This is a genomic window from Pseudomonas sp. PSE14 (assembly GCF_029203285.1).
In the GTDB taxonomy this organism is placed as follows: domain Bacteria; phylum Pseudomonadota; class Gammaproteobacteria; order Pseudomonadales; family Pseudomonadaceae; genus Pseudomonas.
In genome coordinates this window covers 1,298,982-1,356,652 of sequence record NZ_CP115669.1, presented here as the reverse complement: position 1 = coordinate 1,356,652, position 57,671 = coordinate 1,298,982, and the positions used below count along the sequence as shown (strand labels likewise).

Here is a 57,671-nt window from a genome sequence, read left to right as displayed (position 1 = left end):
CGGTCCGGAAGCTTCTGCGTGGTACTGATGTTGACCACTGCCGGCGACGCCTTCTCGACCAGCGGCGTGAAATCCGGTAGTTCGGCACGCGCAGTGACCGACAGGCTCAGGGCCAGCAGGGCAATCAGCGCAGCCATGCTGCGTTTCAGGGTTTGCATTGACTACAGCTCCCGTGATGTTGATTGGGAAAGACACTAAACCGGGCCGAGCGGCCCACCGACCAGCGCACGCAGCACAACCGGTTGCATCGCCGGATCATCCGAATGACGTCGCCCCAGGCGACGCACGAGCAGCCAGGCCAGCAGGAATCCCGCGAGCCCGGCCGCAATGACCAGAGGTTCCCCGAAACCGAGCCGCGCCGCCAGTAGTGCAAGCGCGAAAAGTCCAAGCAGAGGGGAAAGATAGAAGAGCAGGGCACTCTTCAGGAGAAGGTCTTCGCCCACGCCCAACACGACTTCGTCGCCAGGCGCAAGCTTCAGCGAAGACAAGGCGCGCACGAGACCGCGCCGGTTACCGACACCCAACCGCCCCAGGATACCCTGGCCGCAGCCGGCGTTCACTGAACATCCCGAGCAGGTGGAGCGGCGCAGCGTTTCGACCCAGACAGCTCCGGACTCGACCGCTACCACCCTCCCCTGCTCCTCGATCACTCTGGCCGGGCTCCCGCTGGCCGCATGGACAGCGCCACCCGCTCAGCCGTACCGCTGGGTATCTCGCCGACCACGGTCACCATGGTGCCGCCATCTTCACTGGCGTAACGCCGGGATACCACCGTCGTCGGGCCCAACTGGGTGCGCGCATCGTCGACCTTGGCGCCATGCAGCGGCTCAAGGAACACCGAGAAGCGCGCCAGTCCATCCCCGTAGGCCAGGCACAACACCTGGTCGTTCGAGACCGGGCTGCGCTGCTGGAGGGTGCTGTTGAGGGTGAACCCCGGAGGAACCCACTCCGAATGCCAGCCGGTTTTCACGCTGGCGCTCTTGAGCTCCTTGACCGGCTGACAGCTCGAGGTCGGCTGCAACTCGGCATCGTCAGGCGCAGTCAGATCGATACGGGTGAACTGCAAGCGCTCGATGATCTGCCCCTTGTCATTGAGCAGCAGGGACTTGAGCGGCAGGCCGGTTTCCTTGTCCAGATGGAGCTCGAAACCATAGCGGTGCTGATCGCGCGGCAGCACCGCGAGCACCACGGCCGGGCGATCGGCGACACGCGACTCACCCGCCACGCGAATGTCGTACCAGGAGGACAGATCCTGCGGGTTCAGCTTGTGCGAAGGCCAGAGCTCGCCCACCGACACCTGTCCGGCCATGCCGCCACCCACGCACTGGGTGGCGCCGTCGACCCGCACGACCTCCTGGCGCGGCCCGTCGGCCTGCACCAGGCGCTCGCGCACCGAACCATCGGCATCGACCCGATGCCAGACATCGTGCGTCGAGAAAGTGCCGCTGCGTTCGTAGACGAAAGTGCCCTGGAAATTCTGTTGCTGATCCGCCTCGGAGAGGCGCTTGATCCAGTCCAACGCATCGGCGGCCTGGACTGGCAGAGCCAGCAGACCGCCCAGGATGAACAGCAGTGCTGTCGTCGCGCGCATGTCGCTCCTTAAGGTCGCAAAATCAGCGGCTTTCCAGGCTCGCGGCGCGTGCGTAAGGCAGAGCGCTGTCAGTGCCGCTTACGGCGGACTGTTGCGCATGTTGGCGCAGGTAACCCGGAAGACGCTGCTCATGCCAGGTGGTCTGCCCACCCCGGGCATTGGTGATCACCTGCGGCGCCTCGTCCTGAGTGTAGCCTGCCAGAACCGCCGGACCCTGCACCTGCGGCAGAGCGATCTGCTGGGTGGCGGGGGCCTGCTGGGCCAGGCCGTTGGCGACACCGCTGTCCTGGTGGTACAGGCGAACACCGGCCAGCACGGCCAGGGTCACCGACGCGGCGACCGCCAGGCGGCCAACGTTGCGCCACGGATTGCTCTTTACCGGCGCCGGCGCGGCTTCATCGACCAGGGCGGCGGACACGGCGGCAGCGATATCCAGCTTTGGCAGCGCCGGCTCCCGATGCATCACGGCACGGGCCAGTTGATAACGGGACCAGGTGGCCCGCAATTCGGCGTCCTCGCCGCAGGCTGCAAGCACTCGCCGCAGCTCAAGCTCATCCGCTTCGTTATCCATGACAGCGGACAGCGACTCCTGCAGGGCTTCACGACTCATAGCGGTACCTCTCTTGGCTGTTGCCGCTGTATTCAGACTTCTTCATGCAACAAAGGCTGCAAAGCTTTGTCGATCGCTTCCCGCGCACGGAAGATCCGTGAGCGGACCGTTCCCACCGGACACTGCATCACGGTGGCGATATCTTCGTAACTCAAGCCTTCGAACTCACGCAGGGTCAATGCCGTGCGCAGATCCTCGGGCAACTGCTGAATGGTGCGATGGACTGTTTCCTCGATCTCATCCCGCAGCATGGCTCTTTCCGGCGATTCGATGTCCTTCAGGGCATGGTCGCCCTCGAAGAACTCCGCGTCTTCCGCGGTGACATCGCTGTCCGGCGGACGCCGACCGCGCGCCACCAGGTGGTTCTTCGCGGTGTTGATGGCAATACGGTACAGCCAGGTATAAAAGGCACTGTCGCCTCGGAAGTTACCCAAGGCGCGATACGCCTTGATGAATGCTTCCTGTGCGACATCCTGGGCTTCCTGGGCGTCATGCACGAAACGCACGATCAGCCCGAGAATCTTGTGCTGGTACTTCAGCACCAGCAGATCGAATGCCCGCTTGTCTCCGCGCTGTACCCGTTCAACCAGTTGTTGATCCTGTTCCTGGGTTAGCATGAATGCTCCTCTACGAACCTGGAGGAGCTTCGAGCACCCTGGTGAATCGTCCTGCCAAGATAGACTCGGGACGTCTGCAAAAGTTCTCCCCTCCAAGCATGCGCCGCACAGTTTTTTCACATTGGCGGCAATCGGACCCAGACATGCGTCCGAAGCCCGTTGAATTCAACTGTATCGGGCGAAACACCCGCACCCTCTCCGCGCAGTCCGAGCCTGCGCGAAAGCGACTTAAGGTATTCCGCGTTGGAACCGGAACGACTAAAAAAGTTCCGGCGATTTGCCACGATCCGTCACTCTCGATGCAACGCCGGCGAGCCTGGCTTCACGGCATGAGCGGGAGTCCTTGGAGTCCGCCCTGCGACTGCCGTACGCTGCAGGCGCCTTCGGTGTCATCGGTTCGCCAGTATTGTGCCGTGACACCCTTCTATATACTAGGGCGCCTTTTTGGTGGAGCCGGACATGGGTCAGCACTTCCAGCATGATGTATTGGTGATCGGCAGCGGGGCCGCTGGCCTGACGCTCGCCCTGACGCTGCCGGCGCACCTGCGCATCGCCGTCCTGAGCAAGGGTGAACTGTCCCAGGGCTCGACCTTCTGGGCCCAGGGCGGGGTTGCCGCCGTGCTGGACGATACCGACACCGTCGAGTCCCACGTCGAGGATACCCTGGTCGCGGGCGCCGGCCTGTGCCGCGAAGACGCCGTAAAATTCACCGTCGAGCATAGCCGCGAAGCCATCCAGTGGCTGATCGAACAGGGCGTCCCCTTCACCCGCGACCACGAACCGGGGCGCGAGGACGGCGGCTTCGAATTCCACCTGACCCGCGAAGGCGGCCACAGCCATCGGCGCATCATCCATGCCGCCGACGCCACCGGCGCCGCCATCTTCAACACCCTGCTGGAACAGGCGCGGCAACGGCCGAACATCGAACTGCTGTCGCAGCGGGTCGCGGTCGACCTGATCACCCAGCGCAAGCTCGGCATGAAGGGTCAGCGCTGCCTGGGCGCCTACGTGCTGGACCGCAACACCGGCGAGGTCGATACCTTCGGTGCGCGCTTCACCGTGCTCGCCTCCGGCGGCGCCAGCAAAGTCTACCTTTATACCAGCAACCCGGACGGCAACTCCGGCGACGGCATCGCCATGGCCTGGCGCGCCGGCTGCCGCGTCGGCAACCTGGAATTCAACCAGTTCCACCCGACCTGCCTGTACCACCCGCAGGCCAAGAGCTTCCTGATCACCGAAGCCCTGCGCGGCGAAGGCGGTCTGCTGCGCCTGCCCAACGGCGAACGCTTCATGCAGCGCTTCCATGCCCTCGCCGAACTGGCGCCGCGCGATGTCGTGGCCCGCGCCATCGACCACGAGATGAAGCGCCTGGGTATCGACTACGTCTACCTGGACATCAGCCACAAGCCGGCCGAGTTCATCCGCGAGCACTTCCCCACGGTCTACGAGCGTTGCCTGGACTTCGGCATCGACATCACCCGCGAGCCGATCCCGGTGGTGCCCGCGGCGCACTACACCTGCGGTGGCGTACTGGTCGACCAGCACGGCCACACCGACGTGCCGAACCTCTACGCCATCGGCGAGACCACCTTCACCGGACTGCACGGCGCCAACCGGATGGCGAGCAATTCCCTGCTGGAGTGCTTCGTCTACGCACGCTCCGCTGCCGCCGACATCGTCGACAAGCTCGCCCGTGCGCCCGCCCCCACCGCCCTCCCCAGCTGGGATGCCAGCCAGGTGACCGACTCGGACGAAGACGTGATCATCGCGCACAACTGGGACGAGCTGCGGCGCTTCATGTGGGACTACGTCGGTATCGTGCGCACCAACAAGCGCCTGGCCCGCGCGCAGCATCGCGTGCGCCTGCTGCTGGACGAGATCGACGAGTTCTACTCGAACTACAAGGTCAGCCGCGACCTGATCGAGCTGCGCAACCTGGCCCAGGTGGCCGAGCTGATCATCAACTCCGCCATGCAGCGCCATGAAAGCCGCGGCCTGCACTACACCCTCGACTACCCGGACCTGCTGCCCGAAGCCCGCGACACTATCCTGGCACCGCCCACCTATTCCGACTGAAGCGCAGCCTCACCCGCAGGCGCCGGTGAATATCCGGCGCCAGGGCATCGGCCGGCACGCAGACGCTGCGCGCCAGCCACTGGCCGGGACGGCGGAAACGCAGCACGACCAGCGCTGGCAGCGCCAGGCTGTCCGGCGCCAACTGCACCGGCTGCCAGCCATCCCGCTCGCTCCATAGCTGCCAACCCTCCGCACCGTGGCGCAACGCGCGCACGGACGCCGCGGAGCGCAGCAACACCTGGCGCGGCAGGACGTACCACGCGTGCAGCGCACAGGCCAGCAGGCCGAGCAGACTCAGGGAAATGGGAATGGCGGCGAGCAGCAGCGCCAGGACGGCGAGCGACTGCGCGCCGAGATAGGCCGCCAGCAAGCCGATGGACGGTCGCCAGCGGCATTCGAAGGGGTCACTTCGGCTGGACACGGTCCAGGATCATGCGAACGATGTGGCGCAGGTCGGCATCTTCCGGCTCGCCGCGCTGCATGAACCAGCCGAACATGTCCTGGTCCTCGCACTCCAGCAGCTTGCGGAAGCGTGCCTGGTCTTCCGCCGGCAGGCCGGGATAGACCTCCTGCACGAAAGGCACCAGCAGCACGTCCAGCTCCAGCATGCCACGGCGGCTGTGCCAGAACAGGCGTTTGAGTTCGATTTCGTCGGTCATCTGCAGGTACCTCGAATAACAGCGGGCGATTACATCGGATCGCTCGCACCGCCACGGGCCGGCGCGAGCCGAGCGGCATTATACGCATGCGGCCCGGCTCCCGGCACCCGCTGACAAGCCTCGGTCCGAGCTCTATCATGAGGCCCCTAACTTTCTTCCAGCGAATCGTGATGACTGCCTCCGCTTCCTTCACCGAACTCGATCACGAAGGGATTCTCGCCGTGCGCGGCGTGGACGCCGCCAAATTCCTCCAGGGCCAGCTGACCTGCAACCTCAGCTACCTGGACGCCGAAACCGCAAGCCTCGGCGCGCGCTGCACCCCCAAGGGACGCATGACCTCCAGCTTCCGCATCCTCGCCGAGGCTGACGGCTACCTGCTGGCGATGGCCCGTGAGCTGCTGGAAAGCCAGCTCGCCGACCTCAAGAAGTACGCCGTATTTTCCAAGGCCAGCCTGTCGGACGACAGCGCCCTGTGGACGCGCTTCGGACTCTGCGGCGCCGATGCCCTGCTCGCCGAGCTGGGCCTGACGCTGAACGGCCAGGCCGATCAGGTGGCGCGCCATGACGGTCTGATCGCCATCGGTCTCGGCCATGGCCGCGTCGAACTCTGGGTACCGGCGTCGCGCGCCACCGAGCTGCGCGAGCGACTGGGCGCCCAACTGGCACACGGCAGCCTCAACGACTGGCTGCTCGGCCAGGTCCGCGCCGGCGTTGGCCAGGTGTTCGGCAGTACCCGCGAGCTGTTCATTCCGCAGATGATCAACCTGCAGGCCGTCGGCGGCGTGAGCTTCAAGAAAGGCTGCTACACCGGCCAGGAAATCGTCGCGCGCATGCAGTACCTCGGCCGCCTCAAGCGCCGCCTGCACCGCCTGCTGCTGGACGGCGACGAATTGCCGGAACCGGGCCGCGAACTGTTCTCGCCGGTGCACAGCACCAGCGTCGGCGAAGTGGTGCTGGCCGCCCGGGCCGCACAAGGCGTGGAGCTGCTGGCCGTGCTGCAGGACGACGCCGTAACCGATGGCCGCGTGCGCCTGGGCGAGGCCGAAGGCCAGCCCCTGCAACTGCTGGACCTGCCCTACACCCTGGACAGCGACCGCGAGATTCAGCGCTGAACGCTGCCGGGTGGGGAGCCCGGCACAAGGCAAGGTGTGAGAAATACCATTTGGTGATCCACCTAACCGACGCGTCATGCGCCGACGTGCAAAATGCAGCCCGTCCCTACGGGTTGCCCGGCAACACGACTCACTAAGAAGCGTCATCAGACCCAATCAGGAAGTGCCATGAGCAAGCTTGCCGACAAAGTACAACAGGATCTGCTGCGGGCCATCGAGAACGATGAACTGGTGCTGCCAACGCTGCCGGAAGTCGCGCTGCGCGTGCGCGAGGCGGCGGAAGACCCGGACAGCAGCATCCAGGATCTCTCCAAGGTGATTGGCAACGATGCCGCGTTGACCGCGCGCATCATCAAGGTGGTGAACAGCCCGCTGCTGCGCACCACCAAGGAAATCACCGACCTGCAGATGGCCATCGGCCGCCTGGGCATGAACTATACCTGCAACCTGGCCACCGGCCTTGCCATGGAACAGATGTTCCAGGCCACCTCCGACGTGGTCGACCGCAAGATGCGCGAAGTCTGGAACAAGAGCACCGAGATCGCCGGCATCTGCCACGCCCTGTGCCGTCACTACACCCGACTGGCGCCAGACCAGGCCACCCTCGCCGGCCTGGTGCACCAGATCGGCGCGCTGCCGATCCTCACCTACGCCGAGGAGCACAGCGAACTGCTGGCCGATTCCATCAGCCTCAACCATGTGATCGAGCGCATCCATCCGATCATCGGCGACCGCATCCTCAAGGCCTGGGACTTCCCCGCGCCAATCGCCTCGGTGCCGGGCCAGCACCTGGACTTCAACCGCGACTCGGTCAAGGTCGACTATGTGGACATCGTCCAGGTCGCCACCCTGCAGAGCTACCTGGGCAGCAATCACCCCTTCACCGAGCTGGACTGGAGCAGCATCCCGGCCTTCGCCAAGCTCGGCCTGGACCCCAACGCCAGCCTCAAGGAAGACGAAGACCTCTCGGCGGCGATGGAAGCCGCGATGAGCATGCTGCAGTAACGGGAAACGCCCGCGAGGTTCCTGCTCTTCGTAGAAGTGAGCTTGCTCGCGAACCAGGGTTTCCTGCGACTCCGCTGTCAGGCGGGTTCGCGAGCAAGCTCGCTCCTACAGGGGCCGGACCTGCCTGAGACTTCGCAGCGTCAGCTCTCGTAGGAGTGGACCTTGTCCACGAAATCCCCCCCAAAAACCCGCCCTTACCGGTGGGTTTCGCGTTTCTGGCTCAAAGGTTTTCCGTCGGGAAGCTCACCCGCACCAGCAAACCACCCAGCTCGCCCTGCGCCAGTTCGATACGCGCGCGGTGCGCGCTGCAGATCTCGCCGACGATGGCCAGGCCCAGGCCTGTGCCCTGCTGGCGACGACGGTAGAAGCGGCGGAACACCTTGTCTCGCTCCTCCGGCGGAATCCCCGGGCCGTCGTCCTCCACCTCCAGGCCGGCCGGCGACAGCACGCGGATGATCACGTTGCCGTCCGCCGGAGCATGGGCGATGGCGTTATCCACCAGATTGCTGAGCAGTTCGTTGAGCAGCGTCGGATCGCCCTTCACCCACACCGGATCGTCCGCCTCCAGCGCCAGCGCGACGCCCCGCGCGTAGGCCAGCGGCGCCAGCGCCAGGCCCAGCTCCCGCGCCAGCTGGCTGAGATCGATGTCCTCCCCTGCCCCTTCGGCAATGGCGCGCGCGCCACTTTCGACCCGCGCCAGGGAAAGCAACTGGTTCGCCAGCCCGGTCACCCGGTCAGTGTTCTGCACGGCATCCACCAGGGTGGCGCGCCATTGCTGCGGATCCTGCTCGCGCAGGCCCAGTTCCAGCCGCGCCTTGAGCGCCGCCAGCGGCGTGCGCAGTTCGTGCGAGGCCTCGGCGATGAATTGCGACTGCCGGTCGAACAGCCCACGCAGGCGCACGGTGAAGTGGTTGAGCGCCGCCACCAGCGGACGCAGCTCACGCTGCACCCGCACCACCGGCAACGGCCGCAGGTCATCCGGCTGCCGCTCCTCCACCGCCGCGCGCAGGCGATCCAGCGGGCGCAGGCCGGCGCTCACCGCGTACCAGACCATCAGCAGCGCGGCGATGGCCGACAGCGCCAGGTTCAACAGGGTGTCGCCGAGCAGGTTGCGCGCCAGCCGCTCGCGGGCGCCCAGGGTTTCCGCCACGCGGATTTCCGCCATGCCGTTGACCGTCGGCTGGCTGACCGGCTGCAGCAGGCTGACCACCCGCACGCCCTGCCCCTGGTACTGGGCGTCGTAGAACTTGGCCAGCGCCGGGTAGTCATCGGTACGTGGCGTCTCCGGCGGTGGCGCAGGCAGGCTCTCGTAGCCGGAAATCATCCGTCCCTGGGGATCGATCACCTGGTAGAAGATGCGACCAGCGCTGTCGTACTCGAAACTGTCCAGCGCCACATAGGGCACGTTGGCGCGCAGGGTGCCGTCGCTGGCGTAGAGCCCGTCGGCGATGTCACGCGCCGAGGCCAGCAGGGTGCGGTCGTAGGCGATGTCGGCGGCATGGCGGGCCCGCCAGTAGGTCACTGCGCTGCCGATCAGCAGCAGCACCAGCAACATCCCACCCAGCCGCCAGAGCAGCCGGCCACGCAGGCTGCCGGCGCCGGGGTAACGCCAGCGGCGCGGCTCAACCATCCTGCGCCTCGAGCAGGTAGCCCAGGCCCCGGAAGGTGACGATGCGCACTGAACTGCCTTCGAGCTTCTTGCGCAGGCGGTGCACGTAGATTTCGATGGCATCAGCGCTGGCGTCCTGGTCCAGGCCGAACACCTGCGCGGCCAGTTGCTCCTTGCTCATCACCCGCCCCGGCCGGGCGATCAACGCCTCCAGCACGGCCTGCTCGCGGGAGGTCAGGTTCATCGCCTGGTCGGCCAGGGTGAAGCGCCGCGCGCCGAGGTCGTAGACCAGCTCGCCACAGCGCTGCTGCTGTTCACCGCCGAGCACACTGCGCCGCAGCAGGGCTTTTACCCGTGCTTCCAGCTCGGTCAGCTCGAAAGGTTTGGCGAGGTAATCGTCGGCGCCCAGGTTCAACCCGTGGACGCGATCGCGCACTTCGCCACGGGCGGTGAGCATCAGTACCGGAAGGGTCTTGCCGCGCTCGCGCAGGCGTGCCAGCACCTGGAAGCCGTCCAGCCGCGGCAAGCCGACATCGAGAATCGCCAGGGCGTAATCCTCACTGGCCAGGGCCAGGTCCGCGGCTACGCCATCCTGCAGCAGGTCCACGGTCCAGCCGGCGCCCTTGAGCGCCTGGGCGACGCTTTCGCCCAGTTGGGGATGGTCTTCGACCAGGAGGATTCGCACGCGCTTCTACCCCTCGGGGCTACAGGATTTGGCCGGCAGTTTACCCATCCGCAAGCCCCTGTGAATGGGGGAAATTCGCTGAAAACACTGCGAAAGGGAACTGAAAGCCTGGTGAAAGCTTAGCCCGTTAGCATCGCCCCCAAGCGGCGAAGACTGCTCAGAGCGAAAGGCGGCGTGGTGCCCTTTCGTGACAACAACAAGAACCGGAGACCACAGATGACCACTGCCCAGCCCCAGGCTGCACTGGCTGTCCGCAAGCCGTTTTTCCCCTGCCTGTCCCCTGCCCACGCGAGCGCCGTGCTGGCCTTCGCCGGTGTCGCCCCCTTGTGCGATGCCGCAGGTTTCATCGAAGACAGCAGCGCCAAGCTCAGCACCCAGAACATCTACTTCAACCGTGATTTTCGCGACGGCAGCGGCCAGTCCAAGCGCGAAGAATGGGCGCAGGGCTTCATCCTCGATTTCCAGTCCGGCTATACCCCCGGCACCATCGGCGTCGGCCTCGACGCCATGGGCATGCTGGGCCTGAAGCTCGACTCCTCGCCCGACCGCACCGGCACCGGCCTGCTGCCGACCCACGACGACGGGCGCGCCGCCGATGAGTACAGCAAGCTCGGCCTGACCGCCAAGTTCAAGGTCTCCGAGACGGAGCTGAAGATCGGCAGCCTGATCCCCGACCTGCCGACGCTGCAACCCAACGACAGCCGCCTGTTCCCGCAGACCTTCGAAGGCGGCCTGCTCAACTCCACCGACCTGCCCGGCCTCGACTTCACCGGCGGCCGCCTGGAGAAGGCCAGGGACCGCGACTCCACCGACTGGCAGGACCTGGCGCTGAACAACAAGAACAAGCGCTTTTCCGGCGGCAGCGCCGAAGGCAACCACTACGACCTGGCCGGCGGCGACTACAAACTCACCGACCACCTCACTGGCCGCTACCACTACGCCTCCCTGGACGACGTCTATCGTCAGCACTTCGTCGGCCTGCTCGCCAGCTACCCGCTCGGCCCCGGAAAATTCAGCGCCGACCTGCGCCTGGCGGTCAGCGATGACCAGGGCGCAGCCCGTGGCGGGGAGATCGACAACCGCGCCTTCAACGGCATGCTCGGCTACGCCCTGGGCGCCAACAAGCTCAGCCTCGGCTGGCAGCAGATGAACGGCGACACCGCCTTCCCCTACATCGACGGCAGCAACCCGTACCTGGTGAACTTCGTGCAGGTCGGCGACTTCGCCGACGCCGAGGAACGCTCCTGGCAGTTGCGCCACGACTTCGACTTTGCCGGCCTCGGGATTCCCGGCCTGACCCTGATGAATCGCTACGTCAGCGGCGACGATGCCAGAATCAATGGCATGGACGGCCACGGCAAGGAATGGGAACGCAACACCGACATCAAGTACGTGATCCAGAGCGGCCCGCTCAAGAACGTAGCCGTGCGCGTGCGCAACGCCACCTACCGTTCGAGCTTCGCGCGGGACGCCGACGAGACACGTATCTACCTCAGCTACTCCCTGGCGATCTGGTAAACCAACAACAACAAGAGAGGAATTGCCCCATGTCCACCGTCCTGCGCAACCTGACCCTCGCCGGCGCCACCCTGCTGTTCGCCGGTAGCCTGATCGCCGAGCCCAAGCGCCCGGAATGTATCGCCCCGGCCTCCCCCGGCGGCGGCTTCGACCTCACCTGCAAGCTGGCGCAGAGCGCCCTGATGGATTCGAAGCTGCTGTCCAAGCCGATGCGCGTCACCTACATGCCCGGCGGCGTTGGCGCCGTGGCCTACAACGCGGTGGTCGCCCAGCGACCGGCCGACGGCAACACCATCACCGCCTTCTCCAGCGGCTCGCTGCTGAACCTGGCCCAGGGCAAGTTCGGCCGCTTCGACGAGAACGCGGTGAAGTGGCTGGCGGCGGTAGGCACCAGCTACGGCGCCATCGCGGTGCCGGCGGACTCGCCGTTCAAGAACCTCGGTGATCTGGTCGCGGCGCTGAAGGCCGACCCGAGCAAGGTGGTGATCGGCTCCGGCGGCACCGTCGGCAGCCAGGACTGGATGCAGACCGCGCTGATCGCCAAGGCCGCCGGCATCGACCCCAAGCAACTGCGCTACGTCGCCCTGGAAGGCGGCGGTGAGATCGCCACGGCGCTGCTGGGCGGGCACATCCAGGTCGGCAGCACCGACATCTCCGACTCCATGCCACACATCCGCGCCGGCAAGATGCGCCTCTTGGCGGTATTCGCCGAGGAGCGCCTGAAGGATGAGGGCATGACCGACATCCCCACCGCCAAGGAACAGGGCTACGACATCGTCTGGCCGGTGGTGCGCGGCTTCTACGTCGGCCCGAAGGTGAGCGACGAGGACTACGCATTCTGGAAAGGCGCCTTCGACAAGCTGCTGGCCTCGGAAGACTTCGCCAAGCTGCGCGACCAGCGCGAGCTGTTCCCCTTCGCCATGACCGGGCCGGAGCTGGATACCTACGTGAAGCAGCAGGTCACCCAGTACAAGCAGCTCGCCCGCGAGTTCGGCCTCATCCAGTAACGCCCCGCGCGGCGTCGGCGGCCGCCCAAGGTCGCCGACGCAAGGAGTCATCCCATGTCGCAAACCAGCCTCTTCCAGCGGCTGTTCGCCGGCGCCTGGCTGCTCGCCTGCGTCGCCTTCGCCCTGATCGCCTGGAACTACCAGGCGCCCTTCTCCTACGAACCGGTCGGCCCGCGCGCCTACCCCCTGCTCTGCCTGGGCCTGATGGCCGCCGGCCTGGCCTGGCTGATCGCGCGTCCGACGCCGATCAAGCGCGAGGAAGACGAGCCCGCGCTGGAAGGCGCGCTGCTGGCCAAGGTGGTGCTCTGCGTTGCCCTGCTGGTGGTCTATGCCGGCCTCTTCGAACCGCTGGGCTTCATCCCGGCCAGCGCCCTGGTCGGCACCTTCATCGCTCTGATCTACGGCGGCCGCCCGGTGGCCAGCGTGGTCACCGCGACGCTGCTCGCCATCGGCCTGTACCTGCTGTTCGACCGCACCCTGGATGTCCCGCTGCCGCTGGGCATCCTCGAACCCCTGCTCTGAGGACTGAGTCATGGATACCTTGAGTTATCTCGGCCAGGGCTTCGGTGTCGCCCTGACGCCCTACAACCTCATCACCGCGCTGATCGGCACCCTGATCGGCACCGTCGTCGGCCTGCTGCCGGGCCTGGGTCCGATCAACGGCGTGGCCCTGCTGATCCCGGTAGCCTTCGCCCTCGGCCTGCCGCCGGAGTCAGCGCTGATCCTGCTGGCCGCCGTGTACCTGGGCTGCGAGTACGGCGGGCGGATTTCCTCGATCCTGTTGAACATCCCCGGCGAAGCCTCCACCGTGATGACCACCCTCGACGGCTACCCCATGGCCCGCAAGGGTCTGGCCGGCGTGGCCCTGTCGCTGTCGGCCTGGAGCTCGTTCATCGGCGCCTTCATCGCCACCTGCGGCATGGTGCTGTTCGCCCCGCTGCTGGCGAAATGGGCGATCGCCTTCGGCCCGGCGGAATACTTCGTGCTGATGGTGTTCGCCATCGTCGCCCTCGGCGGCCTGGCCGGTGACCGTCCGCTGAAGACCCTGCTGGCCGCCCTGCTCGGACTGTTCCTGTCCAGCGTGGGCATCGACGCCAACAGCGGCGTGTACCGCTTCACCTTCGACAGCATCCACGTTTCCGACGGCATCCAGTTCGTGGTGCTGGTGCTGGGCCTGTTCTCGGTGAGCGAGATCCTCCTGCTGCTGGAGAAGACCCACCACGGCCACAAGATGGTCGAGGCCAGCGGACGCATGCTGTTCAACGTCAAGGAAGCGGCCTCGGTCTTCGTGGTCAACCTGCGCTGTGGCGTGCTGGGCTTCATCATGGGCGTACTGCCCGGCGCAGGCGCGACGCTGGCCAGCGCCGTGGCCTATATGACCGAGAAGAAGCTGGCCGGCGACAAGGGCCAGTTCGGCAAGGGCGACATGCGCGGCCTGGCGGCACCGGAAACCGCCATCGGCGGCGCGGCGTGCGGCGCCCTGGTGCCCATGCTGACCCTCGGCGTGCCCGGCTCGGGCACCACGGCGGTGATGATCGGCGCGCTCAGCCTGTACAACATCACCCCCGGCCCGCTGCTGTTCCAGGAACAGCCGAACATCGTCTGGGGCCTGATCGCCTCGCTGTTCATCGCCAACGTCATGCTGATCATCCTCAACGTGCCGATGGTCCGGGTGTTCACCCGTATCCTCTCGGTGCCGAACTGGGCGCTGGTGCCAGGCATCGCGATCATCACCGCGATCGGCGTGTACGCCGTGCATGCCACCACCTTCGACCTGTTCCTGATGGTCGCCATCGGCATCCTCGGCTACATCCTGCGAAAGTTGGACTTCCCGCTCTCGCCGCTGCTGCTGGGCTTCATCCTCGGCGGGCTGATGGAGCAGAACCTGCGCCGCGCGCTGTCGATCTCCAACGGCGAACTGGGCATCCTCTGGTCCAGCCCGATCACCCTCGGCACCTGGGCGCTGGTGGTGCTCATGCTCGGCCTGCCGCTGTACCGCGCCTGGCGCAAGCGCAGCCGTCACGCAACGGTCGAGCTGGCGGATGCATAAGCTGGCGAACTGGCGCCTGTTCTGGGCAACGCCCCTGATCGGCGCCCTTGGCGGCTGGCTGGCCTCTCTGGTCGGCTGGCCGCTGCCCTGGATGATCGGCTCACTGCTGGCGGTGATGCTCAGCCGCTGCCTGCTCGACTGGCCGCTCGCGGAAGTGCCCGGCGCACGCAAGGCCGGGCAATGGGTGGTGGGCACCGGGATCGGCCTGCACTTCACCCCGGCGGTGGTCGAGCAGGTGCTCGAACATGGCGCCATCGTGGTGCTCGGCGCGCTGGCCACCACCTTGTCGAGCCTTGCCGCCATCGCCGTGCTGCGGCGCGCCGGCGAGGATCGCGCCACGGCGTTCTTCTCCAGCATGCCCGGCGGCGCCAGCGAGATGGTCAACCTCGGCCTGCGCCACGGCGCGCAGTCCAGCCGCGTGGCGGCGGCGCAGAGCCTGCGCCTGCTACTGGTGGTTCTGCTGGTGCCGGCGGCCTTCACCTGGCTGCTGGATACCCCGCCGCCAAGCGCGCACTCCGTTACTGTCAGCTGGGGCTGGCTGGCCCTGCTGCTGCCGGCTGGCGCCGTGGTCGCACTGGTCCTGCAGAAGCTGCGCCAACCCAATCCCTGGCTGCTCGGGCCGCTGCTGGTCAGCGCCGTCGCCGCCATCGCCGCCGATCTGCAGATCGGCCTGCCAGCGGGCAGCAGCTCCCTGGGCCAATGGCTGATCGGCAGCGCGCTGGGCTGTCATTTCAATCGCAGTTTCTTCCGCAATGCCCCGGCCTTCATCGGCCGCAGCCTGGCCTGCACCCTGTGGATGATGCTGGCGGCGGCGCTGGTGGCGGAGCTGATCGGCTGGCTCGGGCCGCTGGATCACCAGTCGCTGATGCTCGGCATGATGCCCGGCGGCATCGCCGAGCTGAGCCTGACCGCCGAGGCGCTGCAACTCTCGGTACCACTGGTGACGGCACTGCAGGTACTGCGCCTGCTGCTGGTGCTGTTCCTCGCCGAACCCTGTTTCCGCCTCTGGCAACGTCGCGCCGAGGCAACGGAGTAAGTGCCACGCTCGCCGGATTGAGTTCTCCGGCGATTTCTCCAGGCCCGCCTCGTGCGGGCCTCTTTTTTTGCGGGCGCGCCGTCAGACCGGCGGCAGCGACCAGTCGATGGGCGCCAGGCCGTGCTGTTCGAGGAACTTGTTGGTGCGGCTGAAATGTCCGTTGCCGAGGAAGCCCCGGTAGGCCGACAGCGGCGAGGGGTGCGCCGACTTGAGGACCAGGTGCTTCTGCGCGTCGATCAGCTTCTGCTTGCTCTGCGCATGGGAGCCCCAGAGCAGGAACACCAGGTTCTCGCAGCGCTGGCTGACCACCTCGATCACCTTGTCGGTGAACAGCTGCCAGCCGGCCTGGGCATGGGAGCCGGCGCGGGCCTGCTCGACGGTGAGTGAGGTGTTGAGCAGCAGCACGCCCTGCTCGGCCCAGTGCTGCAGGTAGCCATGGTTGGGGATCGGCAGGTTGAGGTCGCGCTGCAGCTCCTTGTAGATGTTCTGCAGCGACGGCGGCGTCGGCACGCCCGGCTGTACCGAGAAGCACAGACCGTGGGCCTGGCCGGGACCGTGGTAGGGGTCCTGGCCGATGATCACCACCTTCACATGGTCCAGCGGCGTGGTGTTCAGCGCATTGAAGATCAGCGGACCGGGCGGGAAGATCACCTTGCCGGCGGCCTTTTCCGCGCGGAGGAACTCGCCCAGCTGCTTCATGTAGGGCTTCTCGAACTCCTCGTGGAGGGCTTCCTTCCAGCTGGCTTCCAGCTTGATCCGATCTTCATTCGTCATGGTGCGTCTGCCTGGTAAAACGAACCGGCACGCTAAGCAAGCGCCCCGGTCAAGTCAAGGCGCCGCGCGCCGGGACTAGCCCGTATGCAGCGCCCGGTAATGACTGGGCGCCATGCCCACCACGCGCTTGAACAGCCGCGAGAAGTAATAGGCATCGGCGTAACCCAGTTGCTCGGCGACCTGGCGCACTTCCAGGTTGCCCTGGTCGAGCAGACGGCAGGCGTGGGTCATCTTCAGGCGGATGAAGTCCTGGATCGGCGCCTGTCCGGTCAGCGCGCGGTAGGTCTTGGCGAAGTGAAAACGCGACAGGCGGAACTGCGCGGCCAGTTCATCGAGGTTCAGCGCGTCATGCAGGTGCTCGCGCATCAGGGCCTGCACTGCTTCCACATCCAGCACGCGCCCGGACTTCAGCCGGGCCCGCACCGGGCGCAGGGCCAGGGAGGTCAGCAGGCTCTGCAACAAGTGCGCGGCGTGGATGAAGTGCGGCAGGCTCAGGCCCTGCCGGCGCAACGCCAGCAATGCATCGAACTCGCCGAGCAGACGAGGCTGCACGCCGACCCGCAGGCGCGGCGACTTGCCCAGCGGACGCAGGAACTCCTCTGCCAGCCGGCCATCCAGGTGCACCCAGAAGATCGACCAGGGCCGCTGCGCATCGGCGCCATAGGCATGGGCGCGGCCCTTGGGCAGCACCAGCAGATCACCACCGGCAACCTCGAATCGTCCATCCGCTGTTTCCAGCCAGCCGTGGCCGGCGCTGCAATAGATCAACAGGTGATCGTCCGGATTCTCCCGCTCCATGCGGTGCCCCACCGCCGCCGGGTAATAGCCCAGCGCCAGTGGATAGCAGGCCTGGCCCAGTGGATGACGGTCCAACGCCCGGCGCAGACGCGGCGGCGTGATGAAGCGAACGCCCTGCTGGGGCAGCGGCCAGGATGAGGTGAGGGGACGGGACATGGCGAGGATTCCGTGCTCGTGAATGCCAAGATCGTCCATCCCCCGAGCAAGATCGTCAATCCACAGCCGTCCACGCAACGGCTATAACCGATGAAAATTCGCGCACCGCGCGACGATGTGGCCGACAAGAACAATCCGAGGTAGCTGCATGCATTTCGATCTGTCCGAAGAACAACGCCTGCTGGTAGACAGCGCCCGCGCCTTCGCCAGCCGCGAACTGGCCCCCCACGCCGCCGACTGGGACCGCCAGCACCACTTCCCGGTGGAGGTGATCCGCCGCGCCGCCGAGCAGGGCTACCTGGGCCTCTACATCGCCGAGGAGGATGGCGGCCTGGGGCTGTCGCGGCTGTCCGCCTCGCTGATCTTCGAGCAGCTGGCCGCCGGCTGCGTCGCCACCACCGCCTACATCACCATCCACAACATGGCTACCTGGATGCTCGCCAGCTTCGGCGACGCCGCGCTCAAGGATCAGTGGCTAGCGGGGATGATCGGCGGCGAGCACCTGGCCTCCTATTGCCTCACCGAGCCGGACGCCGGCTCCGACGCCGCGCACCTGCGCACCCGCGCCCGCCGCGACGGCGATGAGTACGTGCTGGACGGGGCCAAGACCTTCATTTCCGGCGCCGGCAGTACCGACGTGCTGATCGTCATGGCACGCACCGGAGTGGACGGCGCCAAGGGCATCTCCTGCTTCCTGGTGCCGGCCAACGCCGAGGGCATCCGCTACGGGCGCAACGAGGACAAGATGGGCTGGAAGGCCCAGCCGACCCGCACCATCACCTTCGAGGGCGTGCGCATCCCGGCGAGCAACCGCATCGGCCCGGAAGGCCAGGGCTTCGTCTATGCCATGAAAGGCCTGGACGGCGGCCGCCTGAACATCGCCAGCTGCTCCCTGGGCGCGGCCCAGGCGGCGCTGGAGCAGTCGCTGCGCTACGTCGAGGAGCGCAAGCAGTTCGGCAAGGCGCTGGCCGAGTTCCAGGCACTGCAGTTCAAGCTCGCCGACATGCTCACCGACCTCACCGCCAGCCGGCAGATGGTGCGCCTGGCCGCCCACAAGCTGGACCACAAGGACGGCGAGGCGACCCTGTACTGCGCCATGGCCAAACGCTTCGCCACCGACCGCTGCTTCGCCCTGTGCAACGAGGCGCTGCAACTGCACGGCGGCTACGGCTACCTCAATGACTACCCGCTGGAGCGCTGGGTGCGCGACAGCCGCGTGCACCAGATCCTGGAGGGCACCAACGAGATCATGCGGGTGATCGTCGCCCGCCGCCTGCTGGAACAGGGTGGAATGCTGGATCGCCTGCTCTGACGCCTTTCCTGTAGGAGCGAGGGGGACGCCTTCGTTATTGCTCGCGAACAATCTCCGCAGCGGGATTGGTTCGCGAGCAAGCTCGCTCCTACGAAAAGCACACAACTGCCGCACTGGAAAAACCGCCCGCCCACGCGGGCGCAATCGAACAGATAGGACATGGACGCGCCCCATCGCGCGCGCCTAGAGTCCAGGCACATACGTCCGCCCGCCGGCGGCACCGACAAGGAGATGCCCATGAGCAACGCCCTCGAGCCCTACAAGCCCGGAGTCTTCGACCTCACCCACAAGCTGACCGTGGAAAAGCACGGCCACACCGCGCTGATCACCATCAATCATCCGCCGGCCAACACCTGGGACCGCGACTCGCTGATCGGCCTGCGCCAGGTGATCGAACACCTCAACCGCGACGACGACATCTACGCCCTGGTGGTGACCGGCCAGGGCCCGAAATTCTTCTCCGCCGGCGCCGACCTGAACATGTTCGCCGACGGCGACAAGGCCCGCGCCCGCGAAATGGCCCGCCGCTTCGGCGAAGCCTTCGAGGCGCTGCGCGACTTCCGTGGCGTGTCCATCGCCGCGATCAACGGCTACGCCATGGGCGGCGGCCTGGAATGCGCCCTGGCCTGCGACATCCGCATCGCCGAGCGCCAGGCGCAGATGGCCCTGCCGGAAGCCGCCGTGGGCCTGTTGCCCTGCGCCGGCGGCACCCAGGCGCTGCCCTGGCTGGTGGGCGAAGGCTGGGCCAAGCGCATGATCCTCTGCGGCGAGCGCGTCGACGCCGACACCGCGCTGCGCATCGGCCTGGTCGAGCAGGTGGTGGATACCGGCGAAGCGCGCGGCACCGCCCTGCTGCTGGCGGCCAAGGTCGCCCGCCAGAGCCCGGTCGCGGTACGCACCATCAAACCGCTGATCCAGGGCGCCCGCGAACGCGGCCCGACCACCTGGCTGCCGGAAGAGCGCGAGCGCTTCGTCGATCTGTTCGATGCCGACGACACCCGCGAAGGCGTCAACGCCTTCCTGGAAAAACGCGAGCCGCATTGGCGTAACCAGTAAGGGACTGACCATGAACGTGATGTTCGAAGAGCGCCCCGGCCTGCACGGCTTTCGCATTGGTATCGCCACCCTCGACGCCGAGAAGAGCCTGAACGCCCTGAGCCTGCCGATGATCGAAGCGCTGAGCCATCAGCTGGGCGTCTGGCAGAACGACCCGCAGATCGCCTGCGTAGTACTGCGCGGCAATGGCGGCAAGGCCTTCTGCGCCGGCGGCGACGTGCGCAAGCTGGTCGACGCCTGCCGCGAGCAGCCCGGCGAGGTGCCTACCCTCGCCCGCCGCTTCTTCGCCGACGAATACCGCCTGGACTACCTCATCCACAGCTACGGCAAACCGCTGATCTGCTGGGCCCACGGCTACGTGATGGGCGGCGGCATGGGGCTGATGCAGGGCGCCGGGGTACGCATCGTCACCCCGTCCACCCGCCTGGCCATGCCGGAAATCAGCATCGGCCTGTACCCGGATGTCGGCGCCAGCTGGTTCCTCGCCCGCCTGCCCGGCCGCCTCGGCCTGTTCCTCGGGCTGACCGCCACGCAGATGAACGCCCGCGACGCATTGGACCTGGACCTGGCCGACCGCTTCCTGCTCGACACCCAGCAGGACGACCTGATCGAAGGCCTGGTGCAGCTGAACTGGCGCGAACAGCCCGCCGTGCAGTTGCACAGCCTGCTCCAGGCGCTGGAGCACGAAGTCCGCGGGGAACTGCCGCAAGCCCAGTTGCTGCCTCGCCGCGAACGCATCGATGCGCTGCTGGACTGCGCCAATGTGGTGGAGGCCTGGCACGCGCTGGCCCCGCTCACCGAGGACAGCGATGCGTTGATCGCCAAGGGCGCGAAGACCCTGGTGTCCGGCTGCCCGCTGACGGCCCGCCTGGTCTGGGAACAGATTCGCCGCGCGCGCCATCTGTCGACAGCCGAGGTGTTCCGCATGGAGTACGCGATGAGCCTGAACTGCTGCCGCCACCCGGAATTCCCAGAAGGCGTGCGCGCCCGGCTGATCGACAAGGACAACGCCCCGCACTGGCACTGGCCGGATATCGCTGCCATACCTGATGCAGTGGTGAATGCGCACTTCGACGCGACCTGGGAGGGCGAGCATCCGCTGGCGGATCTCTAGGTCCCTTCCCCTGTAGGAGCGAGCTTGTGACCCACAGGGATGTGGGAAATGCCGAAATCCGTCGGGAACGGATTCGGCCTCGCAAGCCCACCCCCGCTGCGGGGCTGTTCGCGAGCACGCTCGCTCCTACGAAGAGCAAAAGCGCTGGAGTGCCTGTGGTCCAACAGGAGGAAACCAGCATGCAAACCATCGCCTTCATCGGCCTCGGCCACATGGGCGCCCCCATGGCCGCCAACCTGATCAAGGCCGGCTACCTGCTGCGCGTGTTCGACCTGGTGCAGAGTGCCATCGACGGCCTGGTCGCCCAGGGCGCCAGCGCGGCGCGCAGCGCCCATGACGCGGTCGACGGCGCCGACCTGGTGATCACCATGCTGCCGGCCAGCCAGCACGTCGAGGGGCTCTACCTGGGCGCCGAAGGCCTGCTGACGCATATCACTCCCGGCACCCTGGTGCTGGAATGCTCCACCATCGCCCCCGCCTCCGCGCGCAAGGTCCACCAGGCCGCCGCCGAGCGCGGCATCCCGATGCTCGATGCGCCGGTCTCCGGCGGCACCGGCGGGGCCGTGGCCGGCACCCTGACCTTCATGGTCGGCGGCGACGCCGAGGTGCTCGAACGCGCCCGCCCGGTGTTCTCCGCCATGGGCCGCAACATCTTCCACGCCGGCGGCGACGGCGCGGGACAGGTGGCCAAGGTGTGCAACAACCAGCTGCTCGCCGTGCTGATGATCGGCACCGCCGAGTCCCTGGCCCTGGGCGCCGCCAACGGGCTCGACCCGGTGGTGCTGTCGGAAATCATGCGCCGCAGCTCCGGCGGCAACTGGGCGCTGGAGGTGTACAACCCGTGGCCCGGGGTGATGGAGAACGCACCCGCCGCGCGCGGCTACACTGGTGGCTTCATGGCCTCGCTGATGACCAAGGACCTCGGACTCGCCCAGGAAACCGCCCAGGTCAGCGGCAACAGCACACCGATGGGCAGCCTGGCACTTGCGCTGTATCGCCTGCTGGTCAAGCAGGGCCATGGTGAGCAGGACTTCTCGGTGGTACAGAAACTCTTCGATTCCTAAGGACCGGCATGGCGGACAGACAGCGTTTTCAACCAGACTGGCGCACCCTCGACTCCCGGGCCTCGTCACCTTGAAACGCTTCCTGCTGCACTACCGCTTCCGCCTGCTGCTGGGCAGCATCGTGCTGGTCATGGCGGTGCTGGCCTTCCCTTCGCCGCCCCTGCCCCTGGAGCTCGGCAGCCTGGTCCTGATGGTGCTGGCTTCGCTCAACTCCCTGCGCAACCGCAGCCCGCTGTTCGTGGTCGTCAGCCTGGCCGGCATCGTCAGCCTGGGAATGCTGTTCATCCCCGGCGACTGGTCTCTGCGCCCCTGGCTACACCAGGGCATTCCACAGATGTGCTTCTACTTGCTGATGGTGGCGGCGCTGTTCCGCCGCGTCACCCGGGAGCGCCCGGTCACCGCGGAACTGCTTTATGGCCTGTGTTCGCTGTACCTGAACTTCGTGCTGGTGTTCGCCTTCGCCTACAACATGATCGAGCAGATCTGGCCGCACAGCTTCACCGGCAACGGCCCCTTGCACCTGGACAGCTTCATCTACCTGAGCATGATCACGCTGACCACCATCGGCTACGGCGACATCGCCCCGACCCTGCCCCTGGCGCGCCTGCTGGCGGGTAGCGAAGCGATCATGGGCGCACTGTTCATCGCCCTGGCCGTGGCCCGGGGACTGAGCCTGATGAACGACGACATCAAGGACTGATTATTAAGCCAGGCTTACGAGTGCATGCCGCCTGCCCGGCTTTATCGCCGCCCGCCGCGCGCCGAAGATGAATCACCCGCCGCCGAGATGCGGCACTCCATCCCACAGAAGGTGATTCCATGAACATTGCCCTGATCGGCGCCACCGGCCACGTTGGCCATTACTTCCTCGAAGAGGCCCTGCGGCGCGGTCATCAGGTGAGCGCCCTGGTACGCGACCCCGCGAAACTGCCGGCACGGGAGAACCTGAAGGTGGTTCAGGCCGATGTCTACGATCCGTCCCAGGTCGCCCGTGCCGTCGCCGGCCAGGACCTGGTGATCAGCGCCTTCAACGCCGGCTGGGGCAATCCGGACATCCGCGATGCCCACGCCAGGGGCAGCCACGCCATTCTCGACGGGGTGAAGGCCGCTGGCCTGAAGCGCCTGCTGGTGCTCGGTGGCGCCGGCAGCCTGGAGATCGCCCCCGGCCAGCGCCTGGTGGACAGCCCGGAGTTTCCCGAGCAATGGAAGCAAGGCGCGCTGGGCGCGGCCGATGCGCTGGACCAGTTGCGTGGTGAGAAGGAACTGGATTGGGCCTTCCTCAGCCCGGCGATGTTGCTCGACGGTGAAACCCGCACCGGCAGCTTCCGTATCGGGGGCGATCAGGTGTTGTTCGATGACAAGGGCGAAAGCCGCATCTCCCTGCCGGACCTGGCGGTGGCGATGATCGACGAGGCCGAGCAGGCCAATCATCATCAGCAGCGGTTTACCGTTGCATATTGATGGCTCGTCGCCTTTTACTGGGCTGGGGCGGCGTTAGTTGTTCGTCTTGTTCGGTGTTCTTGCGCCGCTTCGGCGTGTGCTGGGAGATTTCGTTTCGCCCCCTCGGGCGAGTTCCTTTTGTGAAGGCGGCTATCCGACGTTTGACAAAGGGACTCGCCGAGAGGCGAAACCAGATACGCCCCGAGCACACCGAAGCGGCGCAAAAACACCCGAGCGAAAAGCATCGTAGACAGATTCCGCTCCTACAAGATCAAAGGCCCCTCACCCTAACCCTCTCCCGCAAGCGGGAGAGGGGACTGTTCGGTGCAGGATGAAACCTTGGCGTCAGCCGGCTCGGACGGCTCCCTCTCCCGGAGGGAGAGGGCTGGGGTGAGAGGGAGACGCAGGCAGGGATCAACCCGGTAGAAGACAGTTGCTCCTACGAAACCGGAGAACCCAGCCCGCAGGAGCGGATGCAAAGTCGATCACCGCTCCCGCAACGCCTCCGCCTTGGCCCGCAGGATGGGCTTGAGCAGGTAGCTCAGGATGCTCTTCTTGCCGGTGATGATGTCCACCGTGGCCACCATGCCGGGGATGATCAGCAGCGGCTTGTCATCGGTGCCCAGGTGGCTTTTGCGGGTGCGCAGCTTGATCAGGTAGAAGCTGTTGCCATCGTCATCGGTGACGGTGTCCGCGCCGATCTGTTCAAGGTCCGCCTCCAGCCCGCCGTAGATGGTGTAGTCGTAGGCAGTGAACTTGACCATCGCATGCTGCCCCGGCCGCAGGAAGGCGATGTCCTGCGGGCGGATGCGCGCCTCCACCAGCAGGGTGTCGTCCAGCGGGACGATTTCCACCAGGTCGCTGCCCGGCTGGATCACGCCGCCGATGGTGTTGACCAGCAGCTGCTTGACGATACCCCGCACCGGCGAGGTAACCAGGGTACGGTTTACCCGGTCCTCCAGCGCCTTGCCGGTAGCCTCGGCCTTGCTCAGGTCGGTGCGCGCCTCGTTGAGCTCCTTCAGCGCCTCGCTGCGGAAGCGCGAGCGGGTCTCGGCGACCTTGCGCTCGACTTCCTTCACCGCCGCCTCGGCGCGGGGAATCGCCAGGGTGGTGGCGTCGAGCTGGCCACGGTTTTCCACTTCCGAGCGCTTCAGGCGCAGCAGTTCCACCTGGGACATGGCGCCCTGCGCCACCAGCGGCGCGGACATGGAGATTTCCTGGCGCAGCAGTTCCAGGCTGTTGCGGTATTGCGCCTGCTTGGAGACGAATTCGCGCAGCTCCTGTTGCTTCTGCACCAGTTGCTGCTCAAGGCCGGCGACCTCGTCCTTGAGTTGCTGCTGGCGGCTGTGGAACAGCGCCTCTTCGCTGCTGGCCTGGCCGGGCACCTTGGCGCGCACGTCGTCGGGGACGTTCAGCGCGCGGTCTTCGACCTCCGCGGAGAGTCGCTCCACCCGCAGGAACATGGCCAGGCGGTCGGCCTCGGTCTCGCCGACGTTGGACTGGAAGCGGGTCGGGTCCAGGCGCATCAGCGATTCGCCGGCCTGCACCACCTCGCCTTCGTGGACGAAGATCTGCGAGACGATGCCGCCTTCCAGGTTCTGGATCTTCTGCACCTTGGACGAGGGAATGGCCTTGCCTTCGCCACGGGTGACTTCATCGATCTTGGCGAAGTGCGCCCACAGGCCGAGGAACAGGACGAAGCCGATCAGCACCCAGATGGTCAGGCGCACCACGCGCGGCGCGTCTTCCACCAGCGCCTTGCTGACTTCGGGAAGCGGTTGGCCGGAGAGGTTGTCGCCGCCCTTGAAATAACCGCCGATGCTGTGGCGAATGCTGCCTTTGGGATCAAGCGACACTGATCTGCCCCTTCTTCAATGCGTCCATCACCACGTCCTTCGGGCCGTCGGCGATGATGCGTCCCTTGTCGATGATCACCAGGCGGTCCACCAGGCTGAGCATGGAGGCGCGGTGGGTGACCAGCAGCAGCGTCTTGTCGCCGATGATCGAATGCAGGCGCTGCTTCAGGCGCTCTTCGCCGGCGTTGTCCATGGCGCTGGTGGGCTCGTCGAGCAGCAGGATCGGCGGATCGAGCAGCAGCGCACGGGCCAGGGCGACGTTCTGCCGCTGGCCACCGGACAGGTTCAGGCCGCGTTCGCCGACCTGCAGCTCGTAGCCCTGCGGATGCAGGCGGACGAACTCGTTCACGCCGGTCAGCTCGGCCACCTCCAGCACGCGCTCGTCATCCACGTAGCGCGCCCCGCAGACCAGGTTGTCGCGCAGGGTGCCGCTGAACAGGCTGATGTCCTGCGGCACGTAGCCGATGTTGTGGCGCAGCTCGCTGATGTCCAGCTGGCGCACGTCGGCGCCATCCACCAGCAGGTTGCCCTTGTCCGGTTGGTAGAGGCCGACGATCAGCTTGGCCAGGGAGCTCTTGCCCGAGCCGCTGCGGCCGACGATGCCGACCTTCTCGCCAGGACGGAACTGCAGGTTGATGCCGTGCAGCGCCGCCACCTGCTGGTTCGGGTAGACGAAATCCAGCTCGCGCATCTCGATGCCGCCGCGCAGTTGCGAGCGGGTCAGCGGACGCTCGTCGGCGCTTCGCTCCTGCGGCAGTTCCATCATCTGGTTGGTGGTCTCCATGGACAGGCGCGCCTGCTGGTAGCGCTGGATCAGCCCGGAGAGCTGGGTCAGCGGGCCGAGGGCGCGGCCGTTGAGCATGTAGCAGGCGATCAGGCCACCCATGGACAGGTCGCCGGCGATGATCAGGTAGACGCCGCCGATGATCATCACCACCCCGGCCAGCGCCTGGATCAGCACGGTGCTGTTCATCGCCAGGGACGACAGCAGTTTCACCCGCAGTTCCAGGCGGCTCAGGGTACCGATGGTCTGTTCCCAGAGGTACTGGCGCTCGCTCTCGGCGTTGTTCACCTTCACCGCGTCGAGGCTGGCCAGTGTCTCGATCAGGCTCGACTGGCGCTCGGCGGACAGCGCCATGGTGCGGTTCATGGTCTCCACCAGCGGCTTCTGCAGCATCCAGCCCAGACCCGCGGCCAGCGGGAAGGCCACCAGCGGGACGAACACCAGCGGCCCGCCGATGATGCCGATCACCAGCAGGATCAGCAGGGTGAACGGCAGGTCGATCAGGGTAGTGAGGGTCAGCGAGTTGAGGAAGTCGCGCAGCGTCTGGAATTCGTGGATGTTCTGCGCAAAGCTGCCGACCCGCGCGGGCCGGTATTTCATGCTCATGCCGACGATACGCTCGAACAGCGTCGCCGAGATGATCAGGTCGGTCTTCTTGCCCGCCAGGTCCAGGCACAGGCCGCGCATGGTCTTGAGCAGCAGGTCGAACAGGTAGGCGCCGCTGATGCCGATGGCCAGCACCCAGAGGGTAGCGGCGGCCTGGTTGGGCACCACGCGGTCGTAGACGTTCATCACGAACAGCGGTGCGGCCAGGGCGATCAGGTTGATCAGCAGGCTCGCGGCCACCGCGTCGACATACAGCCAGCGCGAGCGCTTCAGGGTATCGCGGAACCAGCTCTTGGCGCGGGGAATGAGCTCCCCGTGCTGCAGGTCGAACTTGTGCTGCGGCTGGGCGAAGAATGCCTGGCCGCTGTAATCCTCCAGCAGCAGCTCGCGGGACACGCGCACTTCGCCGCCGTCGCTCTCGCTGAGCAGCAGGCGCGCCTGGCCCTCACCTTCCCAACCCAGCAGCACCGCGCAACGTCCCTCGCGCAGCAGCAGCATGGCCGGTAGCGCAAGCGCCGGAATCTGCTCCAGGCGCCGTTGCAACAGGCGTCCCTGCAAACCCGCGCGGGCCGCTGCGCGCGGCAGCAACTCGGCGGTCAGGCGTTGCTCGGGCAGCGGCAGGCCGCTGGTGAGCATGGCGCGACTGGCCGGCTTCTGGTGCAGCTGGCAGAGCGTCAGCAGGCTGTCCAGCAGCGGGTCATCGAGCAGACCGCGCGGATCGTGACGTGAGGAAACTCGACTGACTTCTTGATCCACGCGGGAGCACTCTAGGTTGGGGCTGGCTGGGTTGAGGCCGGGGACCTGATCAGTTCAGGCCCGGCAGTTGGACTTGCGGCTTGACGTCGGTGCTCACCACGGTCGCCATCGGCGCCACCACGCCCTGGCTCTTGAGCAGCTCGCCCAGGGTGGCCTTGATGCGGTACTGGGTGAACAGTTCGGTGTACTTCAGGTCAACCGCGCGACGCGACGCGTTGAACAGTTCGTTCTCACTGTCCAGCAGGTCGAGCAGGGTGCGCTCACCGATGGTGAACTGCTGTTGGTAGGCCTCGCGCACACGGGTGCTGTAGTCCACGTACTGGCGGGCGATCGGCAGCTGCTCGCGGGCGTTTTCCAGGGCGTTCCAGGACAAGCCGAGTTCCTCGTTCAACTGGCGCAGGGCGTTGTTGCGAATATCCAGTGCCTGGGTGGCCTGGTACGACTTGGCTTCCAGCTCGGCCTTGTTGCTGCCGCCGGCGAACAGGTTGTAGCGCATGCGCAGCATGGCCTGCCATTCGTTGTTGTGGCCCGGATCACCGTCGATGTTGTTATCGGCACCGCGGGAAAGTTCTGCATCGAATCTTGGATAGAAGGTCGACTTCGCGGCTTCGTACTGCTTCTCCGCCGCCGCCACGTCCGACTCCGCCGAACGCAGGATCGGGCTGTTTTCCAGCAGCTGGCGGCGCGCCGCCTGCAGGTCCGCCGGCAGTTGGCCGTTCAGGCCGGAGGGGTCGGCCAGGTCCACCGGCTCGCTGCCCACCACGCTGAAGTAGTTGGTGCGGGCGTCGGCCAGGTTGGTCTTCTCGGTGAACAGGTTGTTCTGCGCCTGGGCCAGGCGTGCCTCGGCCTGGTCCTGGTCGGCCAGGCGACCGACGCCGCGCGCGCTGCGCAGGCTGATCTGGTCGTAGACCTGCTGGTGACGCTTCAGGTTGGCTTCGGCCAGACGAACCATCTCCTGGCGGCGCAGCACGTCGGTATAGACCTGGGCCACTTCCAGCGCGGTGCGCTCGGAGGTGCCCAGCAGCGCGTAGGCGCGGGAGTTCACGGTGGCTTGCTGGCGGCCCACTTCGCTGGAGGTGGCGAAGCCGTCGAACACCATCTGCTGCAGGCGCAGGCTGGACTCGCCTCGGCTCATGGTCTTCCAGTGGTCATTGCCCTCGGCGCGGGTGGTGGGCGAATCGGTGCCTTCGCGACCGTAGCCACCGAGCAGGTCGACCGATGGCAGATAGCCACCCTGGGCGGCGCGCAGCTGCTTGTCGGCGGCCAGTCGACTGTTCACGCCAGCCTGGATTTCCGGGTGGTAGTCGATGGCCTTCTGCATCGCCTGGTTGAGCGTGTCGGCATGGGCGGGAAGCACGAATGACAGGGCAAAGGGCACTACTTGAGCGAATCGCAGACGCATGAGGAAAACATCCTTATCAGTGAGATTGCGGCAGCGATTCGATTGCCGCAAAGCGCGTCAAAAGACCGGCGAATACGCTGCAAGGACCCATCGGGAAACGTGACCCATTTCACGAAAAATATTTGGGGCGGCGCTTCGATATCAAAGTGACATCGATTTGCCAATTGTTTAGGATGGCACGCGAATGGTCAATAGATTGGCATATAAGCAATTTCGTTTTGACATAAAGCCAATTTACTGACGCCAAATATTTCGCTCTGAATGACAAGGAATGCCCCTGGCGCCGATACGGAAAACGGCCGCCCGGCCGGCACACCAGGTAAGCCTCATCAGGAGAAGTGCATGAGCAGCGTCGTCGCCGTCGTCAAAAGCATCATCGGGCAAGTAGTCGCGGTATCTCCCGAAGGCGCCCAGCGCGTCTTGGTCGAGGGTGACCGCATCTACCAGGGTGAGCAGCTGGTCACGGGCGCCGCCGGCGCCGTGACCCTGGATACCGGCAACGGCCGCGTGGTCGACCTGGGCCGCGACAGCCAGTGGAGCGGCGCCGACCTGCCGCACGTGGCGCCCGCGCACGCGCAAGCACAACTCTCCGTTCCGAGCACCGAGGACCTGCAGAAAGCCATCGCCGCCGGCCTAGACCCGACCCAGGCCCTGGCGCCCACCGCGGCAGGTCCGTCGGCGTCCACCGGTGGCTCCGGCGCTGCGGGCGGCGGCCACAGCTTCGTGATGCTCGGCGAGACGGGTGGCCGGGTCGACCCGAACATCGGCTTCGGCACTGCAAGCAACGGCCAGGCCGTCGGCCGGCAACAGCAGGAGCAGGGCGCGCAAAACCAGCGCGGGCCGAACCACGACCCGCGCGGCCAGGACGCCACCCTTCGCACCGATGAAGACACCCCGGTCAGCGGCCGCCTGCGCGCCAACGACCCGGACGGCAATCCGCTGCGCTTCGATCTGGGCGAGGCCCCGCGCAATGGCGCCGTGGTGGTCAACGCCGACGGTACCTACACCTACACTCCCGGGCAGAACTTCAACGGCAACGACAGCTTCACCGTGGTGGTCAGTGACGGCCAGGGCGGCCGCGACACCATCACCGTCAATGTCGGCGTGAACCCGGTGAACGATGCCCCGGAGGCCGCCAACGACGGCCCGGCTGCCGTGACCGAAGACACCCCGGCCACCGGCAACGTGCTGACCAATGACCACGACGTCGACGGCGATGCGCTGACCGTCACCGGTTTCAGCTTCGGCGGCAACAACTACGCCGCAGGCCAGACCGCCAGCGTCAGTGGCGTGGGTTCGCTGGTAATCAACACCGACGGCAGCTTCACCTTCACCCCGGCGCAGAACTACAACGGCCCGGTGCCGAGCGCGACCTACACCGTCAGCGACGGCCGGCTGAGCGATACCGCGCAGCTGAACTTCGGCGATGTCAGCCCGGTGAACGACGCGCCGGTTACTGCCGGTCAGTCGCAGACCACCGCCGAGGACACCCCGATCAGTGGTCAGATCGTCGCCACTGATGTCGATCAGGACACGCTCAACTACACCCTGAAACCGGGCACTGAGCCGGCGCACGGTACCCTGGTGCTGAACCCGGTGACCGGCGAATACACCTACACCCCGAGCAAGGACTACAACGGCAGCGACAGCTTCACCGTGGTGGTGAGTGATGGCAAAGGTGGTTCGGTCGAATCGGTGGTCAACCTAACCGTGACTCCGGTGAACGATGCACCGGTCACTGCCAACCAGTCGCAGACCACCGCGGAAGACACCCCGGTCACCGGCCAGATCGTCGCCACCGATGTGGATCAGGACACGCTCAGCTATACCCTGAAGCCGGGCACTGAACCGGCTCACGGCACCCTGGTGCTGAACCCGGCGACCGGCGAGTACACCTACACCCCAGCCAAGGACTACAACGGCAGCGACAGCTTCACCGTGGTGGTGAGCGATGGCAAAGGCGGCTCGGTCGAGTCGGTCGTCAACCTCAACGTCACCCCGGTAAACGACGCGCCGGTCGCCCGGAACGATGGTCCGATCTCGGTGACTGAGGACGCCCCGGCCGCCGGCAACGTGCTGGCCAATGACAGCGATGCCGACGGCGACAAGCTGACCGTCACCGGCTTCAACTTCGGTGGCAAGGACTACGCCGCCGGCCAGACCGCAACTATCCAGGGCGTCGGCAGCCTCGTCATCAATGGCGACGGCAGCTTCACCTTCACGCCGGCCCAGGACTACAACGGTCCGGTGCCGAGCGCGACCTACACTGTCAGCGACGGCAGCGCCATCGACACCGCGCAGCTCGACTTCGCCGACGTCACCCCGGTGGACGACGCATCGGTACTGGTTGCCGACACCGACACCGTCGCCGAGGACACCCCGGCCACCGGTAGCGTGCTGAGCAACGACCACGATGTGGACAACACGCTCAGCGTCACTGGTTTCAGCATCGATGGCGTACAGGGCAGCTTCACCGCCGGACAAACCGCGAACATCGGCGGCGTCGGCTCGCTGGTGATCAATGCCGACGGCAGCTACATCTTCACCCCAGTGCAGGACTACAACGGCGCGGTGCCCGAAGTTACCTACACCACCGACACCGGCAGCAGCTCCACGCTGAACATCAGCGTCACGCCGGTGAACGATGCGCCGGTAGCCCTGAACGACGGCCCGGTAGCGGTCACCGAAGACACCCCGGCTACCGGCAACGTACTGACCAACGACAGTGACGTCGACGGCGATGCCCTGACCGTCACCAGCTTCAGCTTCGGCGGCAACAGCTATGCCGCTGGCCAGACCGCGACCATCAACGGCGTTGGCAGCCTCGTCATCAAGGGCGACGGCAGCTTCGCCTTCACCCCGGAAGCGAACTACATCGGCCCGGTGCCGAGTGCTACTTACACCGTCACCGATGGCTCGCTGACCGCCGCGGCCGACCTGAAATTCGCCGATGTCACTCCGGTGAACGATGCACCGATCGCCCAGAACGACGGCCCGGTAGCGGTCACCGAAGACACCCCGGCTACCGGCAATGTGCTGACCAATGACAGCGATGTCGATGGCGACAAGCTGACCGTTACCGGCTTCAGCTTCGGCGGCAACAACTACGCAGCAGGCCAGACCGCCACCCTCCAGGGCGTCGGCAGCCTCGTCATCAATGGCGACGGCAGCTTCGTCTTCACCCCGGAAGCGAACTACAACGGCCCGGTGCCGAGCGCCACTTACACCCTCACGGACGGCTCGCTGACCGCCACGGCTGACCTGAGCTTCACCGACGTCACCCCGGTTAACGACGCCCCGGAAACCGCCGACCAGTCCAATACCACTGCCGAAGACACGCCGGTCAACGGTCAGATCGTCGCCACTGACGTCGACCACGACACTCTCAGCTACACCCTGAAACCGGGTGCCGAACCGGCCCACGGCAGCCTGGTGCTGAACCCGGCCACCGGTGAATACACCTACACCCCGGCCAAGGACTACAACGGCACCGACACCTTCACTGTGGTCGTCAGCGACGGTAACGGTGACGTGGTGGAGTCGGTGGTCAACCTCACCGTGACGCCAGTGAACGACGCCCCGGAAACCGCCGACCAGTCCAAGACCACAGCCGAAGACACGCCGGTCAACGGTCAGATCGTCGCCACCGACGTCGACCACGACACTCTCAGCTACACCCTGAAACCGGGTGCCGAACCGACCCACGGCAGCCTGGCGCTGAACCCGGCCACCGGTGAGTACACCTACACCCCGGCCAAGGACTACAACGGCACCGATACCTTCACCGTGGTCGTCAGCGACGGCAACGGTGGCACCGTCGAATCGGTGGTCAACCTCACCGTCACTCCGGTGAATGACGCGCCGGTCGCCCTGAACGATGGTCCGGGCGCCGTCACCGAAGACACCCAGGCCAGCGGCAACGTGCTGACCAACGATAATGATGTCGATGGCGACAAGCTGACCGTTACCGGCTTCAGCTTCGGCGGCAACAACTACGCAGCAGGCCAGACCGCCACCCTCCAGGGCGTCGGCAGCCTCGTCATCAATGGCGACGGCAGCTTCACCTTCACCCCGGCGCCGAACTACAACGGCCCGGTGCCGACCGCCACCTACACCGTCAGCGACGGCCAGTTGAGCTCCAGCGCCGAACTCAGCTTCGCCGATGTCAGCCCGGTGGACGATCCGTCGGTTCTGACCCCGGATAGCAAAACCGTCGCCGAAGACAACCCGGCCACCGGCAACGTGCTGACCAACGACCACGACGTGGACAACGTCCTCAGCGTCGCCAGCTTCAGCATCAACGGCGTCACCGGCAGCTTCAACGCCGGCCAGAGCGCAACCATCAGCGGCGTCGGCAGCTTCACCCTGGGCAGCGACGGTGATTACAGCTTCACTCCGGCCACGAACTGGAACGGTTCGGTCCCGCAGATCACCTACACCACCAACACCGGCAGCAGCTCGACGCTGAATATCACCGTCACCCCGGTGAACGATGCGCCGATCGCCCTGAATGACGGCCCGGTAACGGTTACCGAAGATACCCAGGCCAGCGGCAACGTGCTGCAAAACGACAGCGACGTCGACGGCGACGCCCTGACCGTCACCGGCTTCAGCATCGGAGGTAACAACTACGCCGCCGGCGATACCGCGACGATCAACGGTGTAGGCTCGCTGGTGATCAACGGCAACGGAAGCTTCACCTTCACTCCGGCCCAGGACTACAACGGCCCGGTGCCCAGTGCGACCTACACCGTCACCGACGGCCAGTTGAGCTCCAGCGCCGAACTCAGCTTCGCCGATGTCAGCCCGGTGGACGACCCGTCGCTACTGACCGCGGACACCAACACCGTTGCCGAAGACAATCCTGCCACCGGCAACGTACTGGACAACGACCACGACGTGGATAACGTCCTCAGCGTTGCCAGCTTCAGCATCGCTGGCGTGAGTGGCAACTTCACCGCCGGACAGAGCGCGACCATCAGCGGTGTCGGCAGCTTCACCCTGGGCAGCGATGGCAACTACAGCTTCACTCCGGCGGCAGACTGGAACGGCTCGGTCCCTCAGATCACCTACACCACCAATACCGGCAGCAGCTCTACGCTGGACATCACCGTCACTCCGGTGCAGGACAAGCCGGTTGCCAACGACGATCACTTCACCATCGCCGAAGACACCCCGCTGAGTTTCAACATCGGTGACTTGAGCGCGCTCACCGGCAACGATACCGATGCCGACGGCGACCATCTCTCCGTGTACATGGTCAGCAGCCCGGTGAACGGCACGCTCGACATCGTCGGCGGCCAGTTGGTCTTCACCCCAACGGCCAACTACAGCGGCCCGGCCTCCTTCACCTATGGGATTCACGACGGCAACGGCAACGTCGCCACCGGTACCGTGCATATCACCGTCACTGCGGTGGATGACCCCTCCGTGCTGGTCGCCGACACTGGCAGCGCACAAGAAGACCACCCCGCCACGGGCAACGTGCTGACCAACGATTCGGACGTCGACAACCTGCTGAGTGTCGCCAGTTTCAGCATCGCCGGCCTGCCCGGCAGCTATGCCGCCGGCTCCGTGGTCAATATCGCCGGCAAGGGCGAGTTCACCCTGGGCACCGACGGCCAGTACAGCTTCACCCCGCTGCCCGACTGGAATGGTGCGGTGCCCCAGGTCACCTACACCACCAATACCGGTTTCAGCAGCACCCTGGACGTCAGCATCACCCCGGTTAACGATGCGCCAGTGGCGCACGATGACCACTTCACCATCGCCGAAGACACGCCGCTGACCTTCAACTTTGGCGACTTCGGCGCTCTGACCGGCAACGACACCGATGTAGACGGCGATCACCTCTCCGTCTACATGGTCAGCAACCCGGTGAATGGCACGTTCGACGTCGTCGGCGGCCAACTGATCTTTACCCCGGCGCCGAACTTCACCGGCCAGGCCTCCTTCACCTATGGCGTCCATGACGGTCACGGCGGCATCGACACTGCCACCGTCTATATCAACGTCACCCCGGTGAACGATGCTCCTACCACCACCGACCAGGCCGTCAGCGGGCCGGAAGACACCTCGATCCCCGGCCAGATCCCGGCCAGCGACATCGACGGCGATACCCTCAGCTACGCCCTGGTCAGCGGCAAGGAGCCGGCCAACGGCACCTTGACCCTGGACAGCGCGACCGGCCAGTACGTCTATACGCCGAACGCCAACTACCACGGCCCCGACAGCTTCACCGTGGGCATCAGCGATGGCAACGGCGGTTATGTCGAATCCATCGTGACGATCGATGTCACTCCGGTGAACGACGCGCCGATCGCCCTGAATGACGGCCCGACTCCGGTCACTGAAGACACCCAGGCCACCGGCAACGTGCTGACCAACGACAGTGATGTCGACGGCGACAAGCTGACCGTCACCGGCTTCACCATTGGCGGCAACAACTACACCGCCGGCGATACCGCGACGATCAATGGCGTCGGCTCGCTGGTGATCAACAGCAACGGCAGCTTCACCTTCACCCCGGTGCCGAACTACAACGGCCCGGTGCCGACCGCGACCTACACTGTCAGCGACGGCAAACTGACCGCCACCGCCGACCTGAGCTTCGCCAACGTCACCCCGGTGGACGATCCGTCGGTTCTGACCCCGGATAGCAAAACCGTCGCCGAAGACACCCCTGCCAGCGGCAACGTTCTGACCAACGACCACGACGTGGACAACGTCCTCAGCGTCGCCAGCTTCAGCATCGCGGGCGTGAACGGCAGCTTCAACGCCGGCCAGAGCGCGGCCATCAGCGGCGTCGGCAGCTTCACCCTGGGCAGCGACGGCAACTACAGCTTCACCCCGGCGAAGGATTGGAACGGCTCGGTCCCCGAGATCACCTACACCACCAACACCGGCAGCAGCTCGACACTGAACCTCACCGTCACCCCGGTGAACGACGCCCCGGTTGCCACCCCCGACAGCGCCACCGTCAACGAGGACAGCTCCGTCACCATCGATGTGCTGAACAACGACAGCGATGTGGACGGCGACCCGCTGGCCGTCACCGCAGCCAGCGCCAACAACGGCACCCTGGTGATCAACGACGACGGCACCGTCACCTACACGCCGAAGGCCAACTTCAGCGGCACCGATACCATCACTTACAGCATCAGCGATGGCAAAGGTGGTACCTCCACCTCGATGGTGAACGTGACCATCATCGCCGTGGCGGACAAGCCGAACCTCAGCCTGGACAGCAGCAGCGGCCATCCTCCGGCCACCGGCCTGACCCTGGAAAGCTGGGCTGGGCTCGCCCTGGGCAGCAACGGCAGCGGCGCCGCGCCTTCCACCCTGCAATCGGTCATCGATGGTGCCGGCACGCCCAACAGCAGCGGCTCGATCAACAGCGTGAGCAACTCCAGCGTCAGCGCTGGCACCGCCAACAAGGTCAGCGGCCTGATCTTCCTCGAGGCCGGCCACACCTATACCTTCAGCGGTACAGGCGATGACAGCATCCGCCTGGTCGTCGGCGGCACCAACGTCGCCGAAGCCACCTGGGGCGGCACCAGCGGCCAGTTCAGCGGCACCTTCACGCCCACCGAGAGCGGCTACTACACCCTCGCGCTCTACCAGCACAACCAGAACGGCCCGGGCAGCTACAACCTCAAGATGTCCGACAACGGCAGCGCGGCGCAGACCCTCGGCACCGGCAACGCACTGGTCTACCACAACACCGGCGAGCTGACCGGTGCGGGCGAGCGCCTGGGCGACCTGGTCGGCAGCAATGGCCAGGGCCACTACACCGTCTTCGGGCCCAACGAGGGCAACGAAGACACCAGTATTCCGCTGTCGAAGATCAACGCGGCGCTGGTCGATACCGACGGTTCGGAAAGCCTGTCGATCAGCATCAGTGGCATCCCCAATGGGGCCACCCTGAGCGACGGCATCCACAGCTTCACCGCCGACGCCAGCAACGGCAGTGTGGACGTCACCGGCTGGAACCTCTCCACCCTGACCTTCACCCCGCCGGCCAATGCCAACGGCACTATTACCCTGCAGGTGAACGCCACCTCCACCGAGGCGAGCAACCACGACCAGGCGACCACCACCCTGCCGCTGGACATCCAGGTACACGCGGTCAACGACGCCCCCAGTGGCGCCGACAACAGCATCACCCTCAACGAGGACAGCAGCCGCACCTTCAGCGCCGCCGACTTCGGCTTCACTGACGTGGACCATGGCGACAGCCTGAGCGCCGTACGTATCGACGGCCTGCCGACCGCCGGCAGCCTGACCCTCAACGGTGTAGCCGTGATCGCCGGCCAGGTGATCGCCGCCAGCCAATTGGGCGGCCTGGTGTTCACCCCGGCGGCCAACGCCAGCGGCAACCATTACGCCGACTTCACCTTCTCGGTGAAGGACAGCGCTGGTGCCTTCGATCCGACGCCGAACACCATCACCCTGAACGTCAACTCGGTGAACGACGCGCCGCTGTCGGCAGATGCCACGGCCAGCATCTACACCGGCAAGACCTATACCTTCGGGCTGAACGACTTCGCCTTCAACGACAGCGCGGACGGCCAGTCCCAGGGCCTGCAGGCCGTCATCATCAAGTCCCTGCCCGATACCGGCACCCTGTGGCTCGACGGCAGCAAGGTCGTGGCCGGCCAGGCCATCGACCCCAGCGCCATCGCCAGCGGCAAGTTGACCTTCGTGCCGGACGCCGCGGGCAGCAACGCGCACTTCGACTTCGCCGTGCAGGACAGCGGCGGCACCGCCAATGGTGGCGTGGATACCTCGGCGACCCACGGCTTCGACATCCATGTCGGCCAGGTACAGATCCCCGGCACCGATCCCAACGGCGACAACACCCTGACCGGCGGCCCGGGCGATGACGTGATCCTGGGCGATGTGGGCGGCATCCTGACCGTCACCCAGCCGGGCACCAACTACAACATCGCCCTGATCGTCGATACTTCCGGCAGCATGGGCGACAACCTGGCCGGGTGGAGCACCTGGAACTACAACGACACGCGGATGAAGCTGGTCAAGGACGCGCTGCTCAAACTGGCCGACCAGCTGAAGGGCCACGATGGCGTGATCAACATCGCGCTGATCGGCTTCAACAGCACCGCCAGCATCAAGGTCAGCGTGAATGACCTGACCGATGCCAACATCAAGCTGTTGACCGATGCCATCGGCAACTCGCAGTACGAGGGCTTGCAGGCTGGCGGCGGTACCGACTACCAGGAGGCGTTCGGCCAGGCGGTGAACTGGTTCAACGGTCAGCAGAACGGCAACGAGAACGTCACGCTGTTCCTCACCGACGGCGACCCGACCGAGTCCACCGGCAGCGGCAGTCTGATGCAGAACACCACGCAGGCCTTCGCCAACCTGTCGGCGCTCAGCGAGGTCCGTGCGATCGGCATCGGCACCAACGTCAACGAAGCAACGCTCAAGTACTTCGACAACACCAATGTCACCGGCGCGGGCTCCGTGACCTATTACAAGGGCACCACCCTGTTCGACTTCGAGGGCGGCAGCGCCAGCCTGCCCAGCGGATGGAGCAAGGCCACCGACGGCAATGGCTCGGTCAGCGTCAGCGGCGGCAAGCTGCAGATGATGGACACCCACGTCAAGAGCGGCGCCAGCACTGCCATCAGCTCGAACCTGTCGGTCGCGGCGGGCAAGACCTCGACCTTCAGCTTCGACTTCACCAAGAACCTGACCAAGGGCGACCAATTCACCTGGACCCTGGAGAAGCAGCGGGCCGACGGCGGCTGGGATCAGGTCGAGCAGCACACCATCGCCTTCAATACCGGCGGCAGCAACTTCACCACCAACGCCGTGGGCGAAGGCACCTATCGCCTGGACTTCGAGCTCAACGACTACACGAGCAAAGGCAACAACGACAACGCCACCGTCACCATCGACAACATCACCCGGAACGACCTGGTCACTGCCCCGGTCGGCCAGGTCGATATCGTCACCCAGGCCGACCAGCTCAATGCCGCCCTGCACGGTGGCTCCAGCAGCTCGGACCTCGCGCCCTCGGGCAACGACACCGTCCACGCAGGCTCGGGCAACGACATCGTCTTCGGTGACAGCATCAACACCGACAACCTGCCCTGGGGCGTCAACGGCAACCCGGTCAAGCCGGCCGAGCTGCCAGCGGGCTCCGGCGTCAGCGCGCTGTCGGCGTTCCTGGAACTGAAGAACGGCCACGTAGCGACCTCCGAGGAGATGTACAGCTTCATCAAGGAGAACCATGCGCTGTTCAACGTCGACGGCGACACCCGTGGCGGCAGCGACAATCTCTACGGTGGCGACGGCAACGACATCCTCTACGGCCAGGGCGGCAACGACTTCCTGTTCGGCGAGGGCGGCAATGACATCCTGCTGGGTGGCACCGGCAGCGACCAGCTCACCGGCGGCCAGGGCAACGACATCCTCACCGGCGGTGCGGGTGCGGACACCTTCATCTGGAAGGCCGGCGACATCGGCAACGACACCATCACCGACTTCAATGCCGGTGAAGGCGACCGCATCGACATCAGCGACCTGCTGCCGGATGCCGCGCAGAACGACATCCTCAGCTACCTGAAGGTAGACACCAGCACCTCGACCCTGCAGGTGAGCACCACCGGCCAGGTCAACAGCGGTGCAGACGTCACCATCAAGCTGAGCGGCGTTGACTTGACCAGCTACGGTTCGACCTCCACCGAGATCGTCAACAAACTGGTGGCGGGCTCCGATCCCGTGGTCAAGACTGAGCATCACTGATTCCCCGTTGCCGCCAGGCAGCGAAAGAGTCAGGCTCAGCCATCGCGCCAGCGGCGCCATCCTTTGCGATGGCGCCGCTGGCGTACTTTCACATCCGACAATGGGGACGGGTCGATGCTGTACATCCAGCGCAACGCCGAAGGAAAACTGGCGCGCGTCGAAGACGCCGAGTTCGAAGGGATGACCGGAACGCTGCCGGCCGACCATCCGGACATCCTGGCCTGGCAGGCCGCCGAGAGCAGCCTGCTGCACCTCAAGCAGAGCGACCTGGACATGATTCGGGTGCTGGACGACCTGATCTCGGTGCTGATCGCCAAGGGCGTCATCCGTATCACCGACCTGCCGCCGGCGGCGCGCTCCAAGCTGCTCAACCGGACCCAGGCCCGTGAGGCCCTGGGCGGGCTGACCCGGTTGATCAATGACGATGAGGAAACGGGGCTGATCTGAGGCCCAGTTTTCATTTGCAGGGAAAGGCGCCCTGCAAAGCCTGTGGGCGAGGAGCGTAGGGCGTATAACGCTCGACGTTATACGCCGTTTAACCATAGTCTCAGAGCACTTCGGGCCCGACCACGGAGCCGCTCGGGGCACTCCGAACCTGACCATGCAACCGACGATACCTTCGGTGTAACGGCGTACCACCGCGAACGGTTGTACGCCCTACGTCCGGATCATGGATTCAGCACACCTTCACCACGGCGCAGGCCCGCCAAACAATTGTCCCTGCGCCCCCTGAATCCCCATCTCGCGCAGTACGCGGAATTCCCCAGCCGTCTCCACCCGCTCGGCGATCAGCGGCAGGTCGATGCTGTGTGCGGCGCGCTGCATGGCTTCGATGAACAGGCGCTTGTCGTTCTCCTGGTCGATGGCGCGGATGTGGCTGCCGTCCACCTTCAGGTAGGCCAGGCCCAGGCGAGCCAGGTTGCCGATCATGCTGAAGCGTCCACCGAAATGCTGCAGGCTCAGGCTGTAACCCAGCTCATGCAGGCGGCGGGTCAGGGTTTCCAGCACTGCCTGGGCCGGCAACTGGTCTTCCTCCAGCTCCAGGGTCAGGCGTCCGGCGAACTGCGGATGCTGACGCAACAGGTCAAACACCCGCCCGGTGGCCCACTCATCGCGCAGCAGCGCCGCCGACAGGTTCAGCGCCAGTGGCCGGTCGTGGCGGGCCAGGTCGGCGAGTACGCTTTCCAGCATCAGCAGGTCGAGCCGCGCGGTCCAGCCGAAGCGATCCAACCAGGGCAGGAAGCGTCCGGCGGCGATGTGGCCGCCCTGCCCGTCCGGCAGGCGCGAGAGCACCTTGTAGTGCAGTATCCGGGTGGGCTCGTTGCACGCCACCACTGGCTGGAAATACAACTGGAAGCGCCTGTGTGCCAGGGCCTGCTCCAGCAACTGGTGCCAGGCATGGCGCTCTTCGGCGACCGGGCTGGCCCCACTCTGCAGGAACGCCCAGCAGCGCTCCCCCTCACGCTCGGCCAGGGCCAGCGCCTCATCGGCCAGCACCAGCAGTGCCTGCGCCGACTCACCGGAAACGAAAGGCACCAGCCCCATGCTCGCCACCGGGCTCACATCGCTTGCCCCGGTGCTGGCCAGGGTCGCCAGCATGGTCTCCAGGCGCATCGCCAGGGCCGACGCCTCCTCGGGCATCAGCCCCGGCGCCAGCATCACGAACTCGCCGCCCCGGCTGCGCGCCAGGGTCAGGCCAGCGCCAAGGCCCTGCCCGGCCAGGCGCAGTTGATCGGCGACCGCCTTGAGCAACTGGTCGACACGCTGGCCGCCCAGGCGCTGGTTCAGGCCGGCCAGGTCACGCACCCGCAGGACCAGCAACAGCCCGCTGCCGACCTGGTCCTCGGCGCTCAACCGGGCGTGCAACTGCATATCGAAGAAGCGCCGGTTGCCCAGGCCGGTCAGGCTGTCCAGATAGGCCTCGTCGCGCAGCCGCTCGCTGCGTTCGGCCTGCTCCTGGAACAGCGCCTTGAGCTTCTCAACCATCTGGTTCATCGCCTGCACCACGCGGCGCAGTTCCGGCGTGCGCGGCAGCTCGGGCACGCTGAGGAATTCGCGGCGGGCAATGGCGTGGGACTGCTCCACCATGTAATCCAGCGGCCTCAGTTGGCGACGCAGCAGGACCGCCCCGAGCACGCCGCTGGCCACCCCACACAGGGCCAGCCACAGCAGGCTGCCCAGCGCGCTTTGCCAGAGCTTGGCGATGGCGAACATCGGGTGGCTGAGCACCTCGACCCGCGCAGCCTGGGTCCAGCCGCGGCTGACGATGGCGTCACCGCCGGCCGAATGCAGGTCGATCAGCGCAACGAACCATTGCGGCACCTTGGCTGCCAGCGCGTCCGGCACGCCGGTACGCTCGACGATCACCTTGCCGCTGGCCAGGTCGACCACGCGGATGCTCTCGAAGTAGCCGCTGTCGAAGATCGAGCTGACCATCAGCTCGACCATCGCCGGATCGTCGATGTTCGGCGTGAGCGACAGCCCCAGCGCCGTCGCGGCGTCCTGGGCGTGGGAGCGCAGCTGGTTGACGTACTGCTCGCGGGAGCTTTCCAGGCTGACCATGAAGCTGCCGCTGAAGGCGACCAGCAGGAACAGGCAGATGGCGATGAGCAATTGTTTGAACAGGGACATCGTGTCTCCACGCTCTCATTCGTTCAGGGGAAAGCCTTCGGCTTTCATTTTCTTCAGCAGGTCCTGCCAGCGAGACAGCCGCTTGCTGTCGCCGACCTGCTTGCCGCCACTGGCGTTGGCCAGCCACAGCCCTTCGCCGTTGAAGGCGTACACCGGTTGCAGGTCGGTGCGCTGGCTGGCCGGCAGCAGGCTGCCGATCAGGTTGTCCAGCACCAGCGGTACCGCATCGGGGCGGGGGTAGTACGTCAGAACCATGTGCGCCTGGTTCAGGCGCAGCGCCTTGACGTAGGTGATACGCAGCTTCTGGGCCGGCACGCCGAGATGACGCAGGCTGATGTACTTGGCGATGGCGAAGTCCTCGCAATCGCCAGCGCCCTTGAGCAGCGCCTCCACCGGCGTCGCCCAGTAGTCCACGTCGCCCCACAGGCTGATGTCGTCGGTGAAGCGCAGTTGCGCGTTGAAGAAGCGGTTGACCGCCTGCAGCTGCTCGCCCTCGGGCAGGCCGCCGGACTCCTCGAGCAGGCGCTGCCAGGCGTCGATGCGCGCCCGTCCCTCACCCAGCGGGCCGTAGAGCGATTCGGCGCGTTGCGCGATCAGGCGGAAGTCCCAGGCATCCGGTTGCGCGCCAGCCAGCACGGCGAGCGACACCGCCAGCGCCAGGAACAGGGCTGCGGGCCGATAACGGCGCAACGCACGGATGGAACAGCTGGACACGATCGCGACTTCTCGACTGCGAAGACGCACGCCTGGCCAGGCGTACGCCGGAGCGGCATGGTGCAAGCTGGTCGCGAAAAAAACAATGGCACAATGCAATCAAGCACTGTGCCATTGTCGGTCGGCGGGAGGGAGGTGGGATCAGCTCTTCTGCGGCGGGGTGACGATGTCGAACCAGAAGTCGAAGTCGTCGAGCATGCCGAACAGCTTGGCCAGCAGCAGCGGATTGCCCGAGCTCTTGAGCTTGCCCTCGAACACCAGGCGCACCGGCGAGACTTCCTTGAGCAGCAGGCGGTTGAGGTCGGCGCGATCGATGGTGACGGTCTGCCCGGCATTCTCGTTCTGCACGCCCTTGATGTTGTTCAGGTGCGAGTTCTTCAGCTCCAGCAGGTACTGTTCCTTCACGTCCGGCAGCACCAGGTTGATGCTCAGGTCCTCACCCTCGGCCTTCTGCGCGTTCAGGCGCACGCCGAGGTAATCGAACAACAGGCCGGTATCCATCGCCGCCAGGGCGTCGGAACTGGTGACCCGCAGCGACGGCTGGTCACGCGGTACGCCGTTGCGCAGCTCCTGCGCAGCCACCAGGTAGCTGTTGCGCCAGCCGGCGTTCTCCGACTGGTAGCCGAGCTGTTCCAGGGCGTCGGCCTGCAGGTCGCGGGCGGCCTGGTTGGACGGATCGGCGAAGACCAGCTTGTTGACCACCTCGACCACCCAGCGGTACTCGCCCTTGTCGTAGGACTGCTTCGCCAGTTGCAGCAGGTGATCGGCGCCGCCCATGAACTCCACGTACTTCTTCGCCGAGTCCTCCGGCGCCATCGGGTTGAGGGTCGCCGGGTTGCCGTCGTAGTAGCCCAGGTACTTGTTCACCACCGCCCGCACGTTGTGGCTGACGCTGCCGTGGTAGCCCCGGTTGTACCACTCGTTGGCCAGCTCCGGCGGCACCCGGAAGCGCTCGTGGATCTGGTTGATGGTCACGCCCTGGTTGGCCAGGTACAGGGTCTGGTCGTTCAGGAAGCCATACAGGTCACGTTGTTTTTCCAGGGTACGGACGATGTCGTCGTGTCCCCAGCGCGGCCAGTTGTGCGAGGCGAGCAGTACCTCGGCCTTGTCGCCGTAGCGGTGCAGCGCCTCGTTGATGTACTTGCTCCAGCCCAGCGCGTCGCGGGTCTCGGCGCCGCGCAGGGTGTAGAGGTTATGCAGCGTGCCGGTGACGTTCTCGGACATCAGCAACGCCTTCTGCTGCGGCAGCCAGACGTTCATTTCGGCGGGCGACTCGGTGCCCGGGGTGTTCTGGAAGGTGACCGGCACGCCGTCGATCTCCAGCTCCTGCAAGTCGCCCTCGATCACCTTGGTCGGCGCCAGGATGCTCAACGGCCCGCGCGCCACGCCCTTGCCGATGGCCATGTCGACCTGGCCCTGCGCACCCTTGGGCAGCAGGGTGCCGTACTGGAAGGTGGCACGGCGGATCATGGCGTTGCCGGCCAGCACGTTCTCCTTGATCGCCGCCTCCATGAAGCCCTTGGGCGCGATGATCTGCACCTCGCCCTTGTCGACCTGCTCCGGAGTCACCAGCCCCTTCACCCCGCCGAAATGATCGACGTGGGCGTGGGTATAGATGACCGCGCGGATCGGCTTCTGTCCCAGCTCCTGGCTGACCAGCGCATAAGCCGCCTTGGCGGTAGCCGGGGTGGTCAGGGTGTCGATGACGATCCAGCCGCTCTTGCCCTCGACGAAGGTGATGTTGGCGAGGTCGAAGCCACGCACCTGGTAGATGCCGTCGGCGACCTTGTACAGGCCGTATTTCAGGTTCAGCAGGGCCTGGCGTTGCAGGCTCGGGTTGATGCTGTCGATGTCCTTGCCGGCATTGAGGAAGTCGTAGCTGCCCAGTTGCCAGGCGGTGCTGCCGTCCTCGTTCTTGATCACCAGGTTCTCCGGGCGCTTGATCAGCCCCTTCTCCACCCGGTCGAAGTCGGCGCGGTCGGAGAACGGCAGCGACTCGCGCACCTTCTGCTGGGCGGCGATGGTGAACTCGGTGGGCGGCTTGGGCTGCTCGGCGGCGGCGAGCAGGCCGGGGCAGAAACTGGCCAGCAGAACGGCGGCGGAAAGGCGGGACATCGGAGAACTCCGGAATTTGTTGTTGTGCTCGCACTATGCCGGCCGTCGCGCTAATAATTCCAATGCATTCCAATTTCACAATCAATGCAGGAAGCGCATGAGCGATCTCCGCCAGCTACGCCATTTCGTCGCCCTCGCCGAACACGGCCACTTCGCCCGCGCCGCCGACGCGGTGAGCCTGAGCCAACCCGCCCTGTCGCGGAGCATCCAGGCATTGGAAGGCCAGTTGAACTGCCAACTGGTGGATCGCAATCCGCGCGGCGTGACCCTCACCGCCCACGGCCGGCTGGTGCTGGAGCACGCCCGTCGCCTGCTGGCCGGCGACCGCGCGCTGAGGAATGCCGTGCTGCAACTGGCCGACCTGGAGACCGGCGAACTGCGCCTGGGCGCCGGCCCCTTCCCCGCCGCACGGCTGATGCCGCAGGTGCTCGCGCGTTACAGCAGCGCACACCCGAAGGTGTCGGTGCTGCTCTCCATCGAGAACTGGAGCAAGTTGCACCAACGCCTGCTGGACGACGAAATCGAACTCTTCATCGCCGACTACCGCGAGCTGGAAGGCGACAGCCGCCTCGACATCCTGCCGCTGCGGGTACACCACAGCGTGCTGTTCTGCCGCCCAGGGCATCCCTTGATCGACACGAAGCCGTCCGTGGAGCGCCTGCTCGACTACCCTCTGGCCGGCCCGCGCCTGCCGCGCGACGCCCAGGAGCGCCTGGCCCGGAACCTCGGGCGCGAGCAGCCGCTGAGCGTGCAATGCGATGACGTGCTGATGCTCAAGGAATTGGTGAAAGGCAGCGACGTACTCTGCCTCGCCACCTGGGACGTGGTGGCCGAAGACGTTCAGGCCGGGCGCCTGGCTGTGCTGCCCTGGCCCAACCGCGACGACGCTTCAGCGCGCGGCTCTGCCTACGCCCTGGTGCGTCACGCCAGCCGCAGCCTGTCGCCTGCGGCCAGCCAGTTCGTCGCGTTGTTGCTGGAGGAGGACGCGGCGTTTCGCGACGCGTCCTGACGGTCACGGCTCAGCGACTCCAGCCCTCGTAGCGATCGTGATCGCGGTCGTGGTAGTCCCGGCGGTAATCCCGGTGCGGGCGGTCATTCCAGTCGCGGTCATGCCAGCCGCGATCGTGGTCGTATTCGTGAATCACGCAACCGGTCAACGGAAGGATGAGCAGTACAGCAGCGAAGATGCGACGCATGGCGCCTCCTGAATCGAGCCGGCAGCCCCGCGGGAATGCGGGGCAAAGATTCTTCCGGTCTCACAGGATCAGACATTTCGGCCAGGCGCCGGTGCGATTGCGCAAAGTAAAGCTTTGGTAAATCAGCCGTTTACAGTTTCCAGACGGCGCTGACGGCGACTCTGCAGGTGCAGCACGCCAAACAGCAGGACCTGCAGCTGTTCCCCCAGCGAACGGCGCCGCGCCAGCAGCAGCACCTCCCCGACATGCACCAGCAGCATCACGCCGGACACCCAGAGCAGCGGGCGATGCAACTCGCCGAACGGGTAGACCAGGTTGAGGACGGCGGCGAGCCAGAACATGGCCAGCGCACCCTTGGCGAAGCTCAGCAATTCGGACATGACGTTGTTTCCTTGTAAGAAGGTCGGTGCAGTCTGCCGGCCGCATCGCCCCGGACGCTCCTGTCTTTCGACTGGCCGCGCATCTCGTTGGTCCCACGCTTCGTTCGCGAGCAAGAACTGGGCGCCCCCCTCGCTCCTGCAGGCATGCGCCGGTGAGCTCTTCGTAGGAGCGAGCTTGCTCGCGAACCCGTTGCACGGCCCCCGGCCGACTACCCCATGGAAGCCCTCCCCGGCAAGAGCTAGAGTCCAAGCATCACCCGTCGCAAGGATCGGCCATGCCCGAACTCAGCCACCAGCAGGCGCAGCGCCGCGTCGATGACATCCTGGCCTTCGACCGGGAACTGCGGCGCCTGGAGGATGAGCGCGCGCTCATCCTCGACGCCACGCAACGCGAACGCCTGCACGATCACCAGCAACGCCTGCTCGCCGACTACCGCGCGCGCTTCGACATCGACCGCGACAGCCAGGACCACCGGCTGTCCCTGGGCATGCGTGTGGCTTCCTTCCTCGGCGCGCTGGCTCTGGCGGCCAGCCTGTTCTTCCTGTTCTACCAGTTCTGGGGGCTGTTCGCGGAAACCGCCCAGGTGGTCATCCTCATCGCCGCCGCCCTGGGCAGCCTGCTGCTGACCCTCGCCTTGCAGCGCCGCGACGCCTCCGGCTACTTCGCCAGGCTCGCCGCCATGCTGGCCTTCGCCTGCCTGGTGCTGAACGTGGTGATGATCGGGCAGATCTTCAACATCACCCCCTCGGACAAGGCCCTGCTGCCCTGGGCCGCCTACGCCCTGCTGCTGGCCTACACCTGCAACGCCCGCCTGTTGCTGGCCGCCGCGCTGATCTGCGTGATGGGCTATGTCGCCGCACGGGTCGGCACCTGGAGCGGCGTTTACTGGCTGGACGTGGGCGAGCGCCCGGAAAACTTCTTCCCCGCCGCCCTGCTGATCTTCCTCGTGCCCTCGCTGATCGGCCAGGGGCGCTTCGATGGCTTCGCCGCGATCTACCGGGTGTTCGGCCTGCTCGGGCTGTTCCTGCCGATGCTGGTGCTGGCCAACTGGGGGGGCGGCAGCTACCTGCCGCTGGGCTTCAGCACAGTGGAAAACCTCTACCAGGTGCTCGGCTTCGTCGCCTCGGCGCTGGTCATCTGGCTCGGCGCGCGTCGCGAATGGCCGGAGGTGGTGAACACCGGGCTGACCTTCTTCGTGGTGTTCCTCTACACCAAGTTCTTCGACTGGTGGTGGGCGGTGATGCCCAAGTACCTGTTCTTCCTCGTGCTCGGCCTGTGTGCGGTGCTGATCCTGCTCGTGCTGCGCCGCCTGCGTAATGTCCACGGGCTGCTGGGAGGGAATCAGCCATGAACTGGACCCGCACCCATGCGCTGCTCGGCGGCGTCTCGCTGATCCTGCTGGTCAACGCCGTAGCCCTGGGCGGCGTGGCCTGGAACCGCACCGGCACGCCGGACAGCCAGTCGCACCTGAGCCAGCGCGAACTGGCGCACAACAGCACCTGGCATAACGAAAACAGTGGCCTGAGCCTGCGCCTGAACTGGCGCTTCCCCAGCGAAGACGAAAGCGCCGGCCCGCACAGCCGCGCCTGGGAGCCACGCATCACGGCCAAACAGATGGCCGGACTCGGCTTCCGCATGCCCGCACAGGTGGACGACGACAGCGCCCGCCAGTTCGACCACCAGCAATCGCGCGCCGCCCTGCTGGTGCTGGAACTGGACGGCCCGCTGTACCAGCGCGAACTGCAACTGGCGCGCAAACGCCTGGATGCCGCGCAACAGGCCGCTGCCGCGGCGCCGGGCAACCCGAAGCTGGCCTATGAGCTCAAGGACAGCCAGAACGCCCTCAAGAGCGAGGAGAGGTTCGCCACCCGCTTGCTGCTCAAGGACGTCGGGCTCGACCTGCAGACCCTGCGCCAGCGCTACCCGGACCGCCAGCGCTACCTGATCGTGCATGGGCGGGTGCGGCCGATCTCGCTGTTCCACGAGCACATCTGGACCCTCGGCGGCACCGCCAGCGCCCTGGGCGTGGACAGCATCAACGTGCCGCATCGCTGGCGGCAGGTGCTGGAAGAGGAGAGCTGGCAGGCGGACGAGGAGCGCGAGCGGATGCAGCGCTTCAACGCGCAGATCGCCTTCGGCCAGCGCCTGGAGCCCTGGATCGAACGCATCGAGGTCGCGCCGAGCGGCTCCTGACCGGCGCCCGCCGCGCCGATCCGAATCCGCTTGCGCAAGGCGCACGGGCGCTGCACCCTGTGCGCCCGCATCGCACCGTCTTGCCTCGCACCACCCGGTCATGAACGACGTCACTCCCGATCCCAGCCGCTGCCCGCTCTGCGGCCAGTCCAACCGCTGCACCCAGGCCGACCCGGCGCTGGAAGGCCAGGCGTGCTGGTGTTTCAGCGAGCGCATCGAGCGCAACGCCCTGGAGCGCATCCCGCCCGAACTGGTCGACCGCGCCTGCCTCTGCCCGCGCTGCGCCGTCGGGCTCGCCCCGCAGGGCCAGGACGCCGACGAGAACCGCTGATGCGCCTGGACCGTTTCATCGCCAACCTGCCCCGCTTCAATCGCCAGCAGGCTCGCCAACTACTCGCCGAAGGCCGCTTGCGCGTCGATGGCCAGGTGGTGCGCGACGGCCAACATGAAGTCCGCGAGTTCAGCCGGGTGGAACTGGACGAGGAGCTGCTGCAAGCCGGCAAGCCCGCCCGCTACTTCATGCTGCACAAGCCCGCCGGCTGCGTCAGCGCCACCCGCGACGCCGAGCACCGCACCGTGCTCGACCTGCTGGACGAGCCGGACAAGCACGAACTGCACATCGGCGGCCGCCTGGACTACAACACCACCGGCCTGCTGCTGATCACCAACGACGGCCAGTGGTCGCGGCGCATGACCCTGCCGGGGCGCAAGCTGCCGAAGGTCTACTACGTGGAGACCGAAGACCCCATCGAAGCGCACTACGCGCAGACCTTCGAGCAAGGGCTGTACTTCGCCTTCGAAGACCTCACCACCCTGCCCGCCCAACTGGAAATCCTCGCCCCGCGCGCGGCACGCCTGACCCTGCACGAAGGCCGCTACCACCAGGTCAAGCGCATGTTCGGCCACTTCCAGAACAAGGTGACCCGGCTGCACCGCGAGAGCATGGGCAGCCTCAGACTCGATCCGGCACTGCAGCCCGGCCAGTACCGCGCGCTGACGGCGCAGGAGATTGCCGAGCTGGGGTGATCCCACGCCAACGGCCACCTGTAGGAGCAATTGTCTCCTTCCGGGGAGTCCGTGCCTGCGCATTCCCCTAATCCCAGCCCTCTCCCTCAGGGAGAGGGGGCAGTCCGCCCCGGCTGACACGAAGGTTTCATCCTGCACCGAACGGTCCCCTCTCCCCCTGGGAGAGGGTTAGGGTGAGGGCCGACCCAAGCGCAGATGTACCTCGTAGGAGCGGGCTTGCTCGCGAACCTGCTGACATTTGAGCGGCGAGCTGACACTGTTCGCGAGCAAGCTCGCTCCTACCAACACTCGCTCCGCACCTGACCCGACCCGGGACGGTACGTATGAAGTATCGGCGTACCACCGCAAACGCTTGTACGCCCCACGATCACCTGAGCAGCAATCCCGGCCAATCGCCCCGCAGACCGTTCAGCCCGGCGGTTTGCAGCCGCCGCCACGGCTTGGCTAAGCTCCAGCAAAATCCGCGTCCCAAGGAAAGGTGATGAAGAAACTGTCGGTCGCTCTGCTGCTCGCCCTGAGCGCCAGCTTCGCCGTTGCAACCCCGAGCAAGCCCTCGCCACTGTCCGACCTGCAGGCGGCGCTGAAGACGCTCAAGCCCGGGCAGTTCCTCTGGTACCCGGAAATCTCCCCGGCCGGACCGGTCACGCTGGTGGTCAGCCTCACCGAACAGCGCGCCTACGTGTACCGCAACGGCATCGCCATCGGCGTGGCCACCGTCAGCACCGGCAAGAAAGGCAAGGAAACCCCCACCGGCGTGTTCACCATCCTGCAGAAGAAGGTCGAATACCATTCCGACCTCTACAACAGCGCGCCCATGCCCTACATGCAGCGCCTGACCTGGGACGGCATCGCCCTGCACGCCGGCAACCTGCCCGGTTACCCGGCCTCCCACGGCTGCATTCGCCTGCCCATGGCCTTCGCCAAGAAGCTCTACGAGGTCACCGGTTTCAGCACCACCACTGTGATCATCTCCGACGCCAAGAGCTCGCCGGTGGAGGTCTACCATCCCGGCCTGCTCGCCCCTATCGTCAGCGACGGGCGCCCCGCCGGCCCGCACGACGACAGCGGCATGGTGATACCGTTCTGGAGCGATCCGGGGGCGGAGAAAGGCCCGCTCTCCGTACTGATCAGCCGCGCCGACCGACGCGCCTACGTCTACCGTGGCGGCCTGCAGATCGGCACCGCGCCGGTGGCCTTCGAGCATCCGGAGGAAAAGACCGGCGTCGCCGCGTTCTCGCTGATGACCAAGCCCACCCAGAGCGACATCGACAGCCTGAACCCCAGCCTGCGCTGGACCACCGTGCAGGTCAGCGACCCGCAGAAAGGCCTGACGCCCGCCGAGCAAATGGGCAGGTTCAGTATGGACCGCGAGTTCCTGCGCAACCTGATGGCGAGCATGGATGTCGGCAGCACCCTGATCATCACCGACCTGCCGTCCACCCGCAGCATGCGCAGCAACCCGGACTTCACCGTCATCACCACCAACGACCGGCCGGCGGAACAGAAGCCGGTCAAGAACCAGCCGGTCAACTGAAGCCATGGAGCGGCGCAGCCTTCAGCGTCCACAGCTCCGTGGCGGCGCGCGTCCGCTATGCTTGATAGCAGGAGGCCAGCCTTGATGCTGGCCATGCCCCAATGTCCGGATCAACGGCACTCATGCGCCCGCCGCCGTGGCCGAAGAAATTCGAAACAGCACCCGCTCCCGAAATGCCCACAGGCCGACTTCGCAGCCCGGCATTCCTGCAGCAGACGGGGTTCGACAGCGTCAAGCACGCGCATTTACCGACAGGCGGGCTAGTAAATGGTTAAAAAACAACCACACCACTGGTCAAAAATCACGCACAATGCGGCGTTTCCCAGAAAAAACCATATCGATTCAACGGGAATGTCGTATTCATGCTGACTTTTTCGAAGTTACGGGGGATCTTCCGGATCACTGTCGCCAGTGCCGCGCTCTTCGCGTTCGGTAGCTGGCAGAGTGCGTCCGCCGCCCGCCTGCCGACGGCCGAGGAACTCCACCGCCTCGCGCCCGCCACCAACACCGAAACGCTGCGCCTGGCGCTCAACGCCCTGCAGTGCGCCAGCACCCAGCTGGGCGGCGACAACCAGCTGCTGACCGTCATCGACTACTCCAAGCCATCCCGCGACAAGCGCCTGTGGGTATTCGACCTCAAGCAACGCAAGCTGCTGTTCGAGGAGTGGGTCGCCCACGGCAAGAAGAGTGGTGACGACATGGCCACCTCCTTCTCCAACCTTCCGGAGAGCAACCAGTCCTCCATCGGCCTCTACCAGACCGGCCAGACCTACACCGGCAAGCACGGCCGCTCCCTGCGCCTGCTGGGCCTGGAGCCGGGCTTCAATGACAACAGCGAAGAACGCGCCATCGTCATGCACGCCGCCGCCTACGCCGACCCGAAGGTCGTCCCCGGCCTCGGTCGCCTGGGCCGCAGCCTGGGCTGCCCGGCGGTACGCCCGCAGGTCGCGCAGAAGCTGATCGATACGGTGAAAAACGGCAGCTACGTGTTCGCCTACTACCCGCAGCAGCAATGGCTGAAGACCTCACAGTTCCTCGCCGGGCAAAGCTGCACCGTGGCTAAGAACCCGCAGATCAACCGCTACGCGCAGAACCTCGCCAAGCGCTGAGTGGCGGTTCGCGAGCAAGCTCGCTCCTGCAAGGCGTCGCTGCGGAAGGTGACGCTTGCGTAGGAGCAACTGTCTTCTACCGGGTTAATCCCTGCCTGCGCTTCCCCCTCACCCCAGCCCTCTCCCTCAGGGAGAGGGAGCCGTCCGTGCCGGCTGACACTACGGTTTCATCCTGCACCGAACAGTCCCCTCTCCCGGGAGCGTAGGGCGTATAACGTTCGGCGTTATACGCCGTTTGACCTTGGGTTCAGGGCACTCCGAATCCGACCACGGAGCCACGCGCCATACCTCTCCGGGCTCTGCCATGGAGCCAACGATGCGCTCGGTGTATCGGCGTACAACCGCGAACGGTTGTACGCCCTACGCCTTCACCCCCTCCAGCACCTGCAGCATCGCCTGCACATCCACCTCATCCATCTGCTCCGGCCGCAGGAAGCGTGCGCCGTACTCCAGGTACACCCCCTGGATCAGGAACACCCGGAACAGCTCCGCATCGATATGCTGGTCGCGGGCCATGAAGGCCAGGATCTTCAGCGATTCCGACAGCGTCTTCGGCGCCTTGTACGGGCGGTCGGCGGCGGTCAGCGCTTCGAAGATGTCGGCGATCGCCATCACCCGCTCGGGAATGCTCATCTGCTCCCTCGACAACTTGCGCGGGTAGCCGGTGCCATCCACCTTCTCGTGGTGGTTGGCGGCGATGGTCGGCACCCGGCGCAGGTGGCGCGGCAGCGGCAGGGTGGTGAGCATCATCAAGGTCTGGACGATGTGCTCGTTGATCTTGAAGCGCTCCTCCTCGTTGAGCGTGCCACGCCGAATTCCCAGGTTGTACAACTCGCCTTGGTTGCTCGCATAGGGCGGCAGGCGCATGTCGAAGCCCCAGACGTTGCGCGGGTCGTCCCGATCCACCGGTGGCTTGCGCTCGCCCCAGTGTTCGCGGTGCTCGGGCTTGTCGGCGAGCAGGAACTCTTCCACCGGCAAGGTGGGCTCCGGGCGGCCGCGCAAGCGTTCCAGCTCATCGCGGGAGATGCCCAGGCGATCATCGAAATGACGCAGCCAGCGGCGTTCGCCGATGCGCTTCAGGCGCTCGATATCCTCGTCCTTCATGAATTCACCGCCGATATTGGCCTGGGCGACGAAGGCGTAATCCTCGCGCAGCGCCTCATGCAGCGCGTCCCGGCGTGCCGCCAGCGGGCCGATGTCGTCCCCCGCCGCCAGACCGCGCCAGTAGTCCAGTTCGATATCGCGCCAGATCACTTCGAAGCGCGTGCGGACCTCGTGCAGGCGGTTGTACAGCGTCTCCAGCTTGGTGGCCTTGTCCACCACGTACTCCGGGCTGGTGATCTTCCCGCAGTCGTGCAGCCAGGCGGCGATCTGGAACTCGTAGCGCTCCGCGTCGCTCATGGTGAAGCTGGCGTACTCGCCATCGCGGGCGTCGATCACCTTCTGCAGCAGCAGGTCCGCCAATTGCGGCACCCGTTCGCAGTGGCCGCCTGTGTAGGGGCTCTTGGCGTCGATCGCGTCGGCCAGCAGCTTGATGATGGCGTCCAGCAAGCGTTGCTGGGCCTCGATCAGCTGGCGGGTCTCTATGGCGACCGCCGCGGCGCCGGAGAGCTCCTCGACGAAGCGTTTGAATTGCGGCCGCGGCTGGCGGCTGCGAGCGCCCTCCCCGGCCAGTTGCAGGACGAGGACACCCAGCAGTTCATCGCTGCGATTGCGCAGCGACACCTCCATGTACTGCCCGCGATTGGCCAGCGCCTGCCCCACCCGCTCGGCCAGCTGTGCCTCGGTGAAACCTTCGATGAGCATCGACTGCGGGTACTGCTCACCGTTCACCGCGCAGGCCAGGCGCAAGCGGCAGTCTTCGTCCTCCAGCAGGTACACGGCACCGCCCATGACGCCGGTGGCCTCCACCAGGCGCGAGAGTACCCCTTCGAGCATGCTGTCCAGGTGGGTCTCCCGACTCAGGGTCAGGGTAATGGCCTGGAAGTTGTGGATGGTGCGCGACATGCTGCCCATCACCCGACTCAGGTCGCGAACCTCGGCGATCTTCGACTTCACCCCGATGGGACGGGCGAAATCGAAGGCGGCCAACGCCCCCACCTGGTCGGCCAACGCCGTCAGCGGACGGGCGATGCGACGCCCCAGATACCAGCCGATCAGCAGCAGCACCGACAGCAGCGCAGCACTCCACAGGGCCTGGTTGAACAGTAGTTGTCGAGCGCCGGCCAGCAGTTCGACGGACGGAATGGCGATCAGCACACGCACCTCGCTGCTGGTGAAGTTCGACAGCGGTACCCAGATGCCGTACCAGGCCTCGTCGCCCGCCTCGAAAGCCTGGGGCGTACTGGCCGGGATCGACGCGGCATTCAGCTGGGTCAGGCTTGGCACGCCCAATTCGTCCAGGGTCGCCAGGCGCAAGTCCTCGCCCTGATGGATCAGCAGTCTGGACAGGTCCGGATAGGCGATCACCGTGCCCTTGCCATCCACCACCGCCAGCTCGGTGTGGGCCGTCTGGCGCAGGTCGCCCATCTCGCCGCCGAGGTCGTTGACCGAGGCGTCCATGCCGATCACCGCTGCACCGTCGACACTGCGGTGCGCCAGGGTCAGGCCGATCTCGCGGGTGGTGAAGAACACATAGGGCTGGGTCAGTACCGTCTTGCTGGTGTTGAGCGACTCCTGATACCACGGCCGCTGCCGGGGATCGAACTGATAGTCCGGCCGCTCCTGCACCCGCAACAGCTGCAGGTCCTTGTCGTAGAAGCGCCATTCACCGCGCAGTGCGCCCTGGTCATCCAGGGTCAGGCTCTGCACCAGGTACTTCGACTCATCCGGCGCCTGCAGGATGCGGCGCACCTCGGGCACGCGCAGCGCGCGGATCAGCATGAACTCGCCGTTCGGGTAGCCGATGTACACCGCGCTCAGTGTGCGGTTGGCGCGCAGGTTCTCCACCAGCATCGGCAGGCGCTCCAGGCGCGCCGGCAGGTTGTCGGTCTGCGAAATGGGGTCATGGGTCATCAGCCGCAGCGCGCTCTCCGCCGGGTCGATCAGCCGGCGGATGCGCTCGTTGATGGTCGCCCCCAGCTGGCTGGCCGACTCGCCCGCCGCCGACACCAGCGCACCTTCCACGCCCCGGTAGCCCTGTATCAGCAACGCGCCCGCCAGCGCCAGCATGCTGACGATGATGGCCCCGGCCACCAGCAGCTGCAGCGGAACGCCCCGTTTGAATGCCTTCATCATCACCAGCCTCTGTCCGTTGAGCCGTAGCGATATCCGCTATCGAGAAGTTCGGTCGCCATGGCCGGCGACGTGTTGCGTTGCATGATCCTGGCCAGGCTGCCATCCAGCCACAGCGCCTCCATCAACCGCATCCATTCGGCGCTCTGCGCCGGGGTGAAGCGCTTGCGCGAGAGCATCAGGTGGTGCGGCGTGGCCGGCCCACTCATCACATCCACCACCCGGAACCGTTCGCGCTCAGGGCGATTGACGAGGGCGCCCTCCAGGTTCAGCTCATGGCCGATCACCCCTTCCACAGCACCGTTGAGCAAGGCGGTGAAGCGCGCCGTATCATCACGAAACTCCACCACCCGCCCCTCGCCCCGCAGGATGCGCAGCATGGCGTCGATATAGGGGCCATGGCGGTAGCCGGCGATCACACCGATGCGCGCACCGGGCATATCGTGGAAGTCCTCCAGCGACTGCAGGTTGCCCAGCTCCGCCGGCACGATCAGCTTGTTACGCAGGTAGACGTACGGCAGCAGGTAAGTGAAGGCGCGCCGCTGCGGCGTGGCAACCCCGCTGGTGCCCATCTCCAGGTCGCCGCTCTCCAGCATCCGCCAGATCTCGTCGCGCGGCCGCACCGAAGCCTCGAACCGACAACCACTGCGCCGCGCCAGCTCGGCGATCAGGTCAGCGTCGATGCCTCCACCGTCATCGTGGAAGAACACCAGGTTGCGGGTATAAGCGACGCGGATCGGCACCTCGCAACCGAAGCGATCCGCGGCCATGGCTACCGCACACAGCCAGGCAGCCGGCAAGACCTGCAGATTGCGCAGCATGGGGTGCAGTGCCATTGACCCGCTCCGTCCGCGGTATCGGCCTTGAGAGGAGCACGTCAACGACGCTCATCTGCGGGCGGGAAGAAGTGATTAACACAAAGAGTGTAATCGGCCTTCTCCAAAGCGCCGGCGAGTCACAAAGATAAATGTCACTTCGTCGGATTCCCGGCCGGCGATTGCGAACAATCACGTACCGGCTGTTGCATCGCGCAACCCCGCCTGCTTAACTCTGGCTCAAGCGTGACCAATGAGTCACGCACAACGTCCAAGAACGCTTCATCAGCGGCAGCCGTTCCCCACGCCGCCCCTTCCCTGCCTGGTCAAGAGCCCTCATTCCGCACTGGAAACGGTGTCGGAACGCTGTCTGTTGGCGCTGTAACCGATTGAAAATTAAGAAAATATTAACTTTCGCCGTTTGACACGAAGCTGTCACGTCAAGGCGCTTTCCTCTGCCTGGGTACTTTCTTCGCATCCGATCGTGGGTGCGTTCCTATGACCTGCGTCTGGAGGAAAACGACATGAGGCCGGAAACCGCCGTCGTCGAGATTCAGCAACATCGGGTACACACGGAGTTCCACGCCAACAGGGAAGCGCGCCAGACCATCATCCTGGTCAACGGCTCGCTGGCGACCACCGCCTCCTTCGCGCAAACGGTGAAATACCTGCAGCCCCACTTCAACGTGGTCTGCTACGACCAGCCGTACTCGGGCCGCTCCAAGCCCCACAACGACTGCCGCGAACCGATCACCAAGGAATACGAGGCAGCCCTGCTGCTGGGGTTGATCGAGCACTACCAGGCCGACGTCGTGATGTCCTTCTCCTGGGGCGGCGTCGCCACCCTGCTGGCCCTGGCCCAGCGCCCGGCTCGCATCAAGAAGGCGGTCATCAACTCGTTCTCGCCGCTGCTCAACGCGTCGATGCTCGACTACCTGCACCGCGGTCTGGACTACCTCTCCGCGTGCGACCGCCCCAACGTCGGCAACCTGGTCAACGAAACCATCGGCCGCTACCTGCCGCATCTGTTCAAGCGCTACAACTTCCGCCACGTCAGCAGCCTCGACGAGCACGAATACCAGCAGATGCACTTCCACATCTGCCAGGTGCTCCAGCTCAGCGCGGAAAGCTACATGGAGAATTTCTCGTCCATCGACATCCCGCTGCTGTTCCTCAACGGCGAACTGGACATCTACACCAGCCCGGCCGACGCGCGCCTGTTCCAGCAACTGATCCGCGATTGCGAATTCCGCACCA

The 57,671-nt window shown here is 65.9% G+C and carries 45 protein-coding genes (2 of these 45 cut by a window edge); 24 read left to right on the top strand and 21 right to left on the bottom strand.

What is annotated here, in order from left to right; genetic code table 11:
• The 5 genes in view from O6P39_RS06300 to rpoE are tightly spaced (at most 36 nt apart) and all read right to left on the bottom strand, a layout consistent with a single transcriptional unit that may run on beyond the window.
• Window positions 1-158: the 5' portion of a DegQ family serine endoprotease gene (locus tag O6P39_RS06300; protein WP_275610540.1), read on the bottom strand. The gene continues 1,264 nt to the left of window position 1, outside the view; only the first 158 of its 1,422 coding nucleotides appear in the window; its start codon is at window positions 156-158; the stop codon falls past the left edge of the window.
• 36 nt (window positions 159-194) lie between these two features.
• Complete coding sequence (locus O6P39_RS06295; protein WP_275610539.1) at window positions 195-650, bottom strand: SoxR reducing system RseC family protein; 456 nt, start codon at window positions 648-650, stop codon at window positions 195-197.
• Window positions 647-1,591, bottom strand: coding sequence for a MucB/RseB C-terminal domain-containing protein (locus tag O6P39_RS06290; RefSeq protein WP_275610538.1), 945 nt, complete (start codon window positions 1,589-1,591; stop codon window positions 647-649). Before O6P39_RS06290 ends, O6P39_RS06295 begins: the two co-directional genes overlap by 4 nt.
• Window positions 1,592-1,613: 22 nt before the next feature.
• Window positions 1,614-2,201 (bottom strand): RseA family anti-sigma factor, encoded by a 588-nt coding sequence (locus O6P39_RS06285; protein ID WP_275610537.1) that lies wholly within the window; start codon window positions 2,199-2,201, stop codon window positions 1,614-1,616.
• A 32-nt stretch (window positions 2,202-2,233) separates the two neighbouring features.
• Window positions 2,234-2,818: an RNA polymerase sigma factor RpoE gene (rpoE, locus tag O6P39_RS06280; RefSeq protein WP_015476086.1), complete on the bottom strand. Its 585-nt coding sequence runs from the start codon at window positions 2,816-2,818 to the stop codon at window positions 2,234-2,236.
• A 459-nt stretch (window positions 2,819-3,277) separates the two neighbouring features.
• Here rpoE and nadB point away from each other — a divergent pair, with 459 nt between their 5' ends.
• Window positions 3,278-4,894, top strand: coding sequence for an L-aspartate oxidase (gene nadB / locus O6P39_RS06275; RefSeq protein ID WP_275610536.1), 1,617 nt, complete (start codon window positions 3,278-3,280; stop codon window positions 4,892-4,894).
• On the opposite strand, the gene O6P39_RS06270 is transcribed toward nadB, so the two are convergent.
• Both O6P39_RS06270 and O6P39_RS06265 read right to left on the bottom strand, forming a co-directional pair.
• Entirely contained in the window at window positions 4,863-5,315 is a 453-nt protein-coding gene (locus tag O6P39_RS06270; RefSeq protein WP_275610535.1) for a protein YgfX, read from the bottom strand. The genes nadB and O6P39_RS06270 overlap by 32 nt on opposite strands.
• Window positions 5,299-5,553, bottom strand: a complete 255-nt coding sequence (locus O6P39_RS06265) for a succinate dehydrogenase assembly factor 2 (RefSeq protein ID WP_275610534.1) — start codon at window positions 5,551-5,553, stop codon at window positions 5,299-5,301. The genes O6P39_RS06270 and O6P39_RS06265 overlap by 17 nt, the downstream gene beginning before the upstream one ends.
• A 170-nt stretch (window positions 5,554-5,723) precedes the next feature.
• Here O6P39_RS06265 and O6P39_RS06260 point away from each other — a divergent pair, with 170 nt between their 5' ends.
• Both O6P39_RS06260 and O6P39_RS06255 read left to right on the top strand, forming a co-directional pair.
• The gene (locus O6P39_RS06260; protein ID WP_275610533.1) at window positions 5,724-6,665 is read left to right on the top strand and encodes a folate-binding protein; all 942 of its coding nucleotides are present in this window, start codon (window positions 5,724-5,726) and stop codon (window positions 6,663-6,665) included.
• Window positions 6,666-6,833: 168 nt separating this feature from the next.
• Window positions 6,834-7,670, top strand: a complete 837-nt coding sequence (locus tag O6P39_RS06255; RefSeq protein WP_275610532.1) for an HDOD domain-containing protein — start codon at window positions 6,834-6,836, stop codon at window positions 7,668-7,670.
• Window positions 7,671-7,890: 220 nt separating this feature from the next.
• On the opposite strand, the gene O6P39_RS06250 is transcribed toward O6P39_RS06255, so the two are convergent.
• Both O6P39_RS06250 and O6P39_RS06245 read right to left on the bottom strand, forming a co-directional pair.
• A complete protein-coding gene (locus O6P39_RS06250) occupies window positions 7,891-9,300 on the bottom strand; it encodes a sensor histidine kinase (RefSeq protein ID WP_275610531.1) in 1,410 nt (469 codons plus the stop codon).
• Window positions 9,293-9,964 (bottom strand): response regulator, encoded by a 672-nt coding sequence (locus O6P39_RS06245; protein WP_275610530.1) that lies wholly within the window; start codon window positions 9,962-9,964, stop codon window positions 9,293-9,295. Before O6P39_RS06245 ends, O6P39_RS06250 begins: the two co-directional genes overlap by 8 nt.
• Window positions 9,965-10,180: 216 nt before the next feature.
• Here O6P39_RS06245 and O6P39_RS06240 point away from each other — a divergent pair, with 216 nt between their 5' ends.
• Genes O6P39_RS06240 through O6P39_RS06220 form a run of 5 tightly spaced genes read left to right on the top strand, consistent with a single transcriptional unit; the run spans window position 10,181 to window position 15,575 of the window.
• Entirely contained in the window at window positions 10,181-11,482 is a 1,302-nt protein-coding gene (locus tag O6P39_RS06240) for an OprD family porin (RefSeq protein WP_275610529.1), read from the top strand.
• Window positions 11,483-11,511: 29 nt separating this feature from the next.
• Window positions 11,512-12,489: a tripartite tricarboxylate transporter substrate binding protein gene (locus tag O6P39_RS06235; protein ID WP_275610528.1), complete on the top strand. Its 978-nt coding sequence runs from the start codon at window positions 11,512-11,514 to the stop codon at window positions 12,487-12,489.
• A 54-nt stretch (window positions 12,490-12,543) separates the two neighbouring features.
• Window positions 12,544-13,011, top strand: a complete 468-nt coding sequence (locus O6P39_RS06230; protein WP_275610527.1) for a tripartite tricarboxylate transporter TctB family protein — start codon at window positions 12,544-12,546, stop codon at window positions 13,009-13,011.
• 10 nt (window positions 13,012-13,021) lie between these two features.
• On the top strand, window positions 13,022-14,539 hold the full coding sequence (locus tag O6P39_RS06225; protein WP_275610526.1) for a tripartite tricarboxylate transporter permease: 1,518 nt from the start codon (window positions 13,022-13,024) through the stop codon (window positions 14,537-14,539).
• Window positions 14,532-15,575, top strand: coding sequence for an AbrB family transcriptional regulator (locus O6P39_RS06220; protein WP_275610525.1), 1,044 nt, complete (start codon window positions 14,532-14,534; stop codon window positions 15,573-15,575). The genes O6P39_RS06225 and O6P39_RS06220 overlap by 8 nt, the downstream gene beginning before the upstream one ends.
• An 81-nt stretch (window positions 15,576-15,656) precedes the next feature.
• Here O6P39_RS06220 and ung read toward each other — a convergent pair whose 3' ends face one another.
• Both ung and O6P39_RS06210 read right to left on the bottom strand, forming a co-directional pair.
• On the bottom strand, window positions 15,657-16,349 hold the full coding sequence (ung, locus tag O6P39_RS06215) for a uracil-DNA glycosylase (RefSeq protein WP_275610524.1): 693 nt from the start codon (window positions 16,347-16,349) through the stop codon (window positions 15,657-15,659).
• A gap of 75 nt (window positions 16,350-16,424) precedes the next feature.
• Window positions 16,425-17,303: an AraC family transcriptional regulator gene (locus O6P39_RS06210; protein ID WP_275610523.1), complete on the bottom strand. Its 879-nt coding sequence runs from the start codon at window positions 17,301-17,303 to the stop codon at window positions 16,425-16,427.
• 148 nt (window positions 17,304-17,451) lie between these two features.
• On the opposite strand from O6P39_RS06210, the gene O6P39_RS06205 reads away from it, so the two are divergent.
• The 6 genes from O6P39_RS06205 to O6P39_RS06180 all read left to right on the top strand — a co-directional run bounded on the left by O6P39_RS06205 (window position 17,452) and on the right by O6P39_RS06180 (window position 23,310).
• Complete coding sequence (locus tag O6P39_RS06205) at window positions 17,452-18,615, top strand: isobutyryl-CoA dehydrogenase (RefSeq protein WP_275610522.1); 1,164 nt, start codon at window positions 17,452-17,454, stop codon at window positions 18,613-18,615.
• Between the two features lie 237 nt (window positions 18,616-18,852).
• Entirely contained in the window at window positions 18,853-19,671 is an 819-nt protein-coding gene (locus O6P39_RS06200; RefSeq protein WP_275610521.1) for an enoyl-CoA hydratase, read from the top strand.
• Between the two features lie 10 nt (window positions 19,672-19,681).
• On the top strand, window positions 19,682-20,785 hold the full coding sequence (locus O6P39_RS06195; RefSeq protein ID WP_275610520.1) for an enoyl-CoA hydratase/isomerase family protein: 1,104 nt from the start codon (window positions 19,682-19,684) through the stop codon (window positions 20,783-20,785).
• Between the two features lie 179 nt (window positions 20,786-20,964).
• Window positions 20,965-21,849 (top strand): 3-hydroxyisobutyrate dehydrogenase, encoded by an 885-nt coding sequence (gene mmsB, locus O6P39_RS06190; protein WP_275610519.1) that lies wholly within the window; start codon window positions 20,965-20,967, stop codon window positions 21,847-21,849.
• A 70-nt stretch (window positions 21,850-21,919) separates the two neighbouring features.
• Entirely contained in the window at window positions 21,920-22,549 is a 630-nt protein-coding gene (locus O6P39_RS06185) for a potassium channel family protein (protein WP_275610518.1), read from the top strand.
• A 119-nt stretch (window positions 22,550-22,668) separates the two neighbouring features.
• On the top strand, window positions 22,669-23,310 hold the full coding sequence (locus tag O6P39_RS06180) for an NAD(P)-dependent oxidoreductase (RefSeq protein ID WP_275610517.1): 642 nt from the start codon (window positions 22,669-22,671) through the stop codon (window positions 23,308-23,310).
• Window positions 23,311-23,774: 464 nt separating this feature from the next.
• Here the strand turns inward: O6P39_RS06180 and O6P39_RS06175 are convergent, their stop codons facing one another.
• The 3 genes from O6P39_RS06175 to O6P39_RS06165 are packed head-to-tail and all read right to left on the bottom strand — an operon-like array spanning window position 23,775 to window position 28,693.
• Entirely contained in the window at window positions 23,775-25,145 is a 1,371-nt protein-coding gene (locus tag O6P39_RS06175; protein WP_275610516.1) for an HlyD family type I secretion periplasmic adaptor subunit, read from the bottom strand.
• Window positions 25,135-27,291, bottom strand: a complete 2,157-nt coding sequence (locus tag O6P39_RS06170) for a type I secretion system permease/ATPase (protein WP_275610515.1) — start codon at window positions 27,289-27,291, stop codon at window positions 25,135-25,137. Before O6P39_RS06170 ends, O6P39_RS06175 begins: the two co-directional genes overlap by 11 nt.
• Window positions 27,292-27,340: 49 nt before the next feature.
• Entirely contained in the window at window positions 27,341-28,693 is a 1,353-nt protein-coding gene (locus O6P39_RS06165) for a TolC family outer membrane protein (protein WP_275610514.1), read from the bottom strand.
• A 342-nt stretch (window positions 28,694-29,035) separates the two neighbouring features.
• Here O6P39_RS06165 and O6P39_RS06160 point away from each other — a divergent pair, with 342 nt between their 5' ends.
• Window positions 29,036-39,466, top strand: coding sequence for a retention module-containing protein (locus tag O6P39_RS06160; protein ID WP_275610513.1), 10,431 nt, complete (start codon window positions 29,036-29,038; stop codon window positions 39,464-39,466).
• Between the two features lie 114 nt (window positions 39,467-39,580).
• Window positions 39,581-39,913 (top strand): tryptophan synthase subunit beta, encoded by a 333-nt coding sequence (locus tag O6P39_RS06155; protein WP_275610512.1) that lies wholly within the window; start codon window positions 39,581-39,583, stop codon window positions 39,911-39,913.
• Window positions 39,914-40,153: 240 nt separating this feature from the next.
• Here O6P39_RS06155 and lapD read toward each other — a convergent pair whose 3' ends face one another.
• The 3 genes from lapD to O6P39_RS06140 form a co-directional block, all read right to left on the bottom strand.
• Window positions 40,154-42,097 (bottom strand): cyclic di-GMP receptor LapD, encoded by a 1,944-nt coding sequence (gene lapD / locus O6P39_RS06150; protein WP_275610511.1) that lies wholly within the window; start codon window positions 42,095-42,097, stop codon window positions 40,154-40,156.
• Window positions 42,098-42,112: 15 nt separating this feature from the next.
• Complete coding sequence (lapG, locus tag O6P39_RS06145) at window positions 42,113-42,763, bottom strand: cysteine protease LapG (protein ID WP_275611898.1); 651 nt, start codon at window positions 42,761-42,763, stop codon at window positions 42,113-42,115.
• Window positions 42,764-42,952: 189 nt separating this feature from the next.
• Window positions 42,953-44,926, bottom strand: a complete 1,974-nt coding sequence (locus O6P39_RS06140; protein ID WP_275610510.1) for an alkyl sulfatase dimerization domain-containing protein — start codon at window positions 44,924-44,926, stop codon at window positions 42,953-42,955.
• A 97-nt stretch (window positions 44,927-45,023) separates the two neighbouring features.
• On the opposite strand from O6P39_RS06140, the gene O6P39_RS06135 reads away from it, so the two are divergent.
• Entirely contained in the window at window positions 45,024-45,935 is a 912-nt protein-coding gene (locus O6P39_RS06135; RefSeq protein WP_275610509.1) for a LysR family transcriptional regulator, read from the top strand.
• Between the two features lie 10 nt (window positions 45,936-45,945).
• Here O6P39_RS06135 and O6P39_RS06130 read toward each other — a convergent pair whose 3' ends face one another.
• Window positions 45,946-46,122, bottom strand: coding sequence for a hypothetical protein (locus O6P39_RS06130; protein WP_275610508.1), 177 nt, complete (start codon window positions 46,120-46,122; stop codon window positions 45,946-45,948).
• A gap of 122 nt (window positions 46,123-46,244) precedes the next feature.
• On the bottom strand, window positions 46,245-46,502 hold the full coding sequence (locus tag O6P39_RS06125; protein WP_275610507.1) for a DUF1145 domain-containing protein: 258 nt from the start codon (window positions 46,500-46,502) through the stop codon (window positions 46,245-46,247).
• A gap of 275 nt (window positions 46,503-46,777) precedes the next feature.
• Between O6P39_RS06125 and O6P39_RS06120 the strand changes: the two genes are divergently transcribed.
• The 6 genes from O6P39_RS06120 to O6P39_RS06095 all read left to right on the top strand — a co-directional run bounded on the left by O6P39_RS06120 (window position 46,778) and on the right by O6P39_RS06095 (window position 52,365).
• Complete coding sequence (locus O6P39_RS06120) at window positions 46,778-47,854, top strand: DUF2157 domain-containing protein (protein ID WP_275610506.1); 1,077 nt, start codon at window positions 46,778-46,780, stop codon at window positions 47,852-47,854.
• Window positions 47,851-48,696 carry a DUF4824 family protein gene (locus O6P39_RS06115; protein ID WP_275610505.1) on the top strand — a complete coding sequence of 282 codons (846 nt, stop codon included), beginning with the start codon at window positions 47,851-47,853 and terminating at the stop codon, window positions 48,694-48,696. Before O6P39_RS06120 ends, O6P39_RS06115 begins: the two co-directional genes overlap by 4 nt.
• Before the next feature lie 100 nt (window positions 48,697-48,796).
• Complete coding sequence (locus O6P39_RS06110) at window positions 48,797-49,027, top strand: cysteine-rich CWC family protein (RefSeq protein WP_275610504.1); 231 nt, start codon at window positions 48,797-48,799, stop codon at window positions 49,025-49,027.
• The gene (locus O6P39_RS06105) at window positions 49,027-49,722 is read left to right on the top strand and encodes a pseudouridine synthase (RefSeq protein WP_275610503.1); all 696 of its coding nucleotides are present in this window, start codon (window positions 49,027-49,029) and stop codon (window positions 49,720-49,722) included. Before O6P39_RS06110 ends, O6P39_RS06105 begins: the two co-directional genes overlap by 1 nt.
• 481 nt (window positions 49,723-50,203) lie before the next feature.
• Window positions 50,204-51,256, top strand: coding sequence for a L,D-transpeptidase (locus O6P39_RS06100; protein ID WP_275610502.1), 1,053 nt, complete (start codon window positions 50,204-50,206; stop codon window positions 51,254-51,256).
• A gap of 362 nt (window positions 51,257-51,618) precedes the next feature.
• Window positions 51,619-52,365, top strand: coding sequence for a murein L,D-transpeptidase catalytic domain family protein (locus O6P39_RS06095; protein WP_275610501.1), 747 nt, complete (start codon window positions 51,619-51,621; stop codon window positions 52,363-52,365).
• Window positions 52,366-52,725: 360 nt separating this feature from the next.
• Here O6P39_RS06095 and O6P39_RS06090 read toward each other — a convergent pair whose 3' ends face one another.
• Window positions 52,726-55,599 carry an HD domain-containing phosphohydrolase gene (locus O6P39_RS06090; RefSeq protein ID WP_275611897.1) on the bottom strand — a complete coding sequence of 958 codons (2,874 nt, stop codon included), beginning with the start codon at window positions 55,597-55,599 and terminating at the stop codon, window positions 52,726-52,728.
• Between the two features lie 2 nt (window positions 55,600-55,601).
• Entirely contained in the window at window positions 55,602-56,435 is an 834-nt protein-coding gene (locus O6P39_RS06085) for a transporter substrate-binding domain-containing protein (protein ID WP_275610500.1), read from the bottom strand.
• Between the two features lie 503 nt (window positions 56,436-56,938).
• Here O6P39_RS06085 and O6P39_RS06080 point away from each other — a divergent pair.
• A protein-coding gene (locus tag O6P39_RS06080; protein WP_275610499.1) for an alpha/beta hydrolase crosses the window boundary here: on the top strand, window positions 56,939-57,671 show its 5' portion. The gene runs 161 nt beyond the window's last position; 733 of the gene's 894 nt are visible here — the first part of the coding sequence; it begins with the start codon at window positions 56,939-56,941; its stop codon lies beyond the right edge, outside the window.

Excerpts from the sequence above, each read along its gene's own strand:
- O6P39_RS06290 (WP_275610538.1), bottom strand. The coding sequence starts at position 1,591 with ATGCGCGCGACGACAGCACTGCTGTTCATCCTGGGCGGTCTGCTGGCT.
- O6P39_RS06285 (WP_275610537.1), bottom strand. The coding sequence starts at position 2,201 with ATGAGTCGTGAAGCCCTGCAGGAGTCGCTGTCCGCTGTCATGGATAAC.
- rpoE (WP_015476086.1), bottom strand. The coding sequence starts at position 2,818 with ATGCTAACCCAGGAACAGGATCAACAACTGGTTGAACGGGTACAGCGC.
- nadB (WP_275610536.1), top strand. The coding sequence starts at position 3,278 with ATGGGTCAGCACTTCCAGCATGATGTATTGGTGATCGGCAGCGGGGCC.
- O6P39_RS06265 (WP_275610534.1), bottom strand. The coding sequence starts at position 5,553 with ATGACCGACGAAATCGAACTCAAACGCCTGTTCTGGCACAGCCGCCGT.
- O6P39_RS06260 (WP_275610533.1), top strand. The coding sequence starts at position 5,724 with ATGACTGCCTCCGCTTCCTTCACCGAACTCGATCACGAAGGGATTCTC.
- O6P39_RS06255 (WP_275610532.1), top strand. The coding sequence starts at position 6,834 with ATGAGCAAGCTTGCCGACAAAGTACAACAGGATCTGCTGCGGGCCATC.
- O6P39_RS06250 (WP_275610531.1), bottom strand. The coding sequence starts at position 9,300 with ATGGTTGAGCCGCGCCGCTGGCGTTACCCCGGCGCCGGCAGCCTGCGT.
- O6P39_RS06240 (WP_275610529.1), top strand. The coding sequence starts at position 10,181 with ATGACCACTGCCCAGCCCCAGGCTGCACTGGCTGTCCGCAAGCCGTTT.
- O6P39_RS06235 (WP_275610528.1), top strand. The coding sequence starts at position 11,512 with ATGTCCACCGTCCTGCGCAACCTGACCCTCGCCGGCGCCACCCTGCTG.
- O6P39_RS06230 (WP_275610527.1), top strand. The coding sequence starts at position 12,544 with ATGTCGCAAACCAGCCTCTTCCAGCGGCTGTTCGCCGGCGCCTGGCTG.
- O6P39_RS06225 (WP_275610526.1), top strand. The coding sequence starts at position 13,022 with ATGGATACCTTGAGTTATCTCGGCCAGGGCTTCGGTGTCGCCCTGACG.
- O6P39_RS06220 (WP_275610525.1), top strand. The coding sequence starts at position 14,532 with ATGCATAAGCTGGCGAACTGGCGCCTGTTCTGGGCAACGCCCCTGATC.
- ung (WP_275610524.1), bottom strand. The coding sequence starts at position 16,349 with ATGACGAATGAAGATCGGATCAAGCTGGAAGCCAGCTGGAAGGAAGCC.
- O6P39_RS06210 (WP_275610523.1), bottom strand. The coding sequence starts at position 17,303 with ATGTCCCGTCCCCTCACCTCATCCTGGCCGCTGCCCCAGCAGGGCGTT.
- O6P39_RS06205 (WP_275610522.1), top strand. The coding sequence starts at position 17,452 with ATGCATTTCGATCTGTCCGAAGAACAACGCCTGCTGGTAGACAGCGCC.
- O6P39_RS06200 (WP_275610521.1), top strand. The coding sequence starts at position 18,853 with ATGAGCAACGCCCTCGAGCCCTACAAGCCCGGAGTCTTCGACCTCACC.
- O6P39_RS06195 (WP_275610520.1), top strand. The coding sequence starts at position 19,682 with ATGAACGTGATGTTCGAAGAGCGCCCCGGCCTGCACGGCTTTCGCATT.
- mmsB (WP_275610519.1), top strand. The coding sequence starts at position 20,965 with ATGCAAACCATCGCCTTCATCGGCCTCGGCCACATGGGCGCCCCCATG.
- O6P39_RS06180 (WP_275610517.1), top strand. The coding sequence starts at position 22,669 with ATGAACATTGCCCTGATCGGCGCCACCGGCCACGTTGGCCATTACTTC.
- O6P39_RS06165 (WP_275610514.1), bottom strand. The coding sequence starts at position 28,693 with ATGCGTCTGCGATTCGCTCAAGTAGTGCCCTTTGCCCTGTCATTCGTG.
- O6P39_RS06160 (WP_275610513.1), top strand. The coding sequence starts at position 29,036 with ATGAGCAGCGTCGTCGCCGTCGTCAAAAGCATCATCGGGCAAGTAGTC.
- O6P39_RS06155 (WP_275610512.1), top strand. The coding sequence starts at position 39,581 with ATGCTGTACATCCAGCGCAACGCCGAAGGAAAACTGGCGCGCGTCGAA.
- lapD (WP_275610511.1), bottom strand. The coding sequence starts at position 42,097 with ATGTCCCTGTTCAAACAATTGCTCATCGCCATCTGCCTGTTCCTGCTG.
- O6P39_RS06140 (WP_275610510.1), bottom strand. The coding sequence starts at position 44,926 with ATGTCCCGCCTTTCCGCCGCCGTTCTGCTGGCCAGTTTCTGCCCCGGC.
- O6P39_RS06135 (WP_275610509.1), top strand. The coding sequence starts at position 45,024 with ATGAGCGATCTCCGCCAGCTACGCCATTTCGTCGCCCTCGCCGAACAC.
- O6P39_RS06130 (WP_275610508.1), bottom strand. The coding sequence starts at position 46,122 with ATGCGTCGCATCTTCGCTGCTGTACTGCTCATCCTTCCGTTGACCGGT.
- O6P39_RS06125 (WP_275610507.1), bottom strand. The coding sequence starts at position 46,502 with ATGTCCGAATTGCTGAGCTTCGCCAAGGGTGCGCTGGCCATGTTCTGG.
- O6P39_RS06120 (WP_275610506.1), top strand. The coding sequence starts at position 46,778 with ATGCCCGAACTCAGCCACCAGCAGGCGCAGCGCCGCGTCGATGACATC.
- O6P39_RS06115 (WP_275610505.1), top strand. The coding sequence starts at position 47,851 with ATGAACTGGACCCGCACCCATGCGCTGCTCGGCGGCGTCTCGCTGATC.
- O6P39_RS06110 (WP_275610504.1), top strand. The coding sequence starts at position 48,797 with ATGAACGACGTCACTCCCGATCCCAGCCGCTGCCCGCTCTGCGGCCAG.
- O6P39_RS06105 (WP_275610503.1), top strand. The coding sequence starts at position 49,027 with ATGCGCCTGGACCGTTTCATCGCCAACCTGCCCCGCTTCAATCGCCAG.
- O6P39_RS06100 (WP_275610502.1), top strand. The coding sequence starts at position 50,204 with ATGAAGAAACTGTCGGTCGCTCTGCTGCTCGCCCTGAGCGCCAGCTTC.
- O6P39_RS06095 (WP_275610501.1), top strand. The coding sequence starts at position 51,619 with ATGCTGACTTTTTCGAAGTTACGGGGGATCTTCCGGATCACTGTCGCC.
- O6P39_RS06090 (WP_275611897.1), bottom strand. The coding sequence starts at position 55,599 with ATGAAGGCATTCAAACGGGGCGTTCCGCTGCAGCTGCTGGTGGCCGGG.
- O6P39_RS06085 (WP_275610500.1), bottom strand. The coding sequence starts at position 56,435 with ATGGCACTGCACCCCATGCTGCGCAATCTGCAGGTCTTGCCGGCTGCC.